This is a genomic window from Streptomyces sp. CG 926, assembly GCF_003148825.1.
Taxonomy (GTDB): Bacteria; Actinomycetota; Actinomycetes; order Streptomycetales; family Streptomycetaceae; genus Streptomyces.
Map to the genome: position 1 here is coordinate 166,522 of NZ_QGGZ01000014.1, position 48,458 is coordinate 214,979.

General features: G+C 71.5%; 49 protein-coding genes and 1 pseudogene. 30 read left to right on the forward strand and 20 right to left on the reverse strand.

Features of this window, described 5'->3' with window-relative positions; translation table 11 throughout:
- The first annotated feature begins 77 nt into the window (after positions 1–77).
- Both BCL76_RS32165 and BCL76_RS32170 read left to right on the forward strand, forming a co-directional pair.
- Positions 78–854, forward strand: coding sequence for a hypothetical protein (locus tag BCL76_RS32165; protein ID WP_146228464.1), 777 nt, complete (start codon positions 78–80; stop codon positions 852–854).
- 81 nt (positions 855–935) lie between these two features.
- The gene (locus BCL76_RS32170) at positions 936–1,412 is read left to right on the forward strand and encodes an SRPBCC domain-containing protein (RefSeq protein ID WP_109782876.1); all 477 of its coding nucleotides are present in this window, start codon (positions 936–938) and stop codon (positions 1,410–1,412) included.
- A 73-nt stretch (positions 1,413–1,485) separates the two neighbouring features.
- On the opposite strand, the gene BCL76_RS32175 is transcribed toward BCL76_RS32170, so the two are convergent.
- From BCL76_RS32175 to BCL76_RS32185, 3 genes are all read right to left on the reverse strand, one after another.
- On the reverse strand, positions 1,486–1,806 hold the full coding sequence (locus BCL76_RS32175) for a hypothetical protein (RefSeq protein ID WP_109782877.1): 321 nt from the start codon (positions 1,804–1,806) through the stop codon (positions 1,486–1,488).
- A 66-nt stretch (positions 1,807–1,872) separates the two neighbouring features.
- On the reverse strand, positions 1,873–2,346 hold the full coding sequence (locus BCL76_RS32180; protein WP_146228465.1) for a hypothetical protein: 474 nt from the start codon (positions 2,344–2,346) through the stop codon (positions 1,873–1,875).
- Positions 2,347–2,774: 428 nt separating this feature from the next.
- Positions 2,775–3,143, reverse strand: coding sequence for a PRC-barrel domain-containing protein (locus BCL76_RS32185; protein WP_109782879.1), 369 nt, complete (start codon positions 3,141–3,143; stop codon positions 2,775–2,777).
- Positions 3,144–3,693: 550 nt separating this feature from the next.
- Here BCL76_RS32185 and BCL76_RS32190 point away from each other — a divergent pair.
- The gene (locus tag BCL76_RS32190) at positions 3,694–3,894 is read left to right on the forward strand and encodes a hypothetical protein (RefSeq protein WP_258310024.1); all 201 of its coding nucleotides are present in this window, start codon (positions 3,694–3,696) and stop codon (positions 3,892–3,894) included.
- A gap of 157 nt (positions 3,895–4,051) precedes the next feature.
- Here the strand turns inward: BCL76_RS32190 and BCL76_RS32195 are convergent, their stop codons facing one another.
- Positions 4,052–4,534 carry a MarR family winged helix-turn-helix transcriptional regulator gene (locus BCL76_RS32195; RefSeq protein WP_258310033.1) on the reverse strand — a complete coding sequence of 161 codons (483 nt, stop codon included), beginning with the start codon at positions 4,532–4,534 and terminating at the stop codon, positions 4,052–4,054.
- Between the two features lie 184 nt (positions 4,535–4,718).
- Between BCL76_RS32195 and BCL76_RS32200 the strand changes: the two genes are divergently transcribed.
- The 5 genes from BCL76_RS32200 (at position 4,719) to BCL76_RS32220 (ending at position 11,202) form a co-directional block, all read left to right on the forward strand.
- Entirely contained in the window at positions 4,719–5,849 is a 1,131-nt protein-coding gene (locus BCL76_RS32200) for an NADH:flavin oxidoreductase (protein WP_109782880.1), read from the forward strand.
- Between the two features lie 351 nt (positions 5,850–6,200).
- Positions 6,201–7,061, forward strand: a complete 861-nt coding sequence (locus BCL76_RS32205) for a hypothetical protein (protein WP_109782881.1) — start codon at positions 6,201–6,203, stop codon at positions 7,059–7,061.
- A 255-nt stretch (positions 7,062–7,316) separates the two neighbouring features.
- On the forward strand, positions 7,317–7,556 hold the full coding sequence (locus tag BCL76_RS32210; protein WP_109782882.1) for a hypothetical protein: 240 nt from the start codon (positions 7,317–7,319) through the stop codon (positions 7,554–7,556).
- A 191-nt stretch (positions 7,557–7,747) separates the two neighbouring features.
- Complete coding sequence (locus tag BCL76_RS38660; protein ID WP_146228466.1) at positions 7,748–8,161, forward strand: hypothetical protein; 414 nt, start codon at positions 7,748–7,750, stop codon at positions 8,159–8,161.
- A gap of 362 nt (positions 8,162–8,523) precedes the next feature.
- Positions 8,524–11,202 (forward strand): ATP-binding protein, encoded by a 2,679-nt coding sequence (locus BCL76_RS32220; protein WP_219933997.1) that lies wholly within the window; start codon positions 8,524–8,526, stop codon positions 11,200–11,202.
- A 96-nt stretch (positions 11,203–11,298) separates the two neighbouring features.
- Here BCL76_RS32220 and BCL76_RS40415 read toward each other — a convergent pair whose 3' ends face one another.
- Positions 11,299–12,831, reverse strand: a complete 1,533-nt coding sequence (locus BCL76_RS40415; RefSeq protein WP_309136875.1) for a dihydrofolate reductase family protein — start codon at positions 12,829–12,831, stop codon at positions 11,299–11,301.
- A 454-nt stretch (positions 12,832–13,285) separates the two neighbouring features.
- On the opposite strand from BCL76_RS40415, the gene BCL76_RS32235 reads away from it, so the two are divergent.
- The 5 genes from BCL76_RS32235 (at position 13,286) to BCL76_RS32255 (ending at position 17,506) form a co-directional block, all read left to right on the forward strand.
- On the forward strand, positions 13,286–13,777 hold the full coding sequence (locus BCL76_RS32235; RefSeq protein WP_109782884.1) for a DUF2975 domain-containing protein: 492 nt from the start codon (positions 13,286–13,288) through the stop codon (positions 13,775–13,777).
- Entirely contained in the window at positions 13,777–13,998 is a 222-nt protein-coding gene (locus BCL76_RS32240; protein WP_109782885.1) for a helix-turn-helix domain-containing protein, read from the forward strand. The genes BCL76_RS32235 and BCL76_RS32240 overlap by 1 nt, the downstream gene beginning before the upstream one ends.
- Positions 13,999–14,900: 902 nt before the next feature.
- The gene (locus tag BCL76_RS32245; RefSeq protein ID WP_258310025.1) at positions 14,901–15,899 is read left to right on the forward strand and encodes a DUF4344 domain-containing metallopeptidase; all 999 of its coding nucleotides are present in this window, start codon (positions 14,901–14,903) and stop codon (positions 15,897–15,899) included.
- 280 nt (positions 15,900–16,179) lie between these two features.
- Positions 16,180–16,578, forward strand: coding sequence for a hypothetical protein (locus BCL76_RS32250; protein WP_146228467.1), 399 nt, complete (start codon positions 16,180–16,182; stop codon positions 16,576–16,578).
- Between the two features lie 391 nt (positions 16,579–16,969).
- A complete protein-coding gene (locus BCL76_RS32255) occupies positions 16,970–17,506 on the forward strand; it encodes a hypothetical protein (RefSeq protein ID WP_109782887.1) in 537 nt (178 codons plus the stop codon).
- Between the two features lie 252 nt (positions 17,507–17,758).
- Here the strand turns inward: BCL76_RS32255 and BCL76_RS32260 are convergent.
- A pseudogene (locus tag BCL76_RS32260) lies at positions 17,759–18,226 on the reverse strand (DoxX family protein); the annotation flags it as partial.
- Between the two features lie 132 nt (positions 18,227–18,358).
- On the opposite strand from BCL76_RS32260, the gene BCL76_RS32265 reads away from it, so the two are divergent.
- Both BCL76_RS32265 and BCL76_RS32270 read left to right on the forward strand, forming a co-directional pair.
- On the forward strand, positions 18,359–18,706 hold the full coding sequence (locus BCL76_RS32265) for a GntR family transcriptional regulator (protein WP_109782889.1): 348 nt from the start codon (positions 18,359–18,361) through the stop codon (positions 18,704–18,706).
- An 80-nt stretch (positions 18,707–18,786) separates the two neighbouring features.
- Positions 18,787–19,710 carry a DUF1648 domain-containing protein gene (locus BCL76_RS32270; RefSeq protein ID WP_109782890.1) on the forward strand — a complete coding sequence of 308 codons (924 nt, stop codon included), beginning with the start codon at positions 18,787–18,789 and terminating at the stop codon, positions 19,708–19,710.
- A 19-nt stretch (positions 19,711–19,729) separates the two neighbouring features.
- Here BCL76_RS32270 and BCL76_RS32275 read toward each other — a convergent pair whose 3' ends face one another.
- From BCL76_RS32275 to BCL76_RS32295, 5 genes are all read right to left on the reverse strand, one after another.
- On the reverse strand, positions 19,730–20,155 hold the full coding sequence (locus BCL76_RS32275; protein ID WP_109782891.1) for a contact-dependent growth inhibition system immunity protein: 426 nt from the start codon (positions 20,153–20,155) through the stop codon (positions 19,730–19,732).
- Positions 20,156–20,343: 188 nt separating this feature from the next.
- On the reverse strand, positions 20,344–20,901 hold the full coding sequence (locus BCL76_RS32280) for a hypothetical protein (protein ID WP_258310026.1): 558 nt from the start codon (positions 20,899–20,901) through the stop codon (positions 20,344–20,346).
- A 216-nt stretch (positions 20,902–21,117) separates the two neighbouring features.
- Positions 21,118–21,618 carry an SUKH-4 family immunity protein gene (locus BCL76_RS32285; RefSeq protein ID WP_258310034.1) on the reverse strand — a complete coding sequence of 167 codons (501 nt, stop codon included), beginning with the start codon at positions 21,616–21,618 and terminating at the stop codon, positions 21,118–21,120.
- Between the two features lie 122 nt (positions 21,619–21,740).
- Entirely contained in the window at positions 21,741–23,891 is a 2,151-nt protein-coding gene (locus tag BCL76_RS32290; RefSeq protein ID WP_146228468.1) for a SpoIIE family protein phosphatase, read from the reverse strand.
- A gap of 189 nt (positions 23,892–24,080) precedes the next feature.
- On the reverse strand, positions 24,081–24,440 hold the full coding sequence (locus BCL76_RS32295) for an MmcQ/YjbR family DNA-binding protein (RefSeq protein ID WP_109782948.1): 360 nt from the start codon (positions 24,438–24,440) through the stop codon (positions 24,081–24,083).
- Between the two features lie 104 nt (positions 24,441–24,544).
- Here BCL76_RS32295 and BCL76_RS32300 point away from each other — a divergent pair, with 104 nt between their 5' ends.
- Complete coding sequence (locus BCL76_RS32300; RefSeq protein WP_109782894.1) at positions 24,545–26,692, forward strand: DUF4139 domain-containing protein; 2,148 nt, start codon at positions 24,545–24,547, stop codon at positions 26,690–26,692.
- Positions 26,693–26,706: 14 nt separating this feature from the next.
- On the forward strand, positions 26,707–28,272 hold the full coding sequence (locus BCL76_RS32305) for a mucoidy inhibitor MuiA family protein (protein WP_109782949.1): 1,566 nt from the start codon (positions 26,707–26,709) through the stop codon (positions 28,270–28,272).
- A 25-nt stretch (positions 28,273–28,297) separates the two neighbouring features.
- Here the strand turns inward: BCL76_RS32305 and BCL76_RS32310 are convergent, their stop codons facing one another.
- Entirely contained in the window at positions 28,298–29,008 is a 711-nt protein-coding gene (locus BCL76_RS32310; RefSeq protein WP_109782895.1) for a TetR/AcrR family transcriptional regulator, read from the reverse strand.
- Between the two features lie 162 nt (positions 29,009–29,170).
- Here BCL76_RS32310 and BCL76_RS32315 point away from each other — a divergent pair, with 162 nt between their 5' ends.
- The gene (locus BCL76_RS32315) at positions 29,171–30,217 is read left to right on the forward strand and encodes a medium chain dehydrogenase/reductase family protein (RefSeq protein ID WP_109782896.1); all 1,047 of its coding nucleotides are present in this window, start codon (positions 29,171–29,173) and stop codon (positions 30,215–30,217) included.
- Positions 30,218–30,234: 17 nt separating this feature from the next.
- Here the strand turns inward: BCL76_RS32315 and BCL76_RS32320 are convergent, their stop codons facing one another.
- Positions 30,235–31,752, reverse strand: coding sequence for an alpha/beta hydrolase (locus BCL76_RS32320; protein ID WP_258310027.1), 1,518 nt, complete (start codon positions 31,750–31,752; stop codon positions 30,235–30,237).
- 332 nt (positions 31,753–32,084) lie between these two features.
- Between BCL76_RS32320 and BCL76_RS39250 the strand changes: the two genes are divergently transcribed.
- Positions 32,085–33,176 carry a PI-PLC domain-containing protein gene (locus BCL76_RS39250; RefSeq protein WP_181382821.1) on the forward strand — a complete coding sequence of 364 codons (1,092 nt, stop codon included), beginning with the start codon at positions 32,085–32,087 and terminating at the stop codon, positions 33,174–33,176.
- Between the two features lie 65 nt (positions 33,177–33,241).
- Here BCL76_RS39250 and BCL76_RS32330 read toward each other — a convergent pair whose 3' ends face one another.
- Entirely contained in the window at positions 33,242–33,523 is a 282-nt protein-coding gene (locus BCL76_RS32330) for a WhiB family transcriptional regulator (protein ID WP_109782898.1), read from the reverse strand.
- A 44-nt stretch (positions 33,524–33,567) separates the two neighbouring features.
- Complete coding sequence (locus BCL76_RS32335) at positions 33,568–34,650, reverse strand: mechanosensitive ion channel family protein (protein ID WP_109782899.1); 1,083 nt, start codon at positions 34,648–34,650, stop codon at positions 33,568–33,570.
- Between the two features lie 135 nt (positions 34,651–34,785).
- On the opposite strand from BCL76_RS32335, the gene BCL76_RS32340 reads away from it, so the two are divergent.
- Positions 34,786–35,262, forward strand: a complete 477-nt coding sequence (locus BCL76_RS32340; protein ID WP_109782900.1) for an ATP-binding protein — start codon at positions 34,786–34,788, stop codon at positions 35,260–35,262.
- Positions 35,263–35,371: 109 nt separating this feature from the next.
- Here the strand turns inward: BCL76_RS32340 and BCL76_RS32345 are convergent, their stop codons facing one another.
- Positions 35,372–36,289 (reverse strand): SigB/SigF/SigG family RNA polymerase sigma factor, encoded by a 918-nt coding sequence (locus tag BCL76_RS32345; RefSeq protein WP_258310029.1) that lies wholly within the window; start codon positions 36,287–36,289, stop codon positions 35,372–35,374.
- A gap of 179 nt (positions 36,290–36,468) precedes the next feature.
- On the opposite strand from BCL76_RS32345, the gene BCL76_RS32350 reads away from it, so the two are divergent.
- A complete protein-coding gene (locus tag BCL76_RS32350) occupies positions 36,469–36,828 on the forward strand; it encodes a helix-turn-helix transcriptional regulator (protein ID WP_109782901.1) in 360 nt (119 codons plus the stop codon).
- Positions 36,829–36,850: 22 nt separating this feature from the next.
- Here the strand turns inward: BCL76_RS32350 and BCL76_RS32355 are convergent, their stop codons facing one another.
- Both BCL76_RS32355 and BCL76_RS32360 read right to left on the reverse strand, forming a co-directional pair.
- Positions 36,851–37,612: a YqjF family protein gene (locus tag BCL76_RS32355; protein WP_109782951.1), complete on the reverse strand. Its 762-nt coding sequence runs from the start codon at positions 37,610–37,612 to the stop codon at positions 36,851–36,853.
- 88 nt (positions 37,613–37,700) lie between these two features.
- Positions 37,701–37,988: a DUF6892 domain-containing protein gene (locus tag BCL76_RS32360; RefSeq protein ID WP_109782902.1), complete on the reverse strand. Its 288-nt coding sequence runs from the start codon at positions 37,986–37,988 to the stop codon at positions 37,701–37,703.
- Positions 37,989–38,233: 245 nt separating this feature from the next.
- Here BCL76_RS32360 and BCL76_RS32370 point away from each other — a divergent pair, with 245 nt between their 5' ends.
- From BCL76_RS32370 to BCL76_RS32395, 5 genes are all read left to right on the forward strand, one after another.
- Positions 38,234–39,400, forward strand: coding sequence for a S1 family peptidase (locus tag BCL76_RS32370; protein ID WP_109782904.1), 1,167 nt, complete (start codon positions 38,234–38,236; stop codon positions 39,398–39,400).
- A gap of 446 nt (positions 39,401–39,846) precedes the next feature.
- Positions 39,847–41,106: a glycoside hydrolase family 16 protein gene (locus tag BCL76_RS32380; protein WP_109782906.1), complete on the forward strand. Its 1,260-nt coding sequence runs from the start codon at positions 39,847–39,849 to the stop codon at positions 41,104–41,106.
- A gap of 139 nt (positions 41,107–41,245) precedes the next feature.
- Positions 41,246–42,910: a glycoside hydrolase family 64 protein gene (locus tag BCL76_RS32385; protein ID WP_109782907.1), complete on the forward strand. Its 1,665-nt coding sequence runs from the start codon at positions 41,246–41,248 to the stop codon at positions 42,908–42,910.
- 181 nt (positions 42,911–43,091) lie between these two features.
- Entirely contained in the window at positions 43,092–43,487 is a 396-nt protein-coding gene (locus tag BCL76_RS32390; protein WP_109782908.1) for a MerR family transcriptional regulator, read from the forward strand.
- Positions 43,488–43,594: 107 nt separating this feature from the next.
- On the forward strand, positions 43,595–44,518 hold the full coding sequence (locus BCL76_RS32395; protein WP_109782909.1) for an NADP-dependent oxidoreductase: 924 nt from the start codon (positions 43,595–43,597) through the stop codon (positions 44,516–44,518).
- A gap of 163 nt (positions 44,519–44,681) precedes the next feature.
- Here BCL76_RS32395 and BCL76_RS32400 read toward each other — a convergent pair whose 3' ends face one another.
- Entirely contained in the window at positions 44,682–45,122 is a 441-nt protein-coding gene (locus BCL76_RS32400; protein WP_109782910.1) for a nucleoside deaminase, read from the reverse strand.
- Entirely contained in the window at positions 45,119–45,937 is an 819-nt protein-coding gene (locus BCL76_RS32405; RefSeq protein ID WP_109782911.1) for an LLM class flavin-dependent oxidoreductase, read from the reverse strand. The genes BCL76_RS32400 and BCL76_RS32405 overlap by 4 nt, the downstream gene beginning before the upstream one ends.
- Before the next feature lie 93 nt (positions 45,938–46,030).
- On the opposite strand from BCL76_RS32405, the gene BCL76_RS32410 reads away from it, so the two are divergent.
- The 4 genes from BCL76_RS32410 (at position 46,031) to BCL76_RS32425 (ending at position 48,367) form a co-directional block, all read left to right on the forward strand.
- Entirely contained in the window at positions 46,031–46,477 is a 447-nt protein-coding gene (locus tag BCL76_RS32410; RefSeq protein WP_109782912.1) for an Lrp/AsnC family transcriptional regulator, read from the forward strand.
- 92 nt (positions 46,478–46,569) lie between these two features.
- Complete coding sequence (locus BCL76_RS32415) at positions 46,570–47,100, forward strand: SMI1/KNR4 family protein (RefSeq protein WP_109782913.1); 531 nt, start codon at positions 46,570–46,572, stop codon at positions 47,098–47,100.
- 255 nt (positions 47,101–47,355) lie between these two features.
- Positions 47,356–47,691 (forward strand): hypothetical protein, encoded by a 336-nt coding sequence (locus BCL76_RS32420; protein WP_109782914.1) that lies wholly within the window; start codon positions 47,356–47,358, stop codon positions 47,689–47,691.
- A 157-nt stretch (positions 47,692–47,848) separates the two neighbouring features.
- Entirely contained in the window at positions 47,849–48,367 is a 519-nt protein-coding gene (locus BCL76_RS32425; RefSeq protein ID WP_109782915.1) for a hypothetical protein, read from the forward strand.
- Positions 48,368–48,458 lie beyond the last annotated feature (91 nt).

Genomic DNA, 48,458 nt, shown 5'->3' on the forward strand with positions numbered 1-48,458 from the left:
GGACACCCGCCGGGTTGGGCAATGGATCATGGCGCTTCTACCATGCCTTGATCATCATCGATTCGGGGGAGAGCACCATGAGTTCATACCGGCGTCCGCCCGCGCCCGTGCCCGGGCCCGCTTCCGGGACCGAGGAGCGCAGGCCCGGCTGGGTTCGGGTGGTGCGGGCGCCGTTCGTGCTCGCGGCGCGGATCCACCGGCCCACCCGGCCCGACCGGATCGTCGACGACGCGATCCGGCTCGCCCAGATCGCCCGTACCGCCATCGGCCTGCTGGCCGGACTCTGGTTGGTGCTGGCCTACCCGCTGCGCGAGGGGGCCGGCGGGGTCGTCGACGACAAGTTCACGGAAGTCCTGGTCAGCGCCGGACTCCTGCTCGTCATCGGCCCGCTCGGCCTCGCCGCCTTCGTGTTCTCCGCCCGGCCGCCGGGGCCGGTGTTCTACCGGGGCCGCTTGCGCGGTCCGGCGACCGCCATCGGGTCGCTCTTCGCCACCGTCCTGGTGATGTCCTTCGGCCTGCCGTACGCGAGCATGATCGGCCCGCTGGGGGCGCTCGCCGGGCTCTTCCTCTTCCCGTTCGCGCTCGCCTCCGCCGTGCTCTGCGTCCACCACGCCTTCCGCACCGCCGACGTCCACGAGGTGCTCCCGCCGCTGCTCTCGCCCGTGCTGGTCTGGTGCCTTTTCCTGGTCCAACTCTTCGACGACGCACCTGTTGACGCCCCGCTCGCCGTCCGCGTCCTCTTCCTGGTGGCGCCGCCGCTCTCGGTGACCGCGCTCTCCGTGTGGGAGCTGCGCCGGCTGCGTACGAGTTACGGCATCACGCTGCGGCGGGCCCTCGGCCGTGACAACGGATGACCGCGAGCTTGCGGACCGGCACGGCACGGCGCGGGGGAACGGCACAGGCCAGTAGGGCACGTGACCGCCTAGGATCGAACCATGGGCAGGACAGACCGCGCAGGCCGGGTGATCGCGGCACCACCGGCCGCCGTGTACGCGGCGCTCGTCGACCGTGAGTCCCTGGAGAACTGGCTACCGCCGGACGGAATGCGCGGGCGGATCGAACGCTGGGATCCCCGACCCGGGGGAGGCTTCCGGATGGTCCTGACCTACCTCGACGCCGCCGGCGCTCCCGGCAAGACCTCGGACGCCACGGACGTGGTCGACGTCGACTTCGCCGCTCTGACGCCGCCGGAACGCGTCGTACAGCGGGCCGTGTTCGAGTCCGACGACGCGGCGTACGCGGGCACCATGACCTTGGCCTGGCAGCTGACCGACGTCGCGGCCGGGACCGATGTGACCGTCACCGCGACGGACGTGCCGCCCGGCATCGACCAGGCGGTCCACGAGGCCGGGATCGCTTCGTCGCCGGCCAACCTGGCGGCGTACGTCGAGAGGCAGCGAGAGGCTCTGTAGTACGCCACGCCACTTCGGCGTTGTCGCCGCCGGACCGCCGGCAGTCGGGCCGTGGCGCAGCCGGCTTGCCCGCTCAGCCCCGTCGATCCTCGACGGTCCAGCCGTCACCGAGCTCGCGGCGCAACTCCCCCAGCGCCACGTCGGCTGCGCGTCGGAACGACTCCCACTGCTCCGCGGTCCAGGGCGAGGGGCCCGCCGGGTGGCCCCAGTCGAGTGAGGACTGGTAGAGGTCGGCGAGCCGCGTGAGTTCGGCCGCGGTGCAGGCGGTGACGGGCAGTCTCTCCGGCGCGCAGGGGTGTCCGTACGGGCTGTCGAGGGCGGGCGTGTGCGAGGGGCCGGGCCACAACGGCGTATCGACGCCGTACTCGAAGAAGTACCGCAGGTGAGATGACATACCGCAGCCTTTCACGACGCCGGGCACGCGAGCGGCCGACCGGAGGCTCCCGCTGCATCGGTCGGCTCAGGGCCGGGACATCAGGGCTACCAGAGCCGAGCGGGCCTCGGCCAGGCCCTCCTTCCAGGCAGCGCTGCGCAGTGTGGCCCGGTCCCAGGAGGTCACGGGTTCGGCGCCGCTCACGCAGTGCCCGTAGAGCATGTGGGCGATGTCCTCGGTGAGGAGGTGGTCGTAGTGGAACGACCCCTCGTAACCGGCCCAGGCCACGGCCCGCCCGTCGGCGCACAGGCGGCGCAGGACCTCGCGCGTATAGGAGTGCAGGTCGAGTGAGGGTGTGTGGAAGGTGAGGTCGTACGAGATGAGGCCGAGCGCAGCGATCTCCGGCGGTTGCTCCTCCAGCACGAAGGGGTACACCTGGTCAGGCACCAGTCCAGCGACGTCGAAGGCCTGCGACGGCAGCGGGTCGTTGCCTGCGCCGATGACGAACACGGTCACCATGGCGGGACCCGCCCAACACAGTTCCTCTTGCACGTCGTTCACGGGCACCCCCATCTGCTGCTTCACGGCTGCGAGTTCTTCGTCCGCCGGCGTCCACCGACCAACGCCTGGCTCCCCCGCGCCCTCAAGGATCGCCGCCATCGCGGCACCTTCGACCCGTGCCCCGTGCCCCAGGGCACGGAGCAGCCGTGCGCAGGAGCCCTGCTCGGGCAGACCGTAGGGGCGGGCCCGCAGCTGCTACGGCGGGCGACCGCCACGCCGGACCGGCCGACGATCGTAGGCGAACGTTCCAGCCGAGCGGTCAGTTCCGATCAAACCCGACCGCGCCGTTCTTCGTGCGCGACGCCGTCGCCCACGCGCCTACCCGAGCCGCTCGCGGCAGGGAACGGGGAAGGGGCCCGAACTCGTCGAGTTCGGGCCCCTTCCCGGATACCGGCCCGCACCCCGGGCCTGCGCCGGACCGTTCCGGTTCAGGCCGGGCGGCCGCCGAAGGGGGCGCCGGTGCCGTAGTACGTACCCAGGTCCTCGCGGTAGCCGGCGTCACCGAGGTGGTGGTCGCGATGGAACTCCGGGGCGTCCTTGATCTGGCCCTTCGTGCGGTCTACGTAGATCTTCCGCTCGGCGGCGTCGATACGGACCACGACGCTCGCCGGGAGCAGGACCTCCTTGCCGAAGATCCATACTCCCGTGTCCACCACCAGATAGGCGTCACCGACCTCGTCGGAGTGCCTGTCGACCTTGCCGACGGTCCCGTCGGTCGCCTCGACCTCGAAACCGGCCATATCGGTACCGACCAGATAGCCGGACGTCGACTTGAAACCCCACACATGCTCAGTCACGCGAAACAACTCCTCCGGTCGACCGTGGGCGGCGAATGCTTCCTCTCGACGCCCTTCCTTCACCTGGCCTCCCGCCTGCCCCGAGCCCGGAGCCTCATGCACGCGAGTTGGTGGGCTCGAAGCGCACCACGTGAACCGGCGCTTCTCGACGACCTCGCGCCGCGGAAATCCGCCGTCGTCCGGTGGCTCCGCCTCGTAGCAGCCCCTCGCCTGACCTTCGGCGGTCAGCGCGCGGTCCGGGCGACGTCCGCCGGCGTGCTTCTCGTCTTCGAAATCCCCACGGGGAAGACCCTGTCCTCAACGTCGTAGGACCTCCGCCGCACCGACACGACGAGCGCCCTTCCCGACCGGAGGTCATGGGCATGGCGGCCTACCTGTTCCTCTCCGGTGTTCCTCTCCGGGATCGAGCGGTCACCGCCGGGCGCGGCTCCACCCCCGCCTCGCGCGCCCGACGCGGAGCGACCATGCTGAGTAGAAGGGCGCCATCGCCCGGATATTGGTCCTCCCGAAGGCCGACGAAGGCGCCTGCGAGGAGGAGGAAGTCATGCGAATGCGAAGAATCCTGGGCCTCGCCCTGGCCGCGGCAACCCTTGCCGGCACGAGCGCCCTCGGCGCTGTCAGCGCGGAAGCCGCCTCGTCTCCGAACATCACCCGAGACGAATGCACGGCCGCGGGCGGACAGGTCACGGCACGTCCCTATGCCGCGTCGACCTGCACGCTGCCCGACGGGACCTCGCAGACGATCACTTGATCGCCCGGCGTACGAACGACCCCTCGGTTCGAACGGACAAGGACCCCGGCGGCCCCAGTGGCGCCGGGGCCTCTGACGTGCCGGCCCGCCGGCCCACACGCACCCGAAGACCGTCCACAGCTCGCCGGCGCCGCGAACCACCCGCAGGACGGGCGCTCTACGGGGCGGCGGGGGTCGCGGGTTCCTGCGGAACCGGCGGTCGGCATGCGGGGCGGGTGTCGTCTTCCTCCGTGCGCGGCCAGTACCGTCCTTCGAGGGCCTCGGCACTGCGGTTGAGCCGGACCAGGACGTCCTCCAGCTCCCGTACTTCCTCGGGGGACCAGTGGGCGACCACCCGCGCCAGGCAGGACTGATTCACCTCGCGGTCTCCGGCGAGCCGCCGCCCGCCTTCGACGGTGATGCGGAGCTTGCGGGCCATGCCGCCGTCCGGGTCCGCGACGCGCTCGGCCAGTCCGCAGCGCAGCAGCGCGGCCGTCTGGCGGTTCACGGTCGAGGTGTCGAGCCCGAAGGCCTCCGCCAACTGTCCTATGGACATGGGGCCTTGCGTGTCGATCCGACTGAGCAGCAGGTATGCCGACCGCTCCAGGCGTTCGGGGTCGCGTTCGCGCCGGGCAAGCACCTGGTGCCGCGAGAGCAGCATCAGCTCCCGCTCCAGTTTTTCCAGCACTACGCCTCCCGCTCCTTCCGACGGTCCATTATCGCCGACCCGTGGCCCGGTGGACCTCCGCCCGGATCGACGCGGCAATATGCATGATACATAGCATGTGTACTATGCATTTCTCGTTGCCACCCGACGAGCCACAGCTTCCACCCGGAGGACCCGCATGACCGTCACCACGTCCACCGCCTCCCGCGCGGCCGAGATCCTGTCCCGGCCCGTCACGTTGAACGGCCTGACCGTGCCCAATCGCATCGCGATGGCTCCGATGACGCGGATGTTCTCCCCCGGCGGTGTGCCCGGCGAGGACGTGCAGGCGTACTACGCCGGCCGGGCCGCCGCGGGCGTGGGCCTGATCGTCACCGAGGGCACCTACGTCGGCCACGATTCCGCAGGTCAGAGCGACCGGGTGCCGCGATTCCACGGCGAGGACCAGCTGGCGGGGTGGGCGAAGGTGGCCGCCGCCGTGCACGAGGCGGGCGGCACGATCGTGCCCCAGCTGTGGCACATAGGCATGGTGCGCAAGCACGGCGAGGCACCGTACGCCGACGCGCCCGCCGTCGGCCCCTCCGGCATCCGCGTCGACGGCACCGAGGGGACCGGCAAGGCGATGACCAGCGCCGACCTCGACGACGTCATCGGCGCGTTCGCCGACGCCGCCGCGGAGGCCGAGCGGATCGGCTTCGACGGCGTCGAACTGCACGGTGCCCACGGCTACCTGCTCGACCAGTTCCTGTGGGAGCGGACCAACCGCCGCACCGACGCGTACGGCGGCGACGCGGTGGCCCGTACGAAGTTCGCCGCGGAGATCGTGGCGGCGGTCCGCGAGCGCGTCGCGTCCGACTTCCCGGTGATCTTCCGCTACTCGCAGTGGAAGCAGGAGGCCTACGACGCCCGGCTCGCCGAGACGCCGGAGGAGCTGGAGGCGATCCTGGCCCCGCTGGCGGCGGCCGGCGTCGACGTCTTCCACGCCTCCACCCGGCGCTACTGGATCCCGGAGTTCGAGGGCTCGGACCTGAATCTGGCCGGCTGGACCAAGAAGCTCACCGGACGGCCGACCATCACCGTCGGCTCGGTCGGCCTGGACGGCGACTTCCTCCGCGCCTTCGCCGGCGAGGGTGCGGCGCTCGGCGACATCGACAACCTCCTGGACCGCATGGAGCGCGACGAGTTCGACATGGTCGCCGTCGGCCGGGCGCTGCTCCAGGACCCGCACTGGGCGGCGAAGGTCCTCGGCAACCGCTTCGACGAGTTGAAGCCGTACGACGCGGCGGCGCTGCGGTCGCTCAGCCGGTAGCCGGTAGTCGGCCGCCGGAATCCGCAGCCGCCCGGACGCCTGCCGGGCCCGAGGAACGCCCCGTGACATCGGTCCACCGAGGTCACGGGGCGTTCCCGCTCCGGTCGAGGATCGCAGCCTCTCCACACCACCCATCACCGAGCGGCGGAAAACCGTACATCTCGCGCTCCACCGGCCAGGGGCAGGTGCGGCCCGTAGGGCAACTGGCGCGGACATGGGCCGACCGGCGTGCGCAAGGGCCGTCTGTCGCGCACGGGGTGGCCGGCCGTGGTGGATCCGCCGCGCTGACCGGTGATGATTGATGCGTGCGGACCGGGCGGTAGCGCCTGGCGGGCTCTCTGGGGTGGGGCAGTGATCGAGGTCGGGCAGCACGGCGCGTTCAGCGTGAACAGTGTCGGCGTGGAGCGCAGTCCGTTCCCCTTGAGCTTCAGCGTCAGCGAGGCCGAGGGGCTGTGGCGGATGGTCGCCGGTGCGGCTCAGGCGAGCGAGCTGGTCGACTTGCTCGTGGACGTGGCGGGCGACGCGGTGGCCGTGGTGTCGCTGGAGACCAACTCCTACCTGGATGAGGACTGGCATCCGCTACAGCCCGGGCTGATCGCGGCCGAGCTCGGCGTGCCGTGCACGGTCCACCCCCTCGGATCCTGGGCGGCCGGCACGAACGGACTCGGCGAGGAGTTCCTGGTGCTGGACCGCGACCGCCTGCCCCGTCTCCTGGACGGCACCTGGTCGCCGTACGAGCTGACTCTGATCGACATGCCCGCCGATGCGACCGCGGAAGGGCTCGACGAGCTCGCCCTCGTGATCGGCACGACCGGCGTCGATGAGCCGGTCCTGAGCCGCCTCGGAGACTCCCGGGTCTGGTTCTCCGGCCACGACGACTGCTATGTGCTGCTGGAGACCCGCGACCCTGGCCTCCCGGCCGCGGTCCTGGCACGGTTGCTGACCCTGCTGGCAGGCTCCGTCCTCGCCGAACGCGCGGAGGAACCCTTCGCGCGGGTTCCCGAGCCCGGGCTCTGGCTACCCGAGCAGCTGATCACCACCGCACCCCACTGGATCGGAGCCCTGGGCAACGTCGCCGAGGATCTGGTCACCATCGCGCTGGCTGCCCTGCCGGACCGGTGGCGGCTCGGCGTCCCGTTCCCGCAGCAGGCCGATCTCACCGCGACGCTCGACGTACGCCACGGCACCTGGCAGATCACGTCCGCGGAGTGACACGAGGAGTAAGACTGAGGAGCCGCGCCGGCGACGGTGCCCGGTATCGGCGACGGCGGTTCGGGGCCAGAACCGGCCCTCGTGCTCCGCCTGGCCGGACACCGCGTGGCGCCGGACGTGTCTCACCGTGCTCAGCCACGAGCCGGTGGATCCGGACGACAAGGCGTACGTTCTCGGCTTCGTGGCACACAAGCTCAAACGGGGTGGCCCCTGCGTGACTCGCGCAGATATTCGAACACATGTTTCACTTGGTGGATGGAATCCTTCCGCTTCCCCGAGGACCTGGTCGCGCTCCAGGTCGCGTGGCTCGACACCTATACGGCGCTGGCTAGGGTGCCCGCGGGGACCGGCCGTACGCCGCTCCGGCGGCGCCTGATCATGCTGTCCTGCCGACTCCACGCGCACCCCTACTGGACGGCACCCGGCGGCTCGCGCGGCACCTGGGCCGAGTTGCGCCGACAGGCTCGCGCGCACAGGTGGGCGACTGCTGCGTGAATGCCCGACTCACCCTCCGGCTGTCCTGAGCCGGGAGGCGCGGGGGCCTGTCACGCGCCTGTGACAGTCGGCGGACAGCTTCATGAAGTCCCGGGGTCAGTCTTTTAACCAGAGAGCAAAACGGGACATACCGCCCCACAGTCTCTGGAACCGAGCCCCTCCCCCCACCACCTCGCACAGGAGTCACTCCCATGGTCCGCACCTCCCGGAAGCAGCGATACGCGATGCTCGCCGTCTCGGCCGCGATCGTCGGAGGTGGCACGCTGATCCCCACCAGCGCCTTCGCCGCCACCACCACCGCACCGACGACCCAGCACGCCGCCACCGGACAGGTCGACCACACCAAGAACGACCACCGGAACAACCAACGACACAACGACAAGGACAAGAAGAACCAGAAGCACCAGGGCAAGAAGAACAAGGTCCGCGACGTCGAGAACATGCCCGGCTGCAAGTTCTACCAGGGCAAGGTCTACTGCGAACACAAGCCCGAAAAGCCCGCCGCCAAGACCGACCCGGCGGCCCCGGACAGGGAGACGGGCAAGGCCCCCGCCCCTGCCCCTGCCCCTGCCCCTGCCCCTGCCCCGGCCCCGGCCCCGAAGTAGAACCCCCTCAGCACTCCGCGCTCGACCCCTCGCGCACGGTCACACACGCAGCCGAACAGCCCCTGCCGGACCCCCACCCCGGGACCGGTCAGGGGCCTCGGCTTCGTCGGGTGCTGTCAGACGGGCCTTCGCGTGGTGCGTCCGGCCGGACGTGGAGCTTCCCGCCCGCCGCCCCTCGTAGGGCAGCGCCGGAGCAGTCGCGAGGAGCAGCGCCGGCGGGCTACGTGCGGCACGGACCACCCGGACGCCGCCGGGCAGGCCCTGGTGTGGGTGGGGTGATGATCGTCGGGTTAGTCTCCGGAGTCTGTCGCGCGGCCCGTCGGGTCCCGGCGGGTGGTCGGTACGCGAGGGCGGAGTTGGTCGTGCGGGGGCGGTACGCGGAGCGGGAGCGGATCGAGCGGTTGCTCGCGGACGCCCGCCAGGGGACGAGTGGTGTCCTGCTGGTGCACGGAGAGGCGGGCATCGGGAAGACCGCACTGCTCGATCACGCGGCCGGACGCGCGGACGGCGCGCGGGTGTTGCGGGTCGAGGGCATCGAGTCGGAGATGGAGATGGCCTTCGGTGGCCTGCACCAGCTCTTCCTGCCGGTGATGGATCTGGTCGAGGCGTTGCCGGAGCCCCAAGCGGCCGCGCTACGGTCGGCGTTCGGCCTGAGCAGTGACGGCGTGCGCGATCGGTTCAGCGTCGGACTCGCGGTTCTCACCCTCCTGTCGGAGGCCGCGGCCGACGGCCCGCTGCTGTGCCTGGTCGACGATGCGCAGTGGCTCGACCAGCCGTCGGTGGACATGCTGACCTTCGCCGCGCGCCGGCTGCGCGCGGAGGGGGTGGTGATGATCTTCGCCGTCCGCGACGGAGCTCCCGGTGCCGCCGTGAAGGGGCTGCCCCACCTGCTGGTCGAGGGGCTGGACCGGGCGGACGCGGCCGAGTTGGTGCCGGGCCTGCCGCCGTACGTCGTGGACCGCCTCATCGAGGAGGCCCGGGGCAACCCCTTGGCCCTGATCGAGTTGTCGGCCGCGCTCACTCCCGCCCAACGTGCCGGCCGGCTGGGCCCGTCCGCGCTGCCCGAGGCGGCCGCCGGGCTGCCGGTCCGGCTCCAGGACGGGTTCCTGGAGCAGCTCCGGCGACTTCCCGAGGCCGCTCAGGTGGTGCTGCTGGTGGCCGCCGCCGACGACACGGGGAACCTCACCGTGGTGCTGCGTGCCGCGGGTCGGCTCGGCTCCGCGGTCGAGGACCTGGAGCCGGCCGAGCGCGCCGGGTTCCTGCTGCTCTCCGGGGAGGCGCTGCGCTTTCGGCACCCGCTGGTCCGGTACGCCGCCTACCAGGGCGCCCCGCTCGCCCGGCGGATCGCCGCGCACCGGGCCTTGGCCGAGGCGCTGGGTGAGGCCGGCCAGGCCCACCGGCGGGCCTGGCACCTGGCCGCCGCGTCGACGGGCCCGGACGAGGGCGTCGCCGAGGAGCTGGAACGGGTCGCCGAGTGGGCCGACAGTCGGCAGGCGATGGCCTCCGCGTCCGCCGCGTACGAACGTGCCGCCCAGCTCTCCGCGAATCCGCAGGTGCGGGCGCGGCGGCTGGTGTCGGCGGCGCAGCGGGCCGCGGATGCCGGACAGGACGAGCGGTGCGGAGCGCTGGCCGACCAGGTGCCGCTGCCGCTGGAGGATCCTGGTGTGGCGGCGAGCTTCACGCGCGCCCGGGCCGTGGTGGAGCTGGGCTACCGACGGCCGGGGACGGCGGCTCGGATCCTGGTCGACAGCGCGGATCTGACGGGCGTCGAGCGCCCCGACATGATGGTTTCGCTGCTGACCGACGCGGTCCACGCGGCGTTCTCCTCCGGGGACGCCGCCCTGATCGAGGAGATCGCGCTCCGCTCCCCCACCCTGCCGGTGCTGGCCGTACCGGCCGGGTTGTTCGGCGGTGACGTGCCCGGCGCGTTGGAGGCGGTCCGTACGCTCGTGGACACCCCGGCCAATGGGGTGATGGACCGCCTGATGACCGGGATCTACCTGCAGCTGACGGGTGATCACTCGGCGGCCCGGGAGGTCGCTGCCGGAGTCGTCGCGCACTGCCGCGACCAGGGCGTCAGCGGCTGGCTGCCCACCGCGCTGCACCTGCTGGTCCAGACGGAGCTGTCGCTGGGCCGGCATGACGAGGTGTCGGTGCGGGCCGTGGAGGCGCTCCAACTGGCCGAGTACTACGACCTGGCCCACCGAGCCGCCCACCTGCGTGCCGCCCTCGCGATGCCGGCCGCCGTCCGGGGCGAGGAGGAGCGGGTCCGTACGTTGACCGACGAGGCCCTCGAGTACACCCGCCCGCGCGGGGTCGGTCGCGGGACGGCGGACGCACTCTGGGCGCGGGGCGTGCTCGAACTCGGCCTGGGCCGGGCGGAAGCGGCTCTGGAGCAGTTGGAGACGGCCGGCAGGGAGGTGACCCACCCGCTGCTGTGCCTGCCCCTCCTGCCGGATCTGATCGAGGCCGCCGTACGGGCCGGTCGCCCGGAGCGGGCGTCGGACGCGGTCCGGTCGCTCGGGGAGTGGGCGACCGCGCTGGGGCGGGACGGGTTCGCCGCGGCGGCCCGTCGTTGCCAGGCCCTGACCGGACCGGACGGTGAGGCCGAGGAGCACTTCGTCGCGGCGCTGGCCCTGCACGAGGGCGGCGGCAGCGCGTACGAGCGGGCTCGTACGGCGCTGCTGTACGGGGAGTGGTTGCGCCGCCTGCGCCGCCATATCGACGCCCGGGACCAGTTGCGCGCCGCTCTCGACGGTTTCGAACGGCTGGGTGCCCGGCCCTGGGCCGACCGGGCCCGGACGGAACTCGGTGCCGCGGGTGGGGAGACCGGGCTGACAGCTCGCGAGGACGGGCCGATCAGTGTGCTGAGCCCGCAGGAGCGCGAGGTGGTACGGCTGGCGGCGGCCGGCGCCAGCAACCGGGAGATCGGCGCCCAGCTGTTCCTGAGCCCGCGCACGGTCGGGCACCACCTCTATCGCGCGTTCCCGAAGCTGGGGGTGACTTCCCGCACCGAACTCGCCGACCTTTTGGCGTCCTGAGGCGGTAGGCCGGACGAGGCGGAAGGCCGGACGAGGCGGTCGACCTCATGAGCTGGTCGGCCGCACGAATCGATCGACCTCATGACGCGGCCCGCCTCATGACGCGGAACTCGGCTCCGGCGCCGACCAGATCAGCCGGGTCTGGGCGGTCCGGTAGCCGGCTCGCGCGAAGGCGGCGGCCATCGGCGCGTTGTCGGTGTCGGTGGTGGCGGTGATCAGCTCGGCCCCCGCCTCCACCTGCACCCGGGTGATCTCGGCGAGTACGTCGTCGACGTAGCCCTGCCCGCGCAGCTCGGGGACGACGCCCAGGTAGCCGACGTTACGGTTGTACGGCGTCGCGGAGGGCAGGGCCAGCCCGGCGACCTGGCCGTCGGGGGTGCGGGCGATGCGCCACCACGACCGCTCTCCCGGGCAGCTGAGGTAGAAGTCCATCTCCTCGCGGGCGGTGGCCTCCGCACCCATGGCCACCAGGTTCCGACGGGTTTCCCCGTCCAGGCTGCCCACCGCGATCCGTCGGAAGACGTCGAGGAACTCCTCGTCCGTGCCCTCGGTGAAGACGAGTCGCCCACGGGAGGCGGGGAGCCCGGCCTCGGGTGTCCATTCCAGGCGCAGCCGCTCGACCACATCGGTCAGTCCGGCCGCCAGCGCGGCATCCCGCCGCCAGTCGGCGGCCGCGGCCGTGGCCGGGTCCTCGCGCCAGCCGTTCGGCAGGGTCAGGTTGTAGAGCGGGGGCTTGGTCGCGCCCTGCTCGGCGAAGGCTCGCAGGCCGGCGCTGATCAGCTCGGCGCCGAGGGCCGCGCGGTCGGAGACCGAGGGGTCGACGTACAGGCAGTCCAGCGCCACGGGGTGCTCGCTGGTCGCCTGGCCCCACCACAGGGCGCGGGCCACCACCCGGCCGTCCCGCTCGGCGATCCAGGTCCACTCCGGGCGGTACATGCCCTCCTGGAGTTCCTCGAGGTACCGGTCGGCGGGGATCCAGCCGACAGGTTCGTCGACCGTCACGGCGGTGACGCGGTCGAGGTCGGCCTCGGTGGTGGGGCGGAGCAGTGTCGGGATGTTCGTCTCCTTCGCATAGGTGGTGATGGCGGCGCCGGTGTTGAAGACCCGGGAGTCGGTGACCTTGAAGCCGTCCGGGCGGAACGGGGCGTCGAAGAGCGGTATGCCCGAGCCGATGACGACCGGGTGGCGCTTGATGATCAGTTCGTCGATCTCCTCCAGCAGCTGCCCGGCGAGGTTCGCCCCGCCGCAGAGCCAGATGCCCGCCCCGTCCTGCTTCTTGAGGTCGCGGACGAAGGCCATCGGGTCGGTCGCGAGGACCTCGACGGCGGGGTCGAGCTGGGTCAGGGTGCGGGAGAAGACGTACTGCTTCAGGTGCGGGTAGGGGCTGGTGACACCGGTCGCGAGACCGGTCTCGTAGGTGGCTCGGCCCATCAGGACCGTGTCGAACCGCTGGTTGGCGACCCCGTCCAGGCCCAGAGGCCCCCGCGCCTGGGCGGGGATCGTCTCGGGGTACTCCGCCAGCAGCGCGGCGGCGAGGTCGCCCTCGAAGGGGAAGAAGTCGAACTGGCCGTCGGGGCCCGCGATGAATCCGTCCAGGGTGGTACCGACGTAGTAGGTGAGCTTGCGCACACGTCCTGCTTTCGTTGCTGATTGCTTGATGTCTTGGTGCTTGGCCTCTTGGTGCTTGGCCTCTTGGTGACGTCACTGACGCTATGGCGTACGCACTGCGGCAGGCATCAGTCATCGCGACGTAACGTGGACGGCCGCCGAGGTGTAGAGGACGGTCGGCGTCGCCGCGTCCGCGTCCCGAAGGCCCATCGCCGGCCATCCGGCCTGCCGGATGGAGACGCCGCTCGCGCGGCCCGTCGCCGCTGCTCCCGTCGCACCCGGTCGACGAAGCTCAGCCCCGCCGTTCTGAGAGCGGCGCTGCTGTTCCCGGTCCTCCGTGTCGCACCGGCCGCAGTGCGGCCATGCGCGACGTCACATCGCGGTGCGAAAGGCGCTGCGCTTCATCCGTTCCAACACTTGCCACACCTATCGAAAATCGATAGATTCCGATTGTAAATCGATGGAAGGGTGGGTCATGGGAAAGCTGGCAGTGCATGCGTTGCGTGCCGTGCTCGCGGTGGTGCTCGCCGGCACCGTGTGCGTGCAGGTGGGAATGGTGTGGACGTTGATCAGCGGGAACGACCCGGAGGACGGGTCCGTGCCGCTGACCCCGCTGCGGGTGATCGTGGCCCTGGGCATGGTGGCGGCTCAGGCCGCCCTGGTCTGCGTATGGCGGCTGGTGACGATGGTGCGACGCGGGACCGTCTTCTCCCACACCGCGTTCCGGTACGTGGACGTGGTGATCGGCGCGATCGTGGCGGCCGCCCTCCTCTGGTTCGTGGTCACGGCCATCAACGCGCCGGGCCAGCGGGAGGATCCGGGCGTCACCGTCATCATGGGTGGCATCGGCTTGGCCATCCTGGGCGTCGCGCTCATCGTGCTCGTGCTACGGATGCTGCTCGCACAGGCCGTCGCGCGTGACAGCGAAGCCACCCGGATGCAGGCCGAGTTGGACGAGGTCATCTGATGCCGATCGCCGTCGACATCGACGTGATGCTGGCCAGGCGGAAGATGTCCGTGGGCGAGCTCGCGGACCGCGTGGGCATCACCCCCGCCAACCTGGCCGTACTCAAGAACGGCCGCGCCAAGGCGGTGCGCTTCGCGACGCTCGCCGCGCTGTGCGAGGTGCTCGCGTGCCAGCCGGGCGACCTGCTGCGCTGGGAGGACGAAGAGACCTCGGACGGGTGACGCACCCCTGGGCGGACGTGCAACCGCGTGGCCCCACCGGCCCCCACCACGGCACGTCCGCCCCGCCGGGCCGGCGCGTGTTGCTTTCGGATCTTGGCGTCCGGGCCCGGGCTTCCGGTGAGGTGTCTCTCCCCAGCCCGCGAGGTGCGGTGTCAGGCCCGGCACCGCACCTGCCGGCATTCTCCGAGCTCCCCGGTAGCGTCCCTCCCGCACCAGGGAACCCTTCCGCCTTGCGCTGCACTGCACTGGACCGCACGGACCCGGACGTCAAGATCCGGAAGAGGCGGCCGAGCAGCGTCTCCTCCCTCCTCGATCCTCGGGGAACCACCAGGATCGACCCTGCGGGAGATTCAGAGCCCACATGCAAGAAGGGGCAGGCGCAGCCCACGGCACCGGCGGGGTGGAACCGGCACCCGCGCAGCCACTCCGCTTCACGCACGCCCACGTGGGCAGTGCCGCCACGGCGGCAAGGGCCAAGGCCCGAGCCGGGCCGGCCCGGCTGCGATATGCGCGTGCGCGACCGTCTCACCGTCCCAGGGGCCCGCCGGTTCCGCGGCGTACGCGAGAAGGACAAGGTGGCCGGTCGCCAAGGTACGCACGCTCCGGCGTGCCTCTGCCGAGTGGCGGTTCTCGGGCGCCGCCGGGTCATGGTCCGCGGCTCCGTCACCACGCCCCGCGCTCCCCACGTGGTCCGCCGGGTCGTCATCGGACAACTGACCGCATTCCCGCACGTACCGACTGGACCGTAGGGGCTGCCCTCGTAGCCTGCCGCGAGCTCCCACGCCCGTCGCGCCGGCGCCACAGGCGTCCTTCGGGGTCCCTCGAACGGGCGGCTCGGCGGGCAGTCGCCGCCCGACGGTCGGAGGATCGGTACGGGAACACGCGACGGGAGCCGATCGAGGATGCCGAACACCGCCACCGCCGGTAGCAGTAAGACAGCTCGCGTCGTCCTGTCCGGCATGCTGGCCTTGGCCGGGGCCGTCGTGACCGGGTGCGGCGGTGAGACCCACAACACCGGACAGGGGCCCGGAACAGGGCCTCGCCCCCAGGCGGCCCGCTCCAGCAAGGTCACCGTCGTCTACGAGACGGGAACCGTCGAACCGGAGGACCGGGAGGCCGTGACACTCATCCGGGACTCCCGCGTACTGGAACGCTCGGCCGACTGGGTGAACAGATCACTCACCCTCCCTCACGACATGGTCGTGAAGGTCACCGCAGACGTGCCGCCCGGTGTCACCGACGCCGTGACCCAGGCCGACGGCAGGACGATCTACATCCCGCCGTCGTTCCTGACCGAGATCGAGAAGGCCCTTGCCGACGTCGTGAAGACCGTCGAACGGCCCGCCCCGTTCCCCGCGTCCGAGTACAACACCGACGACCTGACCGTACTGTCGACGGAGTTCATCTTCGGCCATGAGATGGGCCACGCCCTGCAACGCCAGCTCCTCCTGGCCAACCTCGGCCTCGAAGAGGACGCGGCCGACGGCTACGCGTCCTTCTACACCGTCAACGAGGTCGGGCCGGGCCCGTCGCTGGCCGCCGCGATCCTCTTCGACGAGATCGCCCGCAAGGAAGGCGTGCCAACGCTGGAGAAATTGTCGAGCGACCACCCCATCACCCAGCAGCGCGCCTACAACTTCCTGTGCTACCTGGAGGGCAGCGACCCTAAGAAGTACCAGCAGTCCCTGGTCGACAGCGGTTATCTCCCCAAGACCCGCGCCCCCCTCTGCCCGCAGGCGTGGGCGATGCTGGACTACGGCTGGTGGACCCAACTCCAACCCCACTTCAGTGCGTCGTTCAAGGCCCAGGGCGACGAGGAACAGAAGAAGGCGCACGCGCGGCTGCTCACGGAGACGAAGGCGCTGGCAGAGCGGATCGACGAGATCCGCAAGAGTCAGTGAGCGGCTCCCCGGCGCCGCCGCGTACCGGGTGCGCAGGCGGCCGTACATCCCACAGCGACAAGGCGGCCAGTGCGGCCGGCCCGTAAGCAGGCGGGGGCTCGGCGACCGGCCGCGCGGTGTCGACATGTGGGGGCGGCTGCGCCGATGACGTTCGGGGCGACGGGTGTGTTACGTTCCGCCCATCAGGAGCCGACGGCGCTTGCTGCGCCGCACGTACGCCGCGTCCTCGCAGAGCGGGAGTGCGCTCCGCCGCCCCCGCCCTTCGACGACGAGTAGCGCCATGTCCATCGAGCTCGACATCCCGGAGTTCCCCTACGAGGAACCCCCCAGGGGGATCACCTGCGGGCAGGAGCCATGGAACGGCGTCCTCTTGATGGTGGATCGAATACCTTTCAGAACCGGTGACGAGGTGACCTTCCACGTCACCGTGCACAGCGACGGCAGCGGCCAGATCGTGGCCGCGCAGACCCAGGGTGTCGTGAGCATCAGCGCTGACACCACCTCGGTCGGCTGGACCATCCCGTGGGCCGGCGTCCTGGATACGGTCTCCCAGGGTTCCATCAGCGCCTTCTACACCCTCGCTCCGGCCGACGGCAGCGCACCGTCGACCTCACAAGAGGCCATCGTCCTGTACTCCCGTCAACGCCCCGACGGCACAGTCTGCGGTCCGGACAACTGAGCCGCGCCGGGCGAGCCCTCGCCCGACGGTGGTCGACGACGAGTCCGGACCGAGGCGCGTGTACATCTGCATCTGCAACGGGTGTGCGGCGCGGCGTCGAGCCGCCGGAGTCAAAAGGCGCATCGCGCAGGCGACTTCGGGCGAGATGGTCGACGTCACCGGGGTCGGGGGTTCCAACGGCACGGCCCTACAGTCCTGTACGGCGCACCCGAAGAAGCGTCAGGTCCGGTTCGCGCCCAAGTCACCTCAGCCCAAACCGGGATGGTCATCGCGCGGCGCGACACGCGGGACAGGTTGTGGACGGATGGATCACGTCACTCCCGTCCGCTGTTAGGGTGTCATGCGCCCATCAAGTCGGGCTCTCACATACTGACATTTCAACGGGGTTTACGTGAAGCTTCGCCATGTTCGCGCGGTAGCCGTCTTCGGTATCGCAATCTTCGCACTCACCGGAGCCCGTGGCTCCCACGGCGGCAGCTGCGGGGGCAGCAGCCACAGTTCCGGCTCGGGTTCCAGTGGTTCCAGCAACTCCACCGGCGGCAGCCAAGGCAGCGACAGCACGAGCGGCAGCACCGGCTCCACCACGGGCAGCAGCACGGGCAGCCCCTCGGTCACCGGTGGATCCGGCAACAAGGCCGAGCGTGACATCAAGATCGACGCATGCAAGATGGACGCGTCGGGCAAGAACCTCGTCGCCAAGATCACCGTCACCAACAGCGGCTCGGTGGACTACACGTACAACATCAGCATGAAGTTCCGCGGGAGCGCCACCTCGGCGGCGACCCCCGCCACGGCCAAGGTCTCCGCCCTCACGGTCAAGGCGGGTGCGTCCAAGCCGGCCGAAGCCACCGCGCCGTACACCGGCAAGGGCGACGGCAGCGAGTACAAGGAATGCGTCGTCGACAACGCGTCGAAGAGTGCCCTCTGAATCACCCCCTGATCACGCGTAGCCCCCTCTCCAGAACCGGTGGAGCGGGGGCTCCGTCGTTTTCGGACGCGGACGGCCCGGTGCGTACAGCGGTGCGGATGGCGATGCGGATACCGGTGCGGCCTCCGGTGCAGATCACGGACTGACCCGGGCCCGCGCCCGAGCCCGGCTCCGCCCACGCCGGGCAGCCGCGCGGGGTCCGACAGGCGTCAGGGTCGGGCCGGAGTCGGCGGGTGCCCGGGTGGCGAAGCCCCGCCGCCGATGGAGCAGCGCATCGAGGGACAGGGCCGGCGCGCCGGCCAGGATCAGCGGGGTCCAGGCCAACAGGTAGATCACGTCCGCGCCGAAGTAGTACGGGGTGGTCGACCAACTCATGGTCAGCCACAGGCTGAGCGAGATCAGCGCACCACCGAGGGCGGCGATCCGGGTCAGCAGGCCGGCCAGGGCGCCCAGGCCGACGGCCAGCTCGCCGAGGGCGATCGCCATACCGAAGGCGACGGGCCTGGTCAGGGAGACGTCGATCAGCGCGGGTATGCCCGCGGCGTCCCGCACCGCTTCCATCTGCTCACCGATCGAGCCGTCGCCGGTGGCGGCCAGGAATGCCGGATCGGTCAGCTTGTCCAGACCGGCGTAGACGAAGGTGACGCCGAGGAAGAGGCGCAGCGGCAGGAGGGCGTACTCGGAGGCTCTCGCGCGGAGCCCTGCGGAAGGCGTGTTCATGCCCCTCACACGAGAGCTCGCGCCATCCGGTTCGACCGCCAGGACCCCTTCCTCTTCTGCGCCGTCGATCCTGGCGCCACCGGACATCACCGGGTACCGGATGAACAATATGGTGCTAGTGTCATTATCACCATGTTGCTGAGGTTGAACATCGCGGACAGCCGCCCCCTGCACGAGCAGGTGGCCGGATCCATTCGGCGCGCGATCGCCGAGGGGGAATGCGGGCCGGGTGACCGACTGCCCTCCGCACGGGAGTTGTCGCAGGTGCTGGGCGTCAATGCCAACACCGTCCTACGGGGGCTGCGCGCGCTGCGTGACGAGGGGCTGCTGGAGTTCCGGCGCGGCCGCGGGGTGACCGTGGCCGGCGGGGCGGACGGGCGGTCGGCGTTGCTCGAGCGGGTGCGGGAACTGGTGGCCGACGGGGCGCGCCTGGGCTACAGCAGGGCCGATCTCATAGAGATGATCAGGGAGGCGCAATGAGCGGGCGTAAGGATCGCGGGGCTCACGGGGACCGTGGACCAAGTGGCTTAACGGGGCCGGGCAAGGGGGCCACGTGGGGGATGGCCGCCTGGGCGGCCGGGGTCCTCGCACTCCTCGTGGTGGTGCCGCTGGCGGCACCCAAGGGGTTCGACGACCGGCTGGCGACGCACTGGAACGCCTTCGGGGAGCCCAACGGTTCGCTTCCGCTCTGGGCGGTCGTGATGGTACCGGTCGGGGTCTGGATCGCGCTCGTGGTCAGTGCAGTGTTCTGGCGGGCGGCGCGCCGGTGGCGGGGGGCCGTGTTGGTGTCGTGCGGGGTGCTGCTGGCCGGGGAGCAGGTCTCGATCGTGCGGGCGAACCTCCATCACGCGGACTGGCGGGACGCGGACTCGGTGACCGTCTGGGCCGTGGTGACGGTGGTCGCGTCGGGCGCGGCCGGGCTGGTGGGAATACTGCTGAGCGCTCGACCCGTCTCCCCCGCCTCGCCCGGACAGGGCCCGAGGATGGACATTCCCGCGGGTGAGCGCCGCGTGTGGCTCGCCTGTACGGAAAACCCCTGGCTGTACGCCCTCTCGGCCGTGGCCGGGGTGGCCGCGCTGGCCGCGCTGCTCGTCGGGCTCGGCGGGCTCGGCGGCCTGACGAAGCCGATGTGGCTGCTGATCGTGCTGTTCCTCTTCGTCTCGGTGGCGGTACTGGCCTGCTCCGCGGTGCGGGTACGGGTCGCCGAGCGCGGTATGGACGTGGCGTTCGGGCCTCTCGGATGGCCGGTGCGGCACTGGGACGCGGCGGACATCGAGTGGGCGCGGACCGAGAACCGGACACCGGCGCAGGTCGGCGGCTGGGGCTACCGGCTCAGCGGGTTGGGTACGACGGTGATGCTGCGGAGCGGCGAATGCCTGGTCATCCGGGCCAAGGGCAAGAACTTCGCGGTCAGCGTGGACGACGCGGAGCGGGGCGCGGCCCTGCTGAACTCCCTCGCCGAGACGCGCACCGAGCAGCCCTGAATCCGGCCGTTCAGCCCCTTCACCCCGTCTGCCCTGTCTGCCCTGTCCACCCTCTCCACCCTTTCGGTGCACAGGCCCTGAGCTCGGCCCGGTCCTGTTCCGACAGGTTCGCGACGAGGGCCGCCACCTCCTCCCGAAGGTCAGGGAAAAGCGCCCAGGCGCCCTCGGGCCTGGCCAGGACGGCGAGCAGCAGATCCCCGGGGTAGAAGTAGGCATCCAGCATGGGGTCTTCGACGAGCGCGCGCACCGCGAGGGGCAACACGTAGAGAAGGCCGACGTCTTGGCCGATCAGCGTGCGCAGGTCGGCCGGGGTCAGGTCGCCGAGGCGCACCCGGCACAGGGCGTGGACCTTCGCGACCAGGGCGGTGGTGGGCGAGGGCGGCGGTGGCCAGGCAGGTCCGTCGAGTTCGTCGAGGGTGCGGTCGAGGTGCAGCAGCCGGGTCATGGACCGATTCTCACGGCTCGGTCGGGCGGACGGGGTGGGGTCGACCTCACCCATCCGCCCGACCGCCCGACCGCCCGGCCGCCCACTCGCCCGCCCGCCTCGACGGCCTGTGCCGGGCCGGGGGTTCACTCCGGTCCGGACCGGAGTGAACCCGAGGGAAGTGGAGCGGTCGGGAGTGGGCCTGCGGTTCAGTGGAACAGCATGGACGCGTCACCGGCCGGGGTCGTGACCGATCCCGGGCACAGGAAGCTGCCCGAGGTCTTGGCGGCCGTGAAGGCCCGGTTGACGTACTTCCCGCTCGTCGTGTTGCGGTCCCACACGATGCCGGTCGCCTTGTAGCGACAGGAGATGAAGCTCTGCCTGCCGGTGATGTCGATCAGATCGGTCCGGGCCGTGCCGGCGGCCTCGTCGAAGGTGAACGCGGGGTTGTTGTTGAGCGTGGCGGCGATGCCGCCACCGCAGGCCAGGTTGCCGCCCGGTGCGTTGATCGTCGTGCGATCGACCGTGAGGGCGTTGGGGGGAACGGCGCTGGTGCTCGCGTTGGTCCAGCTGCAGCTGTTGCCGGCGACCACCATCACGCCGTCGACCTTCTGGTCGACGGCCGAGGCGCCGGCGCTGTGCGCGAGGGCGGTGCCGGTGCCGGTGAATGCCGCCGCGACGACCAGCGTCGCCATACCGGCGAGGCGTGAGATGCGGGGGATGCGGGGGATGCGGGGGATGCGGATGCCGTGCGTGATGTGCCTCATGGTTCGCTCCTCCATGCCACGTACTGGTGGGGGTGGGCGAGGCGTAGGGGCCTCACAGAGTGTGCGGAGTGCGTGCCGGGAGAGTCCCACAGGCGCCTCGAAGTGTCAGGACAGTGTCAGGGCCATGCCAAGAAATGGCTGAAAACACCGACACTCCGCCCCGGACCGGCCCGCTGTGACTCCGTCCGTGACCGCCGAGCCCTCGCCTCCTCGTCCCTACTCGCCCTCCGGGACCAGAACCCCGAGCTCGACTTCCTCGAAGACGCGTGACCACCAGGCTTCTTCGTCCTCGAAAACGCTCGGATCGCTCCGCCGGGCCTGCTCGATCACGTCCTCGATGTAGTGCTCGTAGCCGTCGTCCTCGTCGCTCTTTCCGGAGTGGACGAACGCCTCCCATACGGCCACGACCTGTTGCAGGGCCACGACCGAGGTGTTGACCGGCGAATACCGCCGGTCCCCGGCGTCATCATGACCGTGGACCATCCAGACCTCGCCGCTGTCGATCAGCAGCCAGTAGGTGTTGCTCCTGTCCTCGAACGCACCGAGGAACGCGGCCTTGCCCACGGGAAGTTCGCGGACTTCCAGCTCCCGAGCCGGGTCGCGCACGAACATGCGATGGCAGTCGTCCGGCAGCCCTCGCCCGCTCAGCTCGGACACCACCGCGTCACCCGCACCCAGGCGTACGAGAGCACCCGCTTCGAACGGCGACCACACCACCTTCGGCAACCGACACCCCCCATTCGATCCGTCCACCCGATCCGCCCGACCATCCCAGGCCTGGTGGAGCCCCTGTCCGTCAGGACCCGAGTCGTTCAAGGGCGGTGGGCGATCGCGCGGCGTCACGGGCCCTCGGTGCGCAGCAGCAGGAGGGCGATGTCGTCGGGGCGGGGGCCGTCGCGGTGGGCGTGCTCGATGAGTTCGTCCGCCAGCTCACCGAGCGGGTGGCGCTCCGGGGCGTCGCCGATGAGGCTCTCGACGGCGCCGATGGCGTCCTCGATGTCCCGGTCGGGGGCTTCGACGAGCCCGTCGGTGTAGAGGGCGAGGAGGCTTCCGGGGCTGAAGGGGATCTCGACGGCCGTGTACGTGGCCCCGGGTTCGATGCCCAGCAGGAGTCCGGTCGGCAGGTCCAGCATCTCGGTCGCCCCACCGGGGTGGCGCAACAGGGGCGGCGGGTGGCCCGCGGAGGCGACGCGGAGGGTATGGCCGGCGAGGTCGATGTGGGCGTAGAGGCAGCTGGTGAACAGCCCGGGTTCCAGGTCGGTGACGAGCCGGTTGGTGCGCGCGAGGACTTCTTCCGGGGGTGCCCCGGCGCCCGCGTGGACGGCGGTGCGGACCTGGCCCATCAGGGCGGCGGCGTTCACGTTGTGGCCTTGGACGTCGCCGATGGCAGCCGCGACGGTGGTGTCGTCGATGCGGATGAGGTCGTAGAAGTCGCCACCGATCTCCAGGCCGTACGCGGCGGGGAGGTAGCGGGCGGCCACGTCGAGGCCGGGGACGCGGGGCAGGGTGTGGGGCAGGAGGCCGGTCTGCAGGCTGCGGGCGAGCTGGTGGGTGGCGTCGTAGAGGCGGGCGCGGTCCAGGGCCTGCGCGATGAGCCCGGCGATCGAGGTCAGGACGGCGCGCTCGCCCGGGGCGAAGACGCGGGGGTGTCCGTAGGCGAGGACGAGGGAGCCGATGGGGCGGTTGGAGGCGATCAGGGGCAGGAACGCCCAGGCGGCCATGCCGTCCTCGATCACCGCGTCGGGGTGGGCGGCCAGGAGCTCGCCCGCGTCGCCGAAGAACAACGGGGTCGCGGTGTGCAGGATGTGAGTGATGGCGGTGTCGGCCGAGACGGGGGTGCCGTCGAGCTCCGCCAGGTGTTCGGCGGAGTATCCGCGGTGGCCGACGATCCGTACCCGCCCGTCCTGCTCCGCGAGCAGCGCCAGGGCGTGGGCTCCCAGTGACGGAACGATCTGGTCCGCGGCCTTCTCCACGACGTCCTGCGCGTGGGCGGCTTCGGTGAGGGTGACGGCGAGCAGCATGAGCGGGTACAGCGCGGTGGCTCGGCTGGGGGCGGGCTGCTCGGGGCCGGCCGGTGGGACAGGGACCGCTACGGAGGGCCGGCCGCTCACCGTGGTGATGCGGACGCTGATGCCGGTGTTGTCCGGGTACAGGTCGAAGCACACGCGCTGTCCGGTGGGGCGTTCCGCGATGAAGCTGCGGGTCAGTCGGCTCATCACGGTGGCCCGGTAGTGGTTCTCGATGGCGGGGGTGTCCATCCAGGGGAGGGCCTCCCAGGGCAAGGCTCCGAGCAGGTCGGATACGGGTGCGCCGAGCAGGTCGGCCGCCTCCGGGGTGATGAAGGTGATGGTGCCGTTCAGGTCGAGCGCGCAGTTGCCACCGGGCAGGCGCCGGACGAAGGCCATCGTGGCCGCCGCCTCGGCCGGGCCCGGTGTGGGTGCCGGGAGCGGCCGCAGGACGACCGGATACGGGCTCGGGCGCATCGGCCGGCCGGCGGCGGCGGCGCGCAGCAGGATGGTCGTCAGGAGGCTACGGGCCGCTTCCAGGGCCTTGCCTTCCTTCTCGTCGAGGTCGGGCCCGTGCGAGCCCGGCCACAGGAACAGCAGACCGGCTCCGGTGGGCTCGTGTGCCCGATCGTCGGCTTCGGCCGTGAGGGGGACGGCGGCGAGCGCGAAGTCGTACGGGAGGACGAGCCCGAGGCGCGGATAGCGGCGGGCCGTGTCCTCCTGACCGCCGAGCCAGACGAGCCGGCCCTCACGGACCGCGTCGGCCACCGGGATGGGGTCGTCCAGACCCACCCGCGACCAGGGGGCGGCGAACTCGCGGGAGAGTCCGGAGGTCAGGGTCAGGTGCAGGACACGGCGGGTGGGGTCGGGGTCGGGCAGGTAGAGCATGCCGATGGACGCTCCCGCGTCCGCACAGGCCCCGACCAGTGCCTCTCTCAGCGCACGCCGGTCGGCCTGCTGATCACGCCCCGGTACGTTTCGCACCTGACCATGGTCTCTCCATATGCCGCCTCCCGTCGGCACCCGACCGTCCCGGCGAGCCCGTACGCCCCCTACGCCTCCGTACGCACCGGCACGCACCGGCACGCACCGGCACGGGACAGTACGGGCCCGTACCTCCGCCTCCCCGCCGGTACGGGCTCGGGCGCGCCTCTGGTGGCCCCGCTCAGCGCTTCAGGACGGACCCTCGGGCGCGAGGTCGGGATGCTCCCCCAGCAGACCGGGCGGCGCCGCCTGACGCCAGGAGTCGACGACGATGGCCCGGAGCTCGTCGGTGTCGTCGAGGGCCGAGAGGCGCGCCCTCACCCAGGCGAAGGACGCCTCGTGGTCGGCGACCCAGAACTTCTCGGGCTCGGCTCGGACCAGCTCGTCGCGTTCCTCCTTCGGGCAGCGGACGGCCAGCGACGTCTCGTCGTCGGGCAGGGTCAGGAACATCTTCCCGGCGACCCGGAAGGTGGGCATGGCCCAGGCTTCCTTCTCGGTCGTCTCCGGGAGGGCGAGGGCGATTTCACGGACTTCGTCGGGCGTGCACACACCCTGACCGTACGACAGGCCACCGACATCGGGACTCCGCCCGGACGCGCGCACCGCGCGGGCGTAGGCTTCGATCGGCACGGACGCAGCGGGGGGCGGGGTACATGACGGCGGAGCAAGCACAGCGGTGGGGTTCGACCCTTGATTCGGTCGTGGTGTACGCGCAGGGCGCGCTCTGCCGCCGACTGGTCCGGGGCAGCATGCCGGCGGACGGGCGGGTGCGCGTGACGGGACTGCCCCGTTCGCTGGACCCGGGCTCGCTGCGGGCGAGTGTGCTGGGCGCGCCCGGGGTGCGGGTGACCGAGGCCCGGGTGGAGGTCGAGGCCGAGCCGCGCGGCGCCGGCGCACCCGACACACTGCGGCGCGAGGTCGAACGTCTGCACGACGAGCACGCGGCTGCGCAGGGCCGCCGGGATCGGCAACGAGTGCTGATCGAGGAGGTCAGGGCCGTGCGGCCGGTGGCCCCGGCCCCTGACCCGGAGGCCCCGCACCGTCGCACCGCGGTGGACGCGTGGTTGGAGCTCGCCGACTTCACGGAAACCCGGCTGACCGGGTTGCACGCCCGCCTCGTCGAGCTGGAGGACGCACTGCGTCTCGTCGAGCACGAGCTCGGCGTCGCCGCGGACCGGCTCGCCCGCGCTTCCACGGACGCTCCGCCTGCGCATGTGCGGACCACGGTCTCGGCGCTCCTGACCCTGGACACCACCGGGGTCGCGGAGGGTGACGGGACGGGCGACGGGGAAGGCGACCGGGAGGTCGAGCTGGAGTTGGAGTACGGGGTTCCGGGCGCCGTCTGGGTTCCGACCTACCGGCTCACGCACCGTCAGGGCGAGGGCGACGGCCGTCTGGTGCTGCGCGCCTCGGTCGCCCAGCGGACCGGCGAGGACTGGACCGGTGTGCGCATCGCCCTGGCCACCGCCGACCTGCGGCGCCGCACGGACCTGCCGAAGCTGCGTTCGGTCCGGATCGGCCGCCGGCAGCCCGCCCCCGCGCCGTCCGGCTGGCGCGAGCCCCCGGCGGGTCTCGCCGACCTGTTCGCCGGCTACGAGGCGGCCGGCTCCCGCCGCCCGACCCCGACCGTCGTACCTCCGGCCCTCAGGGTCGGCTCCGCGCCCGGCCCCGTACCGCCGCCCCTGCCCCCGCCGCCGCCACCCGCCCCGGCCGCCGCCGCCGCGCCCGCACCGCAGGGTTACGGCGCGCTCCCGGTGCCCGGCGGCGTGTACGGCGCCGCCCCGGACGGCATCGGCGGCGCGCTGCCCTCCTTCGCGCAGCCGGCCCGCCCGCGGGCGGCAGGCGGACCGCGGGGCGGCGGCATGGGCTTCGGCGGGGCCCCCGCTCCCGCAGCCCCCGCGGCTCCCGGTCGGGCCGCTCCCCCGGCCCCCGCGTCGGCTCCGGCGCCGGAACCGGTGGCTGGTCCGCCCCGGCCGAGCGGCGCCGAGCTCGACTACGCCGCGCTCGTCCTGTGCGGCCCCGACGAGCACGGCGGTCGTAGGGGCCGGTTGTTCGCCGACTCCCCCGCCGACCCGGTGGCGGCCGAACACCGTCGCCGCGCCGAGGCGGTGGGCGGGCTGCCGCTGCCCGGGCACGCCGTCTGGCCCCGCGAGTCGGCGGGGTCCTTCGACCACCGCTTCGACGCCGCCGCCCGCGCCGACATTCCGTCGGACGGCACCTGGCACACCGTCACCGTCGGGGAGATCCCGGTCGGTCTGCGCACCGAGTACGTCTGTGTGCCGTCCGTGGAGCAGACCGTGTACGCGACGCTGGTGCTCTCCAACGCCACCGACCAGGCCCTGCTGGCCGGCCCGGTGGAGGTCACCGTCGACGAGGACTTCCTGTTGACCGCCGCGCTGCCCACGCTCGCCCCCGGCGGAGTCCGCCGGGTGGGGCTCGGGCCCGCCGAGGGGGTCCGGGTCACGCGTCGTACGAACCTGCGCGAGTCGACCTCGGGCCTGCGCAACAACACCACCGTGCTCGACCACCAGGTCCACGTGGAACTGGCCAACCGGCTCGCCGGGCCGGTCACCGTCGAGGTCCACGAGCGGGTGCCCGTGACCTCCGATCCCGACGTGCGGATCGAGGAACGCGCCGACTGGACGACGCCGGAGGACGGTGCCGGGCCGGAACACCACGCCCCGGGCACCCGCGTCTGGCGGGTGGAGCTGCCCGCCGGGGGGACCACCGCCTTCGACGGCGGCTACGAGATCCGTATCCCGGCCGGCAAGGCCGTGGTCGGCGGAAACCGCAGGAGCTGACGCCCACCATGTCCATGCCCAAGGCCCCGAAGCCGATCGCCCTGCCCGTCACCGCCGTCACCTGTCTGGAGGACCGCGCCCACATCGAGCGCTCCGCCGAACTCGACCTGGCGGAGGGGGTCCAGCGACTGCGGCTCGGTCCGGTCAGCGCGCTGGCCGTCGACCGCACCCTGCACGCCGAGCTGGCCGCCGAACACCGGACCACCGTGCTCGACGTACGCATCGTCCGTAGCTGGGAACCGCGCGGACCGTTGCCGTCCGCCGAGGAGGACTCCGCCCTGCGCCGGCGCGTGCACGCCCTCGAGGAGGAGCAACTCGCCCTCGGGCAGCGGCGCGATCGGTTGCACGCCCGGCTCGACCTGCTCGGCCGGCTCGCCGCCGATCTGCTGCGGGAGATCGGCGAAGGTGCCGGCTCCGGGGAGTCCGACGGGCCCCGCTGGGCGGCCGAGTTGGACCGGGTGGACGGCGAGCGCGATACGTACGGTGAGCAACTGCGGACCGTGGAGGCCCGCTTGACCGCCCTCGCGGGCGAACTCGGCGAGACCCGCCAGGCCATGGACCACTCGGAGACCGAGCCGGCCGAGTTGGTCGGCCATATCGAGCTGACCGTGGACAGTGCGGCCGCCGGTCCGGCCCGGCTGCGTCTGAGCCACCTCGTCCCGTGCGCGCTGTGGCGGCCCGCCTACCGGGCCGTGCTGAACGGGGACGCGCTGACGCTGGAGACGGACGCGATGGTCTGGCAGCGCACCGGCGAGGACTGGTCCGACGTACGTCTGACCCTGTCGACGGCCCGGTCGGCGCTGGCCACCGAGCCGCCACGGCTGGGCGAGGACCGCCTGACGCTGGGTGATCGCACGGCGGCGGAGCGGCGCACGGTCGACGTCGAACTGCGCGAGGAGGAGATCGGGGACCTCGGTCCGGCGGCACAGGTGCTGGGCCTGCCCGGGGTGGACGACGGGGGCGAGGCGCGGGTGCTGCACTCCCCCGTACCGGTCTCCGTACGCGGGGACGGTCGCGCGCACCGGGTGCCGCTCTCCGCCTTCAGCACGGCCGCGCGCAGCGAGTACGCCTGCTCCCCCGAGCTGTCTGGGCTGGTCACCCGGGTGGTGTCGTTCGAGAACCGGTCCGGTCACGCACTGCTGGCCGGACCCGTGGATCTGGTCCGTGGCAGCGGGTTCGGCGGCCGCGGCACGGTGGAATTCACCGCCCCGGGGGCCCCGGTCGAGCTCGCCTTCGGCAGCTGTGACGACCACCGCGTGGTCCGGTACGCCGAGGAGTCCCGTGACTCGGCCGGATTCAGCCAGCGGACGGTGATCACCCGCACGGTCCGGCTGCACCTGTCCCGCTTCTCCGCCCCCGGGGACCAGGGCGAACGGGTGGTCGTCCTCCGCGAGCGGATCCCGGTCTCGGAGGTCTCGGCGGTGGAGGTGCGCCTACGCAAGGAGGCCTGCTCGCCGGCGCCGGACGCGGTCGACTCCGAGGGCATCGCCCGCTGGGACGTGGCGCTCGCACCGGGCGGCCGGCGGACGGTCACCCTGGTCTACGAGTTGTCGGCGAGCGCCAAGGTCACCGGCCTCTGAGGCGGCTTCATCGATGGGCCGACCGTCAGGCGGTCGGCCCACCGGTGAGGGCGTCCACCTCCGCCTGGAAGAACAGGGCCGGGTCCAGGCCCATGCCGGTGAAGTGGCCCGCCAGTTCCAGGGACAGGACCCCGTGCAGCCGACTCCAGAAGGCCAGGGCCTGCCGTAGCGCGGCCGGCGGGGCGTCCGGGTGGCTGTCGGCCCAAGCGCGGTGGGTGGCCAGGTGATCCTCGAAGGCGTGCGGCCCCTCGGCCGGGGCGGCGGAGCAGGCGTCCAGCAGGACGGACATCAGTTCCGAGGCGATCGCGGTGATGTCCGGCGGCGCGTGGTAACCGGGCACCGGGGTGCCGTAGATGAGGAAGTAGCGGTGCGGGTCCGCCAGGGCCCAGCGGCGCAGCACATGGGCCAGGCCGGCGAGGTCCGGTCCGCCCACGCCCGCCTCGTCGCCGTCGCCGCGGCCGGAGGAGGATGAATCGGCGGTGGCGGCCGCAGCGGCGGCGATGAAGGCGTCGGCGAGACCGCGGTAGGCCTCGCGGATGAGCTCGGTGATCAGCTCGTCACGGTTGGCGAAGTACCGGTACAGCGCCGGTCCGCTCATGCCCATCTGCTTGGCGATCGCGTTGAGGGAGAGCGCCGAGGCGCCGGAGCCCGCGATCTGCTGCCAGGCCTTCTCCTTGACCTCCTCGCGCACCTGCTCCCGGTACCGCTCCCGGGGGGTCTTCGTACCGCCCACCATGCCCGCCTCCCTCTCGCACCGCTCGCTCTTGCTCACCAGATGAGTTAGAGGCTATCACCATCGGCACACCTACTCGCGATTCAAGAAGTCATCTCTTGACACGAGGGGGATCGCCCTTCATTCTCGTTACAGGTTCTAACGAACGCGAGAAGCAGAAACTCAATGGAGGTCATGATGACGAACACCGTCGAGCGGGTCGAGGTCGTTCTGCCGGGCAAGGTCGAGCCGGAGGGCCTGCAGTTCCACCGCGGTCCCGTCCCGGTACCGGCGGCCGGCCAAGTGGTCGTCGCCATGGAGGCCACGGGCGTGTCCTTCGCCGAGCAGCAGATGCGGCGCGGCCGGTACTACGACCAGCCGCCGTTCCCCTTCGTCCCCGGATACGACCTGGTCGGCACGGTGTCGGCCGTGGGTGCGGGCGTCAGCACCGCGCTGCTCGGCCGGCGGGTCGCCGCCCTCACGAAGACCGGAGGCTGGGCGAGCCACGTCGCGCTCACCGCGGCCGACGTGGTGGAGGTACCCGACGGCGTCAGCGCGGTGGACGCGGAGACCGCCGTCGTCAACGGCATCACCGCCTGGCAGATGCTCCACCGCAAGGCCCGGGTGCGCGCCGGTCAGACCGTCCTCGTCCACGGCGCCAACGGCGGCGTCGGCTCGATCCTGGTCCAGCTGGCGCTGGCCGCGGGCGCCCGGGTGATCGGCACGGCCTCCACCCGCCACCACGACGCGCTCCGCGCTCTCGGGGTCACCCCCATCGACTACCGGTCCGGCAATGTCCCGGCCCATGTACGGGTCCTCGCGCCCGGCGGCGTGGACGCGGTGTTCGATCACGTCGGCGGCGACGGCATCCTCGAATCCTGGCGGCTGCTGGCCCCCGGCGGCACGCTCGTCTCGTACGGCAGCGCCGCCACCCGCGACGACGAGGGCTCCGGCTCGTGGCCGGTGCTCAAGCTGCTGGGCCGGGTGTGGGTGTGGAACGCGCTGCCCAACGGCCGCCGCGCGTACTTCTTCAACGTGTGGGCCGGCCGCGCCTACGCCAAGGGCCGTTTCCGGGCCCGCCTGCGCTCCGACCTCACCCAGGTGTTCACGGCCCTGCAGCACGGTGAGATCACCGCCCAGGTGGCGGCCCGGATCCCGCTGGCCCGCGCCGCCGAGGCGATGCGCCTGGCCGAGTCGGGCACGGTCGCCGGGAAGGTCGTCCTCGTCCCGTGACCCGCGCGCGGGGCACGTCAGGAGAAGGGCAGCCGGTCCGGCTGGCAGACCGTGCCGGGCGGCGGGAGGGTGCCGTCGACGAAGTAGCGGCTCTCGTAGTTGTTGATGCAGGTGCTGGAGTTGTTGAAGAGCGCGGTGTGGCCGTACCCGTTGTTCGTGAGCAGCCGCGCGTCCGCCAGTTCCTCGGCCATGGCCTGGGCGTCCGAGTGCGGCGTCGAGGGGTCGTACGTGGTGCCCACCACCAGGACGGGGTGCGCCGTGGGCTTGTTCCACGGGCCTTCGTACCGGTTGGCGGACCGGGCCGGCCAGGTCGCGCACGGCTCACCGGACCAGGACCAGTAGCGACCGGCGTCGCCCGCGCGCCGGGCACTGCCCTCCGCCAGACCCTGGTAGACGGCCGGGTCGCGCGGGTTGGGACTGTCGGCGCACCACACGGCCGCCGCCTGTTCCTCACCCAGGTACGGATTCGGGTTCGCGACCGGGGGCGGGGGCGGGTACTGGGGCGGCTTCGGAGTGCGGCCCAGCCAGAGGTCCTGCAGCCGGGCGGCGAGGTCGGTCCAGCCCGGCTTCACGATGTAGAGGCTGCTCACGGTGTCGGCGACCGTGGCGGCGTACGTCCACGGGCCCACGGGGTGCTCGCGCAGCCGTCGCGTCAGCTGGTCGAACTTGTCGCGGGTGGCTTCGGGGCTGCCGGCCGAGAAGGCGCAGCGGGCGGTACCGGCGGATCCGCACAGATCGAGGAACTTGTCGATGGTCGCCGCCGCCGTGCGGTCCGAGCCCATGCGCAGGAGGGTCGTGGTGCGGGGTTCGTTCGGCGAGGCGTTGTTCGTCCAGGCCAGCGGGTCGATGTTGCTGTCGAGCACCATGGCCCGGACCTTGTCCGGGAAGAGATTGGCGTAGGTGGCGCCCAGGATGGTTCCGTAGGAGACGCCGAGGTAGTTGAGCTGCTGCTCCCCCACCGCCCGGCGGAGCAGGTCGAGGTCCTGGGCGGTGTCGGTCGTCGACACGTGGCGCAGGAGGTCCGGATCGCGCTTCTCGCAGCGGCGACCGAGGTCCTCGTAGGCGTCGATCCAGGTGGTGCGCTCCTTGTCGCCCACCGGGAAGCCGACCGGTTTGTCCGCGCCCCAGGTCCGGGCCTCCTCAGGAGTGTCGAAGCAGTTCACCGCGGTGCTGTTGCCGATGCCTCTGGGGTCCCAACTGACGATGTCGAACCGTTCCCGCAGCTCCTTGGGGAAGGAGTCGTAGTTCTGCGGCACCTGCACGGTACCGGGGCCACCGGGACCGCCGGGGTTGACGAACAGCGTGCCCACGCGCCGGGCGGGGTCGGCGGCCTTGCGGCGGACGACGGCCAGGTCGATGGTGCGGCCGCCGGGGGCCGCGTGGTCCAGGGGCACCTCGGCGGTGGCGCAGTCGTACGGGCTGCCGGCTTTGCAAGGGCTCCAGTCCAGCCGGGGAACGGCCTGCGAGGGCGACGGCTCCGCCCGGGCCGCGGCAACGTCCGGCGCGACGAGCATCGAGGAGCAGATCGCCGCCACGGCGAGGGCCGCCGCGCGGCGGCGCCGAGCGAGCCGTGGTCGCAGTGCCCGTCGACGACCGCGCGTGACGCCCGGTCCGGCTGCGGGTGCGACTCCGGGGCCGGCTGCGGGTGCGGGTGCAGGTCCAGGTCCAGGTCCGGGCATGTTCCGCCCTCCTCCGGCAGGTCGGGGGCGTGGTACGGCCGCCGACGCCGTCGCCTCGGCACGAACCGCCCATGCCTCCACCAAACCGCGTTTCGGCACCGTGCGCGAGCCGGCCGCTGCGCGCCGGACGTCAGCCGTACGTGTCCGCAGGGGAGCGGATCGACGGCCCGCGCGCTATCCTCCGCGCCATGCTGATTGACATGGACATGCGGTTTCGGATGCGGTCGCGCGCCTGGGTGTGCCTCCTCGTGCTGGCCCTCCTGGGTACGGTGACCACAGCGGCTGCCGCGCCCCCGGCCGTGGCCTCCGCCTCGACCTCGACCACGGCCACGCCTGCCACGCCCGCCACGCCCCCGCCCACCACCGCGAGCACCGCGGCGAGCGCCGCCGCGGCCGCCCGCTGGGGCGACCGGCGGCTCGACGAGGTCGCCTTCCTGACCACCCACAACGCCTTCACCAACTACGAGGACTCCCGCTGGAGTTCGGTGAACCAGTCCGAGTCCGTACGCGCCCAGCTCGACAACGGCGTGCGCGGCCTGAGCCTGGACACCCACTGGTACGAACGCAGCACCTGGCTGTGCATCATCAGCTTCGGCAGCGACTGCTACCCCAGCGACGTGTACCTGTGCCACGGCGACTGCAAGACCTTCGCCGGAGCCACCTACGCCCTGCCGCGCCAGACCTTCCACGGCACGATGCAGACCGTGGTGGACTTCCTCGCCACCCACCCGCAGGAGGTGGTGACCGTCTTCCTGGAGGACTACGTCGGCGCCGACCAGCTACAGGCGTCCCTCGGCCGCGTCGGCGGGCTGCAGAACATGCTCTTCCGGGCCGACGAGTGGGGCGTACGGGAGCACGGCTGGCCCAAGGTCGCCGATCTCGTCACGTCCGGCAAGCGGTTGCTGATCTTCTCCGACCGGTCCGACCGGGAGCACCTGGGCGTCATGTACGACAAGTCCTGGACCGTGAGCAACTACTGGAGCCTCGGGGACCTGGGCAACGACCTCTCGTGCGTCACCCGCTGGGCCGACGTACCGCTGGACCGTCAGGAACCGGGATTCCGGCGCCTGTTCACGATGAGCCATCACCGCAACGTGCCCACCGTCCTCACGGCGGCCCTGGACAACGGCGCCAAGCTGCGCAACCGCATCGCCGACCAGTGCCGGTCGGCCACCGGGGGCCGTGATCCGAACTTCGTGTCCGTCGACTTCCACCGGCTGTCGGACGGGAGCGGCCACACGCCCGCCTCCGTCGTCGCGGAGCTCAACGCGCGCCCCTGATCCGCCCGTCGGTCCACCGGCCGGGTGGATCGCCGCGTACCGCGCGGCGTGGCACACCCGGTCGGTCAGCCCGCCTTGCGTGCACCCAGCTCGCGTCGCTCGTCCTCGGTCAGTCCGCCCCACACCCCGTACGGCTCCTGCACGCGCAGCGCGTGGCTCAGGCACTGCGATCGCACCGGGCAGAAGGCGCAGACCTCCTTGGCCTCCTGCTCCCGTGCGGCGCGCTCCTCGCCACGCTCCCCCGCCGGGTGGAAGAAGCGGTCCGTACCGAGCGCCCGGCACGCGGCTTCCTCCTGCCACTCCCACTGGTGTTCCGCACGGCCCGGCAGGCGTGCCACCTTCGTCATGTCCTACTCCCCTCGATCCGTGTTCGCGTCCTTGCCGTTCTTCCTCACGCGTCTGACCCGGGTGCGCGTTTCGAAACACCGTCCGCGGGCGTGGCCGGGGCCGCGGCCGTCGAGACCCGCGGCAGGGCGTACGGGTGCTTCTCGGCCAGCCAGGCGACGAGTTGTTCGCGAACCGCACAGCGGGCGGTCCACAGGTCGTCCGCGTCCTTCGCGGTGACGATCGCCCGCACCACGATGGCGCTGGGCGTCGTGTCGGTGACCGACAGGTCCCAGCCGCGGCCGTCCCAGGCCTCGCAGCCGTCGAGGATCTCCCGGAGCTTCTCGCGCATCAGCGCCACGGGGGTGGTGTGGTCGCAGTGCAGGAAGACCGTTCCGGTCATCTGTATCCCGCCGCGCGACCAGTTCTCGAAGGGGCGCCCCGTGAAGTACGAGACGGGCATGGTGATCCGGCGTTCGTCCCAGGTACGCACGGCCAGGAAGGTGAGCGTGATCTCCTCGACCACACCCCACTCGCCGGCCACCACGACCGTGTCGCCGATCCGCACCATGTCGCCGAAGGCGATCTGGAATCCGGCGAAGAGGTTGCCGAGGGTGGACTGGGCGGCCACGCCCGCGACGATGCCGATGATCCCGGCCGAGGCCAGCAGCGAGGTGCCGACGGCGCGCAGGTCGGGGAAGGTCAGCAACATCGCCGCGGCGGCCACCACGGCGACCACCGCGGTGACGATCCGCATGATGAGCGTCACCTGGGTGCGGACCCGGCGGACCCGGGAAGGGTCACGGGTGCCGTGCGCGTAGCGGGCGTACGAGGACTCGACCACGGCGGAGGTCACCAGGACGACGCACCAGGCGCTCGCGCCGATCAGTACGAGTGTCAGGACCCTCCCCACGGCCGCCTCGTGCTCCCGCAGCGGCTGCCACCCGATCTGCCGGTACACGGCGCGCAGCGTCGCCGCGAGCAGCAGGACCCGTACCGACGTGCGACAGCGGCGCAACATGGTCCAGAGCGGTGTCTCGGGGTGACGCGCGGCCGCGCGCCGCAGCAACAGGTCGGTGGCCCTGCCCGCGGCGAAGGTGAGCACGATCGCGCCGCCGATGAAGGCCGACACTTGCAGAATGCTGTTCATGACTCCTCTGGACGGGTCTGGGGGACAGGTCCCGTCGCACGTGCCCGGGGCACGCCGGGACAAACGGGGCGTCCGATTCCCGATGGTGGGTACAAGCGACCAGGAGACGACAGCCGAGGACGAGGTGAGTGCGCAGTGCAGACCATCGGACCGGACACCGGCGGGCCCGCATCGGACACGCGGGGACCGGCCTTCACACAGCTCCGTCGGCTCGCCCTGCGCGACGCCTTGCGGCAGGTCGCGCGCGGCCGCCGGTTCACCCGCGAGGCGCTGGCGGACTGGGGGTGGGACGGTCACGACACCGCCGAGGACGCCGTCCTGCTCGTGTCCGAGCTGGTCACCAACGCCAAACTGCACGCCGGCGGCTGCCACGAGCTGCTGCTCCGCGCCGGGGACGTGCTGCGTGTCGAGGTGTACGACGGCCTGGGTGATCTCCCGCGACCGCTGCACCCCTCGCGTTCGGCCCACCCGGGGCGCCCCGGCGGGCACGGCCTGCGCCTGGTGCACCGGCTCGCGGACCGGTGGGGTGTCCAGGCCGTCGGGCGCGGCAAGGTCGTCTGGGCCGAGATCGACGCCGAGCGCCTACGGACGGGCCGACCCGGGTCCGCCTGACGCCGACGCGCAGGTCGAGCGGGTTCAGGCGGGCCCGGGTCGGGCGTACGTGGTCAGGCTTCCCGGCCTCCGGACCTCTCGGCCTCCCGGGGTCGGCTTCACGGGGTGGTCAGCTGTGCAGCAGTTCCTCGCGCAGGGTGCCGAGCGTGCGGGTGAGCAGGCGGGACACCTGCATCTGGGAGAGGCCGATCTCCTCGCCGATCTCCGCCTGGGTCATCTCCTGGCCGAAACGCAGCTCCAGGATCTGGGTGGAGCGCTCGTCCAGGTCGGCGAGCAGGGGCGCGAGAGCGTGCCGGTCCTCCACCGCTTCCAGGGCGGGGTCGATGTCGCCCATGGTCTCGGCGAGGCTGCGCGAGGCCGTGGACGTCTGGGAGCCACCGGCGGCGCCGTCCTGGGGCACGTCGAGGGACTGGGTGGAGTAGCCGTTGGCCGCGATAAGGCCCTGACGGACCTCGTCCTCGGTGAGGTCCAGCCGCTCGGCGAGCTCCGCGGGGGTGGGCGCGCGGTCCGTCTCGGAGGTCAGCTCCTCCGTGGCCTTCGCGAGCTGCAGGCGCAGCTCCTGGAGGCGGCGCGGCACCCGTACGGCCCAGGTGGTGTCCCGGAAGTGGCGCTTGATCTCGCCCGTGATGTAGGGCAGGGCGAGCGTGCTGAGCTGTGTGTTGCGCTCGGGGTCGTAGCGGTCGATCGCCTTGATCAGCCCGATGATGCCGACCTGCACGATGTCCTCGTTCTCGGGGCCGCCGGGGCGGTCGCGGAACGGACGGGCGGCGAACTGCACCAGTGAGATGTTCATCTCGATCAGGGTGTTGCGCACGTACTGGTACTCGCGGGTGCCCTCTTCGAGGCTCTGCAGCCGTTCGAAGAAGACATGGGTCAGCTCACGGGCGTCGCTGGTCGACAGTTCCCGCGGGCAGGGCACGTCCGGCAGCCCGCCCGGTGCGGGGGCTTCGCCGGTGCCACCGCCGGGGATGGCGGTCGTCGGGATCGTCGTCGGGGTCATGGCCTCGGCCGTGGCCGTGAAGGTCATCGTCTTCGCTCCTTGGGCACGTGTGCTTGCGGTGCGGTGCGTCGCTCGAAAGCTCTGGTCATGCGGAACTCTGCTTCCGCCTCCCCTGCACCCTGTCGGGGCACGGGACAGACGTCAAGTAATACCGGAAAACCAGTTCGGGAATTGCATTTCGTGAGTCATCCCTCAAGAATGACGGTGTGGAGAGCGAGCACACTGGGCCCCGCCGCAACGGCTGGACCTTCCTGACGAACCATGCCCGGGTTCTGATCGCCATCGCGCGCGACCCGGGCATCCGGCTGCGCGACATCGCGGTGGAGTGCGGTCTGACCGAGCGCACCGTGCAGGCCATCGTCACGGACCTGCAGGCGGACGGGTACCTCAGCAGGACCCGGGACGGGCGGCGCAACCGCTACGTCGTGGCTCCGGGCGCGCGCTTCCGCCACCCGGCGGAGGCCGGCCACGAGATCGCCGGCCTGCTGGCCTACCTCACGGGCCCCCTGACCGCGCCGGCGACGCCGGTCGCCGAGGTGGCGAACGACACACCCGCCCAGGGCTGAGACGCGCCCCGGGTCGCCCGGGTCAAGGACCCAGGGACGGCCGTCCGAAGCGTACGGGGACCCCGGGCGAGTAGAGGACGCTGACCGGCGGCCCGGCCGGGGCGGGCAGGCCCGCCGCTGCCACCAGGTCCTCGTCGCAGTCGAGGACCTCGGCGCGGTGCAGCGGCCAGCGCGGGTGCGCGTTCGGGACGTACAGCGGTCGGCCGAGGAGTTCCGTGTGCATGCCCCAGCGCGCGGTCAGGAAGTGCTCCAGGGCCGTCGGCTCCGCGAGGGGCTCACCCACCCGTACGGCGATCCGGCTGTGCGCGCCGCGCGGGCCGGGCAGGCGCCGGCTGCTGGTGTACGTGACCGTGTCGCCCTCGCGACGGACCGCCATCCGGGACCAGACGTACGGGAGCCGGAACGCCGCCCGGCCGATGGCCACCGGGATCAACCGGGAGGCGTCCAGCGACCGGAAGACCACGGCGCGGCGACCGCGGGCGTCGACGGAGTAGAGGCGGACGTTGGTCTCCGGGAAGGAGCCCAGGTAGGGGACGCCGGGCAGGCGGAACCAGCCGACCTTGTGCATGCGGAAGGCGATCAGGCCGACGTACGTCACCCCGTCCAGGGTGTCCGGCACGGTGCCGGCCGGCAGCAACGGGGCCACGTGGGCGGGGTCGGCGGCCCAGTGCAGGAAGGCCAGGTCGAGCCAGGACTGGGTGAGCAACGGGCGGTCCACCGGGTGCGGCGGCTCGGCCGTCACCGGCTCCGGCTCCGGCTCCGGGACCACGGCGGTCGGCGGCATCTGACGCATTGGTTCAGTATTCCCCGCGAGCCCCGCGCCGACGCCGGCGGCCCCGGTGCCGTGCCCGCGGGGGGCGGCGGCGGGGCGGTCAGGCCGAGCCCATGCCGTCCTCGACGCCGGCGAGCAGTGCGGCCGGGATCTCCAAGGCCTCGAAATGGGCCCGGGACTCCCACAGCACCTCCCCGTGGAGGCCCTTCTCCAGTACGTGGGACGCGGGGTCGCCGATCCCGTGCTCGGCCGGCCGCGCGGGCAGGTCGTAGGCCGGGAGGAGAAGGGGCTCGGGGCCGTACATGAGCTGCTCGATGACGAGCAGCTCGAGGTCGAAGTCGCGGAACCGGCTCAGGGGGAGCCGGGCCCGGTCGGGTACGGCGCCCACTACGCCCTCTGCAGCGAACGCGCGGACCTGGGCGTCGAGATCGGCGGCCGTGTGATCCGCCGATCCCCGGCCGCGACCGCGACGTCGGTCAGGCCGGTGACGAAGTCGACCCTCGGCCGGGGGCGGGTCCCGCCGCGGCGGAACCGGAATTTGGTATGGACCTGACAAATGAGGTCGGCTAGCGTAGCGCCCGACACTCTCTGAGAGCGCTCTCAAGCGTTCGATCCCCCACGCCAGGAGGTCTCGTGAAACCCACCAGCCCCTTACGCGCCGCCGTCGCCTCTCTGCTCCTGACCGTCGGTCTCGGCGCCGCCCACACCGGCGTGGCGAGCGCCGCCCCGCTTCCGGAGCCCGCCGCGGCATCGTCCGCCGCAACGCCGTCCGCCTCGGCCGGACTGCTCGACGCGATGCGCCGGGACCTCGGGCTCACCGCTCCCCAGGCCGAAGAACGGCTGAGCGCGGAAAAGGCCGCCACGGCCGTGGAGAAGACCGCACGGCAGGCCACGGGTGGTGCGTACGGCGGGTCGTGGTTCGAGCCGTCCACCGGCCGGCTCGTCGTCGCGGTGACCGACCGCGCGCAGGAGTCCGAAGTGCGGGCACTGGGCGCCGACACCCGCCTCGTCCAGCACAGCGCCGCCGCGCTGGACCGCGCCAAAGCGCGCCTGGACACGCTGCACGCCCCCACCGGGGTGGCCGGCTGGCACGTCGACCATCGGACCAACAGCGTCGTCGTCACGGTCGTACGTACCGAGCGGGAAGCCCCCGCCGTGCGGGAGTTCGTCGACCGGGCCCGGGCCGCCGGCCCCGTCACCGTCGCCGAGACGACACAGGAGCCCCGTACCTACGCCGCGGGCACCGTCGGCGGCGACCCGTACTACACCGGCAACGTCCGCTGTTCGATCGGCTTCTCCGTGTACGGCGGCTTCGTGACGGCCGGTCACTGCGGGCAGGCGGGGGCCGCCGTGCGCGGCTGGGACGGGTCGGCGATGGGCACCTTCCAGGGATCCTCGTTCCCCGGCAACGACTACGCGTACATCGGCATCCACAGCGGTTGGTGGACCGTACCGGTGGTGCTCGGCTGGGGCACCATCCCGGACCAGCTGGTACGCGGCTCCGCCGAAGCACCCGTGGGCGCCTCGATCTGCCGGTCGGGGTCCACGACGCACTGGCACTGCGGCACCGTCCTCGCCAAGAACGAGACCGTCAACTACAGCCAGGGCGCCGTTCACCAGATGACGAAGACCAGCGTCTGCGCCGAGGGAGGCGACTCCGGCGGCTCGTTCCTCAGCGGGGACCAGGCCCAAGGCGTCACCTCCGGCGGCTGGGGCAACTGCTCGTCCGGCGGCCAGACATGGTTCCAGCCGATCAACGAAATCCTCGGCCGCTACGGCCTGACGCTGCACACCGCCTGACGTTGCACACGCCCGAGGTCGGCGCGGCACCAGGTCCTCCGGGCGCGAGCCCCGGAGGACCTGTCGCCCGGCTTCCCGTACGGGGCCGGCGGCGCCGCTCGTCGAGGTGTCCGGCGTCCCGGACCGAAGCCGGTGCACCGATCGAGAGGCTGCGCGGCGGCGGTCCGGCCGACGATCACGTGAGGCTCCGATTCACACCTCGCTGCATCAAGCCAGCCTTAAGAGATCGTTAAGCCGCAGGCCACCCGCGAAAACCGCAGGTCAGAGGCGTGTGAGGAGCGACGTCCGACGTTGCCAGGACAGTTATCCCTCCGTAATACTCACTGCCTCGGGTGACATTGCGTCACGTTTGAGAGCGCTCTCGTACCCCTGCTGCCACTCGTCACGGCTCGCTCGCCCGGCCTGGCCCCCTCCTCCTCCCCCACCCCAGACAAGGACCCATGCCCATGGCTGCTGCTCATCGCGCACGTCGCCGCTCTCTCGGCGGAATGGTGCTCCTCGTGACCACCGCCCTGGTCGCGGCGGTGCTCATGTCCTTCACCCGCTCGGTCGCCCCGCCCGCCGGTGCCGCAGTTGTCGCGCAGGCCTGGTCCGACGAGTTCGACGGCGCGGCCGGCCGCGCTCCTGACGCCGCCAAGTGGACTCTTGAGACCGGTGGTTCGGGCTTCGGCAACCACGAGCTGCAGTACTACACCAACAGCACCTCGAACGCCGCGCTCGACGGCCAGGGCAACCTCGTCATCACCGCGCGGAAGAACACCGACGCCGGCCTCGGCTGCTGGTACGGGCAGTGCCAGTACACCTCCGCCCGGCTGAACACCGCCAAAACCTTCACCCAGGCGTACGGCCGCTTCGAGGCCCGCATCAAGATCCCGCGCGGCCAGGGCATCTGGCCCGCCTTCTGGATGCTCGGCAACGACCTCGGCAGCGTGGGCTGGCCGGGCAGCGGCGAGATCGACATCATGGAGAACATCGGCCCCGAGCCCAACACCGTGCACGGTACTGTGCACGGCCCCGGCTACTCCGGAGCGGGCGGCCTCGGCGCCGCGTACAGCCTGCCCGGCGGCCGCGCCTTCGCCGACGACTTCCACGTGTTCGCCGTCGACTGGAGCCCGAACTCCCTCGTCTGGTCGGTGGACGGCACCACGTACAAGACCCTCACGCCGGCCGACACCGGCGGCAACAAGTGGGTCTTCGACCACCCGTTCTTCGTCATCCTCAACCTGGCGGTCGGTGGGGACTGGCCCGGCAGCCCGGACGCCTCCACGTCCTTCCCGCAGACGATGACCGTCGACTACGTCCGCGCCTCCTCCGCCGACGCCCCCGCAGCCCGCCCGATCCGTGGCATCGGCGGCATGTGCGTCGACGTCGCCGGCGGCTCCGACGCCGACCGCACCCCCATCCAGCTGCACGACTGCACCGGCAGCCCGGCCCAGCAGTGGACCATCGGGGGCGACGGCACCGTCCGCGCCCTCGGCAAGTGCCTTGACGTCGCGGGCGGCTCCACCGCCGACGGCGCCGTCGTCCAGCTCTACACCTGCAACGGCACCAACGCCCAGAAGTGGACGTACACCGCCGCCCGCGACCTCACCAACACCGGTGCGGGCAAGTGCCTGGATGCCAAGGGCAACTCCTCCGCGGACGGTACCCGGTTGCAGACCTGGACCTGCACCGGCGCCGCCAACCAGAAGTGGACGGTCGGCTGACCCACCGGCCCCACCGCCCTCCCTTCTCCCTCCCCCTCCCCCTCCCCCTCCCCCTCCCCCGGTCCCCGCGTCCGACCGCTCCCCCGCCCGACCTCACGAAGAACGGACCCCCACCGTGACGGCTCGCCACCAACGAACCATGCCCCGCAGAAAACTCCTCGCCGTGACAGCGGGCCTGGCGCTGGGCGTGCCCGCCGCGGCAGCCTGGCTCGAGATGGGCGCCAACGCGTCCACCACCGCCACGCTCCCCCTGGACCTGGTGAACACCACCGGCAACAACACGGTGTACGCCTACGTGCTCGGCCGAGACCCCGCGGCCGGCGGCACCTGGGCCTTCATCCAGGCCAACGGCGCCGGCCTGTACCACCCGCCGGCTCCGGCCAACGATCAGACCCCGCTCGGGGTCGACTGCGCCATCCCGCTCAACGCGTCCGGCGCCGGAGCCCGGCGGGTGACGCTGCCGCGCCTGGACAGCGGCCGGATCTACTTCTCGGTCGGCACGAAGCTCACCTTCCTGGTGAACCGCGGCGGCGGTCTGGCCCTGCCGTCGGTGAGCAACCCCACCGACCCCAACGCGAACGTCGCTCACGACTTCTGCGAATTCACCTTCAACAGCGACCAGTTGTACGCCAACATCACATTCGTCGACATGGTCTCGCTGCCGATCTCCTTCCAACTGGAGACCGGGCAGGGCACCCAGACGGTGCGCGGCCTGCCCGCCGACGGACTGTCCCGGGTCGCCGCCGCGCTGCGGGCCCAGTCCGCTGCCGACGGCAGCGACTGGAGCAGGCTGATCGTCGCCGCGGGTGGCCGCGACGTGCGCGTGCTCAGCCCCAACCTGGCGATCCGCGGCAACAACGCCTTGTTCCGTGGCTACTTCGACGGCTACGTGGACGAGGTGTGGAACAAGTACCGCTCCACCGACCTGCGCATCGACACCCAGTTCAGCTGGGGAACCGTCACCGGCCGGGTCAATGGCGACGTCCTCACCTTCCCCGGAGTCGGCAGCTTCGCCAAGCCGTCCACCCTTTCGATCTTCTCCTGCAGCGACGCGCCCTTCACCACGGGCAACGACCTGATGGGCAATCTCAGCGCACGGCTCGCCGCCGCCTTCAACCGCACCACGCTGCTGGACAACCCCCACCAGCCGACCGCCGAGAACCCCGCCGCTTTCTACACCCGACCGCGCACGAACCACTACGCCCGCATCCTGCACAACACCACCCCCGACCATCTCGGGTACGCCTTCCCGTACGACGACGTGCATCCGGCCGGAGTCGACTTCGAGGGCAAGGTACAGTCGGGCACCCCCGGCCGCTGGACCATCACGGTCGGCGGTGTGGCCGGGGGCGGCACACCGGACCCGACGCCGACCGCCACCGCCCCGGGCGGCGGGGTCGGCGCGTTCACCACCATCCAGGCGGAGGCGTTCAACGCCCAGTCCGGAGCACAGGTCGAGGCCTGCTCCGACGGCGGCGGCGGATCCGACGTCGGCCATCTGTCCAACGGGGACTGGCTCAAGTACTCGGCCGTCGCCTTCGGCTCCACCGGCGCCACCCGCTTCGACGCCCGCGTCGCTTCCGGAGCCGCCGGCGGAGTCAGCGGCCTGGTCCAGGTCCGCCTCGACAGCCCCACAGCCACGCCGGTCGGCGGCTTCTCCGTCGCCAACACCGGCGGCTGGCAGGCCTGGCGCACCGTCCCCGCCGACATCCGCCGCACCACCGGAACGCACGACGTCTATCTGACCTTCGACAGCGGCCAGCCCTCCGACTTCGTCAACGTCAACTGGTTCTCCTTCGCCTAGCCAGGCATGTGCTGGGCGGCGCCGCGCCACCTCCGCCGAACCGGACACCGTCCGTGGACGTGAACGCCGAGCAGCCGGGGCGCCCATCCCGCGTGGGCGCCCCGGATCGTTCGACCGCGCCGCCACCGCCACCGGCGACGCGCTCTGAGCGTGGGGCACACGCGGGCGTAGGCTCTCAAGGATGCGGATAGGCGAGTTGTCGAAGCGTTCGGGCGTGAGTCCCCGCTCACTGCGGTACTACGAAGAGCAGGGTCTGTTGACCAGCTCGCGCTCCGAGGCGGGGCAGCGTCACTATTCCGATGCTGCGGTTCAGCGCGTTTCGCTCATCCGGCAGCTGTTCGATGCGGGTATGTCCAGCAGGGTGATCGCAACCGTGTTGCCGTGTGTGGACGTCCCGGATGACCTGGATGTCGCCGAGGAGACGTTCACGGCGATGATGCGCGAGCGCGACCGAATTGACGCCGCCATCGCGCACCTGATCGAGACCCGGGAGGCACTCGACGTGCTGATCAGGGCCAACAGTCGGCACCGGGCGGAGCTGTCCACGGGCCCGGCACCGGTGGCGCAGCCGTCCTGATGCTGTGATCTGCATCTCATCCGCTTGCCCCTCACATCAATGTCAAAGGGGAGAGTGGCGACAACGCCCGGAACTCACCGGGGCGGTCATATGAGAGGCGGCGAAAGATGGGGCAGGCGTGGGGTTTCGACAGGTATGGCGGGCCCGAGGTGCAGGAGTTCTTCGATCGTCCCGATCCCGTCCCCGGTCCCGGCGAGGTGCTGATCCAGGTCGACGTCGCAGGCGTGAATCCCCTCGACCACCTTCTGCGCTCAGGTCTGGTCGACGGGCTCGACGGCGGACGTCCGTTTCCCCGCGTGCTGGGCATGGAGGCAGCCGGAACCGTCCTCGCGCGGGGCGAGGACGTCAACGGGCTCGAAGTGGGTGACGCGGTCTTCGGCTTCGCACTCACCGGTGGCGGAACCTACGCCGAGACGACGGTGCTGTCCGCACCGAACACCGCACGCATCCCGGAGGGCCTGTCCATGACCGTGGCGGCAACGCTGCCGGTGGCCGGGACCACCGCGGTGGACGTGCTCGACCAGCTCGGCCTCCCGGCAGGTGCCACGGTCCTGGTCAACGGGGTCGGAGGCGGGGTCGGCCTCGCCGTCGCCCGGCTGGCCATCGGTCGTGAGCTACGCGTGATCGGCACCGGCAGCACTGCCAAACGCGAACACGCCGAGGCCATCGGGGTGCACTTCATCGACTACACCACCAAGGATGTCGTTGCCGCGGTACACGAGCTGGTTCCGGACAGTGTCGACGGGATCGTCGACCTGGTCGGAGGCACCTCGCTGCGGCTGGTCGCTGGCCTGGCCCGGAATCACCGCAACGTCATCGCTGTGGGTGATACGTCTGTGCTCGATCTCGGTGGGCGTTTCGTCGAGCGTCGCGTCGACCGCGAAAACCTGGAGCGGTCGGCCCGGCTGGCCCTCGAGGGAGTGCTCACACCCGTAATCACCGCGGTCCATCCGCTCTCCGACGCCCCGGCCGCCCTCGCCACCGTCGAGAACGGTCACGCCTCGGGCAAGGTTGTCATCAAGGTGGCATGAGACGGGCCGGCCGCCGACGCCGTCGACGGCTCATGCCTCGTACATCCGGTCCCTGACGGCCCGGCCGCCCGTGCCCGCGTCCCGAGGCGCGCCGGGCCCGCTGGTGGGAAGCCTGCCCTCACGGACAGCGGCCCGGACCCCCGTTTCATGCCCACACGCGCCTTCACCGATTCGGCCGGTAGTAGTCGTCGATGGGGATGCGTGCCTCGTCGAACAGGGCGGGGCCGTCCTGGGCCACCGTGGGCCATGTGCCCGACTCCGGGTTGAGCTCCACGAGTTGCTCGGTGGAGAGTGCGTACACGACACGTCCGAGCCCGGAGCGGACGATGCCGCCGGCGCACATGCCGCATGGTTGGCAGCTGGTGTACAGAGTGGTGCGTGCGGCGGTGTGAGGGTCGAGTTCGCGTGCCGCCCAGCGTGCGAGTTTCAATTCGGGGTGGGCGGTGATGTCGTCGTCACGCCGCACGGTGTTGTGGGCTTCGGCGAGGATCGTGCCGTCGGGGCCGGCCAGCAGGGAGCCGTAGGGTGCGTCGCCCAGGGTGGTGGCATGGGCCGCGATGGCGACGGCGCGCCGTAGGAGTGCCTCGTCGGCAGCAATGATCATGAAGATGTCTTCCAGTGTGTGGCAACGGAGGTGAGTGCCCGCCAGGCCTCGTGGGGTCGGCGTGTTTCCTCGGGATCGCCGTGGTAGGGGTCGAGCACCACGGCGTCGGCCCCGAGGCGGCGAAGCTCGTCGAGATCTTCGCGGACCTGTTCGAGGGTGCCGGTGCCCGCGAGTCGCTCGGGGCCGCTGACCGGTGCGTCGGTCAGCCGCAGGGCGATGCGGGGCGCGAACGCCGGCAGCGTGCGGCTCGTCACGACCGAGCGCATCCAGGGCAGGGTGCCCCGCAGCGGATGCCAGGCATCGCCGAACCTGATGGCGCGGCGGATGCCCGCCTCGCTGTTGCCGCCGACCCAGAGAGGGATCGGGGCGGTGCGCTCGTGGCGCTCCTCGTGCCAGGCCTTGCGCAGGGCGACGAGGTGCTCGTCGGTCAGCCTGCCGCGCGCGGTGAACGGCACGCCGAGCGCGTCGAATTCCTGCCGTGCCCAGCCGACTCCCACCCCGAGCACGAGCCTGCCACCGCTGAGCTGGTCGAGATTCGTGGCCATGCGCGCCACCAACAGCGGGTGCCGGTACGGCATCACGAGCACCGTCGTGCCCAGCCGCACCCTGGTGGTGATGCCGGCAAGCCAGGACAGGGTGGTGAACGGCTCGTAGAACGGCGCCGGGTAGCGCGCGGACACGTCCGGGGTGACGGCCACATGATCCGACACCATGAGGAGATCGAAGCCGAGCCCTTCCACGATCCGCGCCCACTCGCGCAGCACGCCAGGATCGGTTCCCGGCCCGAAGTTCGGTACGTTCACGCCAAGTTGCATGTGTGGAGGCTATCTCGGCGATCAAGAAAAATGACAGATTCTTCTTCCGGTCAACTGAACATTTCTCCACGAGTTTCCCGGTAGGGTCGCCATATGGCCGGGAATCTTGATGACATCGACTGGGCGATCATCGACGAGCTGCAACGGGACGCGCGCATCTCCCTCAGCGAGTTGGGGCGGCGAGTGGGTCTCGGCTCGTCCGCCACCACGGAACGGGTGCGGCAGCTGGAGGCGACGGGCGTCATCACCGGCTACCGCGCCGTGGTCGACCTGACCGAGGTCGGCTACCCCGTGCTGGCCGTCGTCCGGTTGAAGTACCCGGGCAACCGCCACCAGCCGTTGCGCCGGCTGCTCGCGGATCGACGGGAAATCCTGGAGTGCCTGCGCACCACCGGCGACGACTGCTACACCCTGAAGGTGGCCGCGACCTCCATGGAACACCTGGAGACGCTCATGGACGAGCTGGCCGGCTTCGGCAGCACGACCACGAGCGTCGTCTACAGCCAGACCCTGCCTTATCGCGGACCTGACCGGCCCTGAAGTCGAGCAGGTGCCACTCGCCGGCACCTGCCGCCCACTGTCATCCCGCCCGTCCGTCCGGACGCGCCAAGCCTGAGAAGCAGGACCCCGCTGTGAGCAACGCCCTTGCACGTCTGCTGGACATCGCCCCGGCGCCGAGCCGGCTCCGCGACAAGGATTGGGGCGAGGTCGAACGCGCCCTCGCAGTCGAACTCCCCGATGACTACAAGGAACTCATCGGCGTCTACGGAGGAAGCAACTGGGACGACTACCTTTACGTCCTGGAGCCCGACTGCCCCAACAAGCACTACGACCTCCTCGCATGGGCCAAGTACCAGTTCGAAGACCTGCAAGGCCTCTGGACGGTCGAGAAGAAGCCGACGGAACTGGAGACCGAAGGGTCCGTGCTCATCCCGTGGGCGACCACGGACAACGGAGAGTGCCTGTACTGGCTCGTTCTGCCGGGCGTCGAGCCGAACGACTGGACCGTCATGGTGAACGAGGTGAGCGACCGATGGGAACACCATCCCGTGTCATGTACGCAATTCCTCGCGTCCGTCCTCACCGGAGAGTTGCAGTCGAACATCCTCTCGTCATTGTTTCCTCTGGCCACGCATGAATTCCGCCGCCTCGGTGGAGAGTGACGATGCGGCGACCGGGGCGGGAGCGGCCGACGCCGAGGTGCTCGGCGATGGCGGTGATCGGCTCCGTGGGCCCCCTTGGGACAGAGCGCCCTCAAGACCCCGGCAAGAGGGGCGTGGCACTCCCACGCGCGGCCGTCAAGCCCCGACTTCCCGGGTCGTGCGCCGGGCGGCCGGGCCGGAGGTAATGGAAGAACCGACAGCCGCGACGTACGACAGCGGCCGTCCCCACCCCCGGACCCTGGAAGGCCCCCGGCCATGACCACCCACCTCACCCGCCTCCTCGTCCCGCTCACCGCCGTCGCCGCCGTAGCGGTCGGCGGCCTCTCCATGACCTCCGCCGTAGCCGCCACGCCCCGGACCGCCCCCGCCCTCTCCGCGCACACCCCCCTCTCCGGGGACCAATACACGGACCCCTACCGGCCCGGCCGCCCGCAGCAGAACCAGCGAAACGGGCGCGGTCGGGGGCACTGCTTCGGCTACTGCGCTTACGGCTCGAGCGGTCAGGGCAGCGTGAAGCCGCAACCGAAGCCGAGCGGCTGGGTGGACTCGTTCATCCACGGCGCGGAGTCGGTCACTGGGTCCTCGTCGTAGAGGTGGTGGCCGCCGTTGCTGCGTTCCGGCCACCCCGGCCGCCTCGGCGGGCTGCCCGCCGCTTACCGAGCGTCACGGCCGTAGGCCGCGGTGCGAGACCTCGGGCGGTACAGCACCTACCCGGACAGGTGTCGTACCCCGCTCGTACGCTCGCTCGATGACCTCTTACGAAGGCACCCACCCCACCGTTCTCGTCCGGGTCGGCGACCGGCACGCACAGATCGACGAGCAGCTCGCACCCACCATCCAGGCGATCTGGGAGTGCGGGTTCGACACCTTCACCTGCTGCCAGGACCTGGGCGAGAGCAACGCGGGCCGGCCGGAGAAGCTGCCGCACATGACGGAGTGGGTGGAGTCCAGGCGCGGCTGGATGCTCATCGACTTCCCGGCCGACAGCGGCCTCGCTTTCCTCTCGGCCGTGGCGAATGCCGGCCCGCGGGACGCGTTCTACGTCCGGATGACGCACTGGGCGGCTCCCGACGCGTGGGACGTGCGGATCAAGCCGATGGACGTGGCGATGTTCAAGGAGGAGCTGCCATCGCGGTTTCGTCTCCAGCTGCTCCAGGTGAGTTTCCCGTCGTACGACCTGCCGGAACTGACTCGGCGCCTTCACGAGCACGCCGCAGGCCGCTCGGTACCGCCCGCCCCCACCGACTGGACCACCGTCGGCCGCTAGGCCGTGTTTTAGAACTGGGGTCCGTGTCTCGCCCTGTGCCGTGATGATCTCGGTGTGGGGCGAGGGGATCTTTCAGATGAGCAGTGGGCGG

Coding starts and splice junctions, on each gene's coding strand:
- BCL76_RS32165 (WP_146228464.1), top strand. CDS start 78: ATGAGTTCATACCGGCGTCCGCCCGCGCCCGTGCCCGGGCCCGCTTCC.
- BCL76_RS32170 (WP_109782876.1), top strand. CDS start 936: ATGGGCAGGACAGACCGCGCAGGCCGGGTGATCGCGGCACCACCGGCC.
- BCL76_RS32175 (WP_109782877.1), bottom strand. CDS start 1,806: ATGTCATCTCACCTGCGGTACTTCTTCGAGTACGGCGTCGATACGCCG.
- BCL76_RS32190 (WP_258310024.1), top strand. CDS start 3,694: ATGCGAAGAATCCTGGGCCTCGCCCTGGCCGCGGCAACCCTTGCCGGC.
- BCL76_RS32195 (WP_258310033.1), bottom strand. CDS start 4,534: ATGCTGCTCTCGCGGCACCAGGTGCTTGCCCGGCGCGAACGCGACCCC.
- BCL76_RS32200 (WP_109782880.1), top strand. CDS start 4,719: ATGACCGTCACCACGTCCACCGCCTCCCGCGCGGCCGAGATCCTGTCC.
- BCL76_RS32210 (WP_109782882.1), top strand. CDS start 7,317: ATGGAATCCTTCCGCTTCCCCGAGGACCTGGTCGCGCTCCAGGTCGCG.
- BCL76_RS38660 (WP_146228466.1), top strand. CDS start 7,748: ATGGTCCGCACCTCCCGGAAGCAGCGATACGCGATGCTCGCCGTCTCG.
- BCL76_RS32235 (WP_109782884.1), top strand. CDS start 13,286: ATGGGAAAGCTGGCAGTGCATGCGTTGCGTGCCGTGCTCGCGGTGGTG.
- BCL76_RS32240 (WP_109782885.1), top strand. CDS start 13,777: ATGCCGATCGCCGTCGACATCGACGTGATGCTGGCCAGGCGGAAGATG.
- BCL76_RS32245 (WP_258310025.1), top strand. CDS start 14,901: ATGCCGAACACCGCCACCGCCGGTAGCAGTAAGACAGCTCGCGTCGTC.
- BCL76_RS32250 (WP_146228467.1), top strand. CDS start 16,180: ATGTCCATCGAGCTCGACATCCCGGAGTTCCCCTACGAGGAACCCCCC.
- BCL76_RS32265 (WP_109782889.1), top strand. CDS start 18,359: ATGTTGCTGAGGTTGAACATCGCGGACAGCCGCCCCCTGCACGAGCAG.
- BCL76_RS32270 (WP_109782890.1), top strand. CDS start 18,787: ATGGCCGCCTGGGCGGCCGGGGTCCTCGCACTCCTCGTGGTGGTGCCG.
- BCL76_RS32275 (WP_109782891.1), bottom strand. CDS start 20,155: ATGACCCGGCTGCTGCACCTCGACCGCACCCTCGACGAACTCGACGGA.
- BCL76_RS32280 (WP_258310026.1), bottom strand. CDS start 20,901: ATGAGGCACATCACGCACGGCATCCGCATCCCCCGCATCCCCCGCATC.
- BCL76_RS32300 (WP_109782894.1), top strand. CDS start 24,545: ATGACGGCGGAGCAAGCACAGCGGTGGGGTTCGACCCTTGATTCGGTC.
- BCL76_RS32305 (WP_109782949.1), top strand. CDS start 26,707: ATGCCCAAGGCCCCGAAGCCGATCGCCCTGCCCGTCACCGCCGTCACC.
- BCL76_RS32310 (WP_109782895.1), bottom strand. CDS start 29,008: ATGGTGGGCGGTACGAAGACCCCCCGGGAGCGGTACCGGGAGCAGGTG.
- BCL76_RS32315 (WP_109782896.1), top strand. CDS start 29,171: ATGGAGGTCATGATGACGAACACCGTCGAGCGGGTCGAGGTCGTTCTG.
- BCL76_RS39250 (WP_181382821.1), top strand. CDS start 32,085: ATGCTGATTGACATGGACATGCGGTTTCGGATGCGGTCGCGCGCCTGG.
- BCL76_RS32330 (WP_109782898.1), bottom strand. CDS start 33,523: ATGACGAAGGTGGCACGCCTGCCGGGCCGTGCGGAACACCAGTGGGAG.
- BCL76_RS32335 (WP_109782899.1), bottom strand. CDS start 34,650: ATGAACAGCATTCTGCAAGTGTCGGCCTTCATCGGCGGCGCGATCGTG.
- BCL76_RS32345 (WP_258310029.1), bottom strand. CDS start 36,289: ATGACCTTCACGGCCACGGCCGAGGCCATGACCCCGACGACGATCCCG.
- BCL76_RS32355 (WP_109782951.1), bottom strand. CDS start 37,612: ATGCCGCCGACCGCCGTGGTCCCGGAGCCGGAGCCGGAGCCGGTGACG.
- BCL76_RS32380 (WP_109782906.1), top strand. CDS start 39,847: ATGGCTGCTGCTCATCGCGCACGTCGCCGCTCTCTCGGCGGAATGGTG.
- BCL76_RS32385 (WP_109782907.1), top strand. CDS start 41,246: ATGCCCCGCAGAAAACTCCTCGCCGTGACAGCGGGCCTGGCGCTGGGC.
- BCL76_RS32390 (WP_109782908.1), top strand. CDS start 43,092: ATGCGGATAGGCGAGTTGTCGAAGCGTTCGGGCGTGAGTCCCCGCTCA.
- BCL76_RS32395 (WP_109782909.1), top strand. CDS start 43,595: ATGGGGCAGGCGTGGGGTTTCGACAGGTATGGCGGGCCCGAGGTGCAG.
- BCL76_RS32400 (WP_109782910.1), bottom strand. CDS start 45,122: ATGATCATTGCTGCCGACGAGGCACTCCTACGGCGCGCCGTCGCCATC.
- BCL76_RS32405 (WP_109782911.1), bottom strand. CDS start 45,937: ATGCAACTTGGCGTGAACGTACCGAACTTCGGGCCGGGAACCGATCCT.
- BCL76_RS32410 (WP_109782912.1), top strand. CDS start 46,031: ATGGCCGGGAATCTTGATGACATCGACTGGGCGATCATCGACGAGCTG.
- BCL76_RS32420 (WP_109782914.1), top strand. CDS start 47,356: ATGACCACCCACCTCACCCGCCTCCTCGTCCCGCTCACCGCCGTCGCC.
- BCL76_RS32425 (WP_109782915.1), top strand. CDS start 47,849: ATGACCTCTTACGAAGGCACCCACCCCACCGTTCTCGTCCGGGTCGGC.